The sequence below is a fragment of the Niastella yeongjuensis genome (assembly GCF_900110245.1).
Classification (GTDB): domain Bacteria; phylum Bacteroidota; class Bacteroidia; order Chitinophagales; family Chitinophagaceae; genus Niastella; species Niastella yeongjuensis.
This window is the reverse complement of the sequence record NZ_FOCZ01000012.1, coordinates 115,343-173,013: the sequence shown is the minus strand read 5'-3', so window position 1 is coordinate 173,013 and position 57,671 is coordinate 115,343. Positions and strand designations below refer to the sequence as shown.

Sequence of the window (57,671 nt, the reverse complement as noted above, 5' to 3'; positions counted from 1 at the left end):
ATGTAAGCTGCAAATACGGGATGAAGGCTGAAAGGTTAAAGCTGAAAGAAAACCGCTGCGCTGACTGTAGGCGATGCATATGTCATGAATAGATTAAGTCAAATAATTATCAGTGTGATGCAAAACTCCCCCTCCACCGGAGGGGGTGGGGGGAGGCCGAAAACTGTCAAAAATGCGGTGCCAAAAATGGGTTTTAAACATCCTTTCCGAAAATTTAAATTTCATCAATTAATGGCCCGGCGCTATAAAAGCTAAATCATCTAACAAATTGATTATCAATAGGCAACTTTAAACAAATTATAAATTCGGTCTGGCAGCCACCGGGTGTATTGCCGGTGTGTTTTTTTATGCTAATTTTGAATTGTACGCGAAACGGGACACTTTACTTACATCCCATTTATACTACATGGAACCAACTCATTAAATTCTGTAGAACGTAACGCGTATACTACCCATTTAATTCGGCTTGCAACCTGTTGATTCTTCTTTTTTGAAACATTAAAAAAGGTGGAGGATATTAGTATGTATTCTTATTCATTGTTAGAGCCCGGCTGTTTTTATCTGATACAGGAAAAAGAAGACGAACCTGTAACGCTTATTAAAATCACGGTAGAAACCGACCTGTGCCTGTATATTACTCAGTATGAGGATATGCCGGTGATGGTGTGGAAAAAGAAAAACGATCCGATCTTCGACATTCTGGAACTGTTGAGTGATGACAAAGTGAAAGAATGGGAAGCTGTTTATAATGACAGCGCGGATGCCTATTATGAGGAAGAAGATGACGAATAATGAGGCTTAAAGTATAATGTATAAGGTTTAAAGTTGTTAACTCTTTTCGCATGTTTTCTCTTTACAAAAGAGAACTGCCCAATCATGTTAGAGTTGCTACTTTAAACCTTATTTTTTTATACTTCATTAACATAAACTTACCAACTTCCGGCTATTCTTTTCTCGCAGTTTTTTATGTAAGTTTGCTTAACCAGTTACCATTTTGATTCATGATGTTACAGGGGATCAAATTCGGCGGGCTGGCGGTAAGCGCCTGGTACACTCCATGTATTGTTTTACCGGTTTATCAGGTAAAATCATTACCGGTTTAATTACAGAAAGCTTAACACTTGCCATACAAACAAAATGGTTGAACTTTCGTTTCTGTAAAGTAAGTGCGTTATGAACCAAGCCCAGGATAAATACGGCCATACCCGGAAAGTACTGCTGGTTATATTGAGTATACTGGCAGTGATCCCGTTGGCGCCACTTATTAACCGTTACATTCCACCTTTGATTCTGGGCGACTGGAACCTTGACCTCACCGTTTCCATTATTTTGGCCGGCACCTTAACATTTCTCACCCTCCGGCTGTTTCGCTTTTTATTATTACCGGCTGTTGGCCTGCTTATATTGGTGCTTATTTATAATCAACTGACCAATGGTTATGGCTTTGGCAATATGATCAGGGATTATAAGACCATGGTGCAGAACAACTGGGGTAAAAAAGAACAAAAGGAAATTGACCTGGTGTTACGGCCTACCTTTTTTGACGGCCCGTTAACTAAAACAGTAAAAGCGCTTCAGTCGAAAGTAATAGCCACCGACTCGGTGGTGCGCAATTACTCTGTAAAATACTCACTGGAATCGTTTGATGAATATTATCCCAAGTATGGTTCACAGGTACGGCTGTTGTCGCTGTTCAAGCACATCAACAGCAACTTCAAGTATGTATCTGACTCGGAAAGGGACGAATACTTTGCCACCGCCCGGGAAACCATTCAAAACGGACTGGGGGGCGATTGCGATGACCATACCATTTTAATGGTGTCGTGTATGAAGGCCATAGGCGCTCATTGCCGCATGATCCTGACAGATGGCCACTTATATCCTGAACTGTTATGTGGCGACGAAAAACAGTTCGAGATGATGCAACAGGCCGTTATTCATCTTTTTGGCAACGAAGCCATCGACAACATGTATTACCACGAACAAAACGGCCAATACTGGATCAACCTCGATTATACCGCCCGTTATCCCGGCGGACCATATGTTAGTGAAACAGCCTACGCGATTATCAATCTATAAGAGTTCTATGTTTTAAGTTATTAGGTTATTAGGCTATTGAGTACTGAGTTCGCGGTCCCGAGCGGAGTCGGTGGGCCTGGGTTTGGCTTTCCCTTATCAACCTCATCAACTTGTTACCTCATCAACTTGTTAACTTGTCAACTTGTCAACCCATTGCCCATTGCCTTTCATCAGCCACTACCTGTGGCGGTGTTTTAATGCCCTTTGTAAGGAAACCGCAGATAGCAACCGGAAGCGCTACCGTAGAAGATAAATAATACACCAGGAAATTATCGGTTGTTGTAGAAGTGCCTGGCAGGAAATAATCGAAGATATAAATAACAACAAAAGTTCCGTATTCAAAAAACAGGGCCGCATAGATCAACAGCAGGCCTTTTACAGGCCCCGTCAGTCTGATCTGCTGTAATTTTAAAATGATCTCCCAAACAATTACTCCCAGCACAATCAATAGTTCCCCACCCAGCACATATTCCAGTGAACCGGTATTGAATCCCCTGATCATGCAGTTAACAAATCCTGATGCCAGTAATGCCGGTGCTACTATTTTGATGAACTTTTTAACAACAGGTGAGGTTGTAGAGAAGTAAAATATGGTAAGTACAAAAGGAATATCCAGTAAGTTATAGATCACGGTATACAGGTCAAGCACCTGGTGCGACAAATGACAATATTCAACGAGGTTGGCCAGCGCACATATGAGCCAGTACAATGCAAACAGCCTGAATGGAACAGCCGCCCATAGCTTCTTTAACAATACAACAAGCATAGGTACGAAATACAATCCCAAGGCTAAAACAGATACGATCTGGTATATAATACTTTTCGAAATCATGCAAAGAATTACGAACTAAAATCGCTAAAATCCTGCACAATATTGCGTCGGTTGCTTTATTCAGTAATTGTACTTTTGCCCCATTCTGCATAAAATACTGTACTCAAAAACGTGTTTACACAATCGATTGCACACAGGGTATTTGGGTATTAGCGATCAGCAAAATAGTTATTCCTTTATTTTTATCGTTTTAGCTGCTAATTGCGGTTAAACAATTAGGTTATATCTGTATCAAACAACCGCTGTTTTACCTGTGAAGTGGCACATCTGTTTTTGTATTATTACACCCTTCTTTTACACCGGTGTCTCCGTTAACAGTTTTCCCCTTTTTATTCACAGCGAAACCTATGCGTAAATTTTCCGCTATTTTTGTGGTCAACCACTCCGGTAAGAAGTCCCTTATACTGCTGCCAAAACGGGCTTCCCGTTCTCCAAAATCGTAGATATACTATACCACTAACTGGGTATTCCCCGGTTCACCACTGTATTTAAACTAATCCCCACGTAATAACTGAAGGTTTTAAATTGGGCACATTTGCTCTATGAGGAAATGGGTTTAACATATATTTTTGATTCACTGATTTAGTAGTCAGTAAGTTTTTTTAAAGAGGTTTTAAAGTCCAGATATCCAAACCACCGTCCAATATCAAGTGTAAAGATCAACTGTTCCAAAAGCGATTTCACAAACAATGTAGATCGTATCCTAAGTATCCTAAAAAACCGTTCACAGTATTAAGTCCAATTTCCAGATCCAAAGAACCAGATCCAGTTAAACCCTTTGGAAAACCCAGTCGATATCCTGAAAACCCGTAGCCAATAACGTGTTTTACCTTTGAAAAAATATCCGATGCCATTGAAGACAGTTCAAATTTGGTAGGTTCGACTGAAAAAATTATATAGCCCTTCCGACTCGTCGGGAGGGCTTTTTGTTTAAATTCAGGCCAAACTTACTACACCCATGACTGCGCGCCTGTACATATTCCTGTTCCTATCAACTGTTCTGCCTTTTTTATCTTCCGCACAAACCATTGAAATGCTCACCAGCGGACAGGCCGTATCAATACGCGGATTGTGTCCCGTAAACGACAACGTTATTTGGGTAAGCGGCAGTAAGGGTACCGTTGGCCGGTCGCTGAACGGTGGTAAAACCTGGCAATGGATCACCGTAAAAGGGTTTGAGAAAACTGACTTCCGCGATATAGAAGCCTTCAATGCGAATACTGCCCTCATTATGGGTATAGCCGAACCCGCCTATATTTTAAAGACAACAGATGGCGGCACCAGCTGGAAGGTTGTTTTTACTGATTCTACCAAAGGCATGTTCCTCGATGCCATGGATTTTTATGATAGTAAACATGGCATTGTAGTGGGTGACCCCATCGATTCTAAATTTTATATCGCAAAAACCACCAATGGCGGCAATACCTGGACCAAAACGCCTTCCATTATGCAGTCGAATGCCGCCCCCGGCGAAGGATGTTTTGCCAGCAGCGGCAGTAACATCTATTATTTCCGTAATAAGGATTTTCTATTTGTAAGCGGGGGAACCATCAGCCGGGTACATGATGATGCCGGTGGCCGTTCGCTGCCTATTATACAGGGAAAAGAAAGTACGGGCGCCAATTCCATTGCGGTACGCACCGATGGTCCGCGGGTTAGCAATACTTTTATTATTGCCGGTGGCGATTTTATCAATTATAAAGATACCACGCTCAATTGTGTGCTTACACATGATGGGGGGCATACCTGGATCCACCCTGCTACCCCGCCCCACGGTTATCGCAGCAGTATTATATATATTACCGGTAAAAAACTGTTGAGTTGCGGCATCTCAGGCGTTGACCTTTCTACCGATAGTGGGCTCACCTGGCGCCTCCTGAGTGAAAACGGTTTTCACGTTTGCCGGAAAGCGAAGAAAGGAAAAGTTGTTTTTTTAGCGGGTGGTAACGGTAAAATAGCAAAACTTGTATTATAAAGGCCGTTCCAGGTTTCAAGTTCCATGTTGCAGGGAAGACCTGCTACCGTACCATGGAACCTGCTACAGCTTCTTATTTCCGTACACTTACAAATCACCAGCTATTTCTTAAACATAAAGTATACCGCCCCCAATAACAAAGCAAAGCTCACCAGGTATTTCCAGTGAAAAGGCTCGTGTAAATACACCATGGCAAACACGGTAAATACCACCAGGGTGATCACTTCCTGGGTCATCTTTAACTGAAACCCGGTAAACCCATTGCTAAATCCCCAGCGATTGGCCGGCACCATTAAACAATATTCAAAGAAAGCAATTCCCCAGCTTATCAATATAGCCTTCCAGATGGGCAGTTGATGCTGTTTTAAATGACCATACCATGCAATTGTCATAAACACATTAGAGCAGATCAACAAAAGGATTGTACGCATGATTCAAAAATAAAGATGATCGGTAAATAACTAATAAATTCAGTAAATTAGTTTAAACTAATCATTATGATCTCGAGTAAAATTGAAGCGGCTTTAAACAGGCAGATCGACCTGGAAGGATATTCTTCAATGTACTACCTGGCCATGGGCTCCTGGGCCGAGGTAAAGGGATACAACGGCGTAGCGCAGTTTTTGTACCATCATTCCGATGAAGAAAGAATGCATATGCTGAAATTATTCCATTACATAAACGACCGCGGCGGCCATGGTATTGTTCCAGCCTTTGCGGCCCCCCAGAACGAGTTTAAAAACGTGCGGGAGATCTTTGAAATTGTGCATTCACATGAAGTAAAGGTATCTAATGAGATCAATGCACTGGTTGAACTGTGCATTCAGGAAAAAGACTATACCACCCATAACTTTTTGCAATGGTATGTTACCGAACAGATCGAGGAAGAAAGCCTTGCCCGCCAGATCATCGATAAACTGAATCTGATAGGTGAAGATAAAGGCGGTATGTACCTGTTCGACCGCGATCTGGGCACTATGACAGGCCAGCAGGGCGGCAAAGGCGGCGGTCACGGCCATGGACACTAAATAAAACAAAAGCCCCGGCGATCACATCCCGGGGCTTCTTAATTTCTTTACAGTAATATGTGATTTCATGGCTATAATGGAGAGTCACTGTAAAGTGTCACAAATGTAAACATTTGTTGCTAAAACTTTTTGCGCAAGTTTATAACTGTGCACTTTTGGGCAATAACCGTGCGCTTTTGGGTAATATCCGTGCGGTTAAAGTCAGATTATTTCTGTAAAGCGGTGGCGGATACCCTAAAACAAAAAACCCCTTCCCGACGAATCGGGAAAGGGTAATATATCTAATCATTAAACCTCGTTAGTTCAGGTTCCGGAAGTCGACCGGAACGAGTTTGCTCACACCTGGCTCCTGCATGGTTACCCCATAAATCACATCCACCGCGCTCATCGTTTGTTTGTTGTGCGTTACAATGATGAACTGGCTTTCCTGGCTGAACTTGCGGATCATTTGCGTGAACTTACCCACGTTGGCATCATCGAGCGGTGCATCCACCTCATCCAGGATACAGAAAGGCGCCGGTTTGATCAGGTAGATCGCAAATAACAAGGCGGTCGACGTCAATGTTTTCTCACCACCACTCAGCTGCGTGATCGATGATGGGCGTTTTCCCTTAGGCTTGGCCACAATATCGATACTGGTCTCTGCCAGGTTCTCCGGGTTCATCAGGATCATATCAGCCGAATCGTCTTCGGTGAACAATGCCTTGAATACCTTCTGGAAGTTTTCGCGCACCCTGTTGAAAGTATCGAGGAACTGCTGGTTTGCCGTAGCCTCTACCTCCTGTATGGTTTGTAACAGGCTGTCTTTTGCCGTTACCAGGTCATTCTTCTGTTCCATAATGAACTCGTACCGCTTTTTCATCTCAGTAAAGGCTTCGATGGCGGTGGGGTTTACCTCACCCAGGTTCTCCAACCGCTTTTTCATGCGGTCGCCTTTCTCCTGCAATTCCTCTACCGGGGTTTCGCCGGTACGGGGTTGATCGAGGATATCATCCAGGTTGATCTTGAACTCCACATTCAACCGCTCTTTCATTCCCGCCAACTGGAGTTTCAGTTCATTCAATTTGTCTTTTATTTCAGCCAGCAAATGCTCGGTCTGTTCTCTTTCTTTTGATTTGTGACGCAGCTCGCTTTCTTTTTCACCCAGGGCGTTACGCATATTGTAATAAGCCTGGTCAGCTTCGTTCAGCTTTTTCTCTTCTTCTTCCTTGCGGCGCATCATGTCTACCAGTCCGTTTTCGGCAGTGGCCAGCTGGTCTGCACTTTCCGTGATGTTCTCCAGTGTTTGCTTTAACTGCGATGCATTGGATTCCACCTGTTGCTGCAACTCAATCAGCTGTTTGCTCTTGAACTGCAGCTCCTGCGTCAATGAGTTGATCTTACTGGTTTGACGTGTTAACTGCAGGTTGTATTCATTGAACACCGTTTGCGCATTGGTATACTCGCTTTCGGCTCTTTTGTATTCATTTTCTACACTGGCCAGTTGGTCGCCCAGTTCCTGCAACTGGTTCACCAGCTCCATCCATTGCTGGCGGGTGCCAGAGATAGAGGAAGTTGTTTCTTCCAGGTTCATTTGCAATTCTTCCATTCTGTTTTGAGAAGAACTTTGCAACCCGTGCAGGTTTTCCATCTTATTCTCCAGGGAGAACACCTGGTTGGTCAACGTATTGATATCCTGTTGCGCCTGTTTGATGACGGTATCTTTCAACTGTTCGTTGTAACCGATCACCTCGTTGTGCTTTTGTTGAATGCCCTCTTTCAGGCTTTGCACAACGCCTTCCAGCGCTACAATTTCTTCGTGTAACTTCTCCAGGTTCTTGGCACGACCGATCTTTTTACCTTCAAACAAACCTACGCTGCCACCGGTCAATGAGAATTTCCCTTTTACATATTTACCGGTTTTCTCCAGCACTACCGAGCCATTGCTGGTAGCCAGGGCGTCGTCGCTTTCGGCAATGAATACATTGCCCAGCAGGTATTCGGCCAGCTGACGGTATTGCGTATCCACCTCAATTACGTCCATGGCTGCAATGGTATTGGCAGGCGCATGACCGCTGTCGTTCTTATGCTCGTTTAATTTATCGAGCAGGAAGAAATTCGCTTTACCTTTCTTGTTATTATCCAGCAGGTGTATGGCCTGTAAACCTTCCTGCAGGTTGTTCACTACGTAATAGTTGAGGTAAGGTTCCAGTACGTTTTCAACGGCGGCACGAAACTCTTCTTTTACATAAATGATATCTGATAAAATAGGTGCTGTATGGTTCCAGCCCGGGTTGTTGTGCAGGAATTTTATGCTCTCGGGATAGCCTTCCATAGAGTCGATCAGGCTTTTCAGCAGATCGTGCTCGTTCTTTTTGGCATCCAGCTTTCTGCTTTCTTCGGCCAGTTGCTGACGTAATGATTCCAGTTCGCCCTGGGCCTGTAAGATCATTTCCTTGGTCCTTTCCTGGTGATCCTGTAATTGCACCAGGTCGCGTTGCCTTTTCTCCAGCTCCTGCTCCTTCACCATTTTCTCTTCTTCCAGTTGTTTTAACTGGCTGTAGCGGGCTTCGCGTTCTTCTTCAATCTGGTTGATGGCTTTCTGCACGTTCTGAATAGAGGTATCAGCTACCGCTACTTTCTTTTCTGCATCGAACTGATTGCGTTGCAGGCTGAGATTTTCAGCACGCAGGCGGTCTACATGTGTTCTTTTTTCATCGAAGATGTGGCGGGCGCTTTCTACGGCGTCTTTATGGTCTTCCACCATTTGTTCCAACCCTTCCAGTTTGCCCTTTTCTTCTTCTACTGAAGTGCGGGTAAACTCGATGCTTTCTTCCAAACCTTTCAAAGTGCCTTCGCTCTTATTTAAGAATTCCTGCAGGCTGTTTTCCCGCTCTTTCAGGAAGTTCAGGCGTTGAGAAGCCAGGTTCTTTTCATTTTCTTTGGTACGCAGGGTTTGCAACAGGTCGTTGAACTCGTGTTGCATGCTTTGCAGGGCGCGTTCTTTTTCAATGAACCCTACTTTTTCCTGCTCAATCACGGCTTCTTCGTTGGCGATCTCTGCATCCAGGCGGATCTTTTTATCGGTTTCCACCTCAGATTTCGAATTGAGATCGCGGTATGTGAGATTGAATCCTTCGAGGGCGGCTTTTGCCAGCTCGATGCTCAACTCGCGGTATTCTTTCTTTATCTCGTAGTATTTCTCAGCTTTTTTAGCCTGGTTTTCCAGTGTCTTTAACTGGTTGTTTATTTCAAACAACAAGTCTTCAATACGGGCCAGATCCTGCTCGGTAGCATCAAGCTTTTGTTTAGCTTCTTTTTTGCGGGTTTTGTAAATAGTGATCCCGGCAGCCTGTTCCAGCATGCGGCGGCGGCTGTTTTCCTTATCTTTAATGATCTCATCAACCATACCCAGCTCAATGATGGCGTAGCTGTCGGTACTTACCCCGGTATCCATGAACAGGTTCTGGATATCACGTAAGCGGCATTGTACATCGTTCAGGCGGTATTCACTTTCCCCACTTTTGTAGAATTTTCGGGTCACAGTAATGGTGCTGAATTCAGTAGGCAACAGATTCCGCGTATTTTCGAAGGTGAGGCTCACCTCGGCCAAACCACTGGCCGACCGGGTTTTTGACCCGTTAAATACCAGACTTTCAAGGTTTTCGCTACGAAGGTGACTGATCTTCTGCTCCCCGATCACCCAGCGGATGCTGTCGATAATATTACTCTTACCACAACCGTTTGGCCCAATAACACCCGTAATACCCTCATCGAAATGAAGTACGGTTTTATCGGCAAAACTCTTGAACCCTTTGATTTCTAAGCTTTTTAAGCGCACTTGATCTGTTTTTTTTAGGAAACGACAAATATAACCAATAGCGATACAAAATAGTGCCGCTTCCCCTAACAGACTTCAAAAGTTGTGCACGTTTGTGGAACAAGCCTGTGAAATGGTGTTTATAAATGTTAATATCTTGTGGGTAAACCGTTCCCTACGGTAGGTTTAACAGGAGTTTATATTTAGATGTTATTACCCGGTGACCCTGTTAAGGTCAAATAATACGACCAATAAACCGTTGTATTTTTGAAGACAATTATACGTAAAACACCATGTTGAAAAAGATCACCATCGTACCCGTTAAGCAGCTGCTCCTGCTGCTGTTGGTAACCACCGCCTGTTTGGTTGGCCGGGCCCAGCAGGTTGACAGTATTTTCTTTCACCTGTATACCGACAGTCTTAAAAAGGGGGTGCATAATTATATCAATGTCGATGGCAAGCTGTCGAATGGGCACTGGCTGCCCCTGACCAGTAAAGAGATCGATTTCACCTGCACTGCCGGGAAGTTTGTGGGTAACAGCCTGGTACTGGATTCTGCCTTCAAGGGTGAAAAAGTGACGGTAAAGGCCGTGTTGAAAAATAACAGCACTATCTGGAAGGAAATTGATATCTACTTAAAGAAAGCAGCAGACAACGAACGATTACGAACGGTTGACGAAATATTAAATACGCCCACTTCATCGGGCAGGAAAAAAAGAAATTCGAAAGGCCTTGTAACGGGAACCTGAACTATAGGCGTTCAGCCTATTGTAAAGCGAGAACCAAACAGGGATATACCCGGACCAAACAGGGATAAAATCCCTTTCAGGTCCCTGCTTGGTCCCTGCGAGGTCCCTGTTATGTCCTTGTTAAGTGCTCTTTCAACCTAAAATAAAAGCCGTCCTGACTTAAGTCAGGACGGCTTTTATTTTATAAACTCTTTATGCTTTTTAGCTTATTTAGCGCCAGCCAGTTCAGCACGCATTTTCTTTGCGTCTTCGAGGAACTTAGCCAATCCGATATCAGTTAACGGATGTTTCAACAAGCCCAGGATTGGTTCCAGTGGTGAAGTAACCACATCAGAACCTGCTTCAGCACATTTTACGATATGTAATGGGCTGCGGATAGAAGCTGCCAGGATCTCGGTTTTATATCCCTGAATTTTATAGATCTGCGCAATTTGTTTAATCAGTTCAACGCCATCCCAGTTGCTGTCGTCGATACGGCCAATGAATGGTGATACATAATTGGCGCCTGCTTTGGCAGCCAGGATTGCCTGACCTGCAGAAAACACCAGTGTGCAATTGGTTTTAATGCCGTTGTCGGAAAACCATTTCAATGCTTTCACACCATCTTTGATCATTGGTACTTTTACCACGATGCTGGGGTGAATAGCTGCCAGCTTTTTACCTTCTTCAATAATTTCATCTACATTGGTAGATAATACTTCAGCGCTTACATCGCCACCATCAACCAGTTCGCAAATGGTGAGGTAATGTTTCATTACTGCATCATCCCCTTTAATGCCTTCTTTGGCCATCAGGGAAGGATTGGTAGTAACGCCATCCAGGATACCCAGGTCGTGTGCTTCCTTAATTTGGGCAAGATTCGCTGTATCAATAAAAAACTTCATGATTATTATAGATTTTAATTGCTTATTGCAACTGCAAATTTACAACTTCCAGTTGTTATTAAATTTACTTGTAGTAATTGAGTGTGTGTGAGCTGGTATTTTCGCGGTAGTTTCTTCAATCTGCTGGTGCAGTTCCGTTGGGTAATTGACAATTACCAAAAAAAAGAAAAAAAGGCAGGCGATTTACATCGCACCGCTACAACCACCTACCCTTGCTGCCTTCCGGCCCTGGGGGGGTTCAGCGGGAGCTGGTCGTGTAAGACCTGCCGGGTGCAAATGTAGGAATCAATTGGCAATTGACAATGGACAATTAATAAATAATAAAAAAATTGTCCATTGTTTATTGCCTCTTGTTTATTGAATTCCAATTCCTTTGCGTCCGGTGAGTGAGTTAACATGGGTAATACCTACCAGTTCATCTACCCTGCCGGCCAATGCCCGGTAATACACCAGAATCATATAATCATTTTCGGTGTCCCAGTAATTTCCTTCGGTATAATCATAACTGGCCGCTCTTTTGGGATCAGTTTGATCGATGGTCACATAATTATAGTTATAGTAACCCTGTTTCAGAAAAAGTGTTTTCTCATACACGCGGGTTTCGTTATTGAAAACCATTTTAGCGCTGTCGTTGAGGTTGTAATTATTCAATGCACCGATCAAAAAGAGATCCTTGTTGGTGAGCGGAACATTTTCCGGCGGCATATAGGTAAAGTGTACGGTAGCATAATCGGTTTGCCAGTATGGATTAATGCTTTCCGTTGTTTCAATGGTATACATGCCGTTGATATCGCGATAATACACAAACTTCTGCTGACTTCTGTCTACATCAGGTTTTACAAATATCTCTGTGCTGCGGTTGGTATAATTGACTTTTGCCACCCGGTCGCTTTGAAAACGGAGGCTGCGCAGGTCGAGCCAGCGCCATTCTTTACCACCGGGCATTACGATCTGGTCTTCGGTGTTGTAATCAAGTTTTTTGCCTGAGAAAAAAGTTGGTTTTACATTGATGAGGGCATTGTCCCACCGGTTGTTCTGCAAAATCATCACTTTTACCTGCTGCAGGTGGTTCATTACCTGTAACCGGTCGCCCAGGGTAACCTGGAAGGGTATTTTTTGCCAGGTACGGAAGATCTCTGCATTGAATGGCTGTTGTATCTGGGCTGTAATGGAGGTTTGGTTGTCTACTACCAAAAAGCGTTTGGTAAACGCTACCCTTGACGTATCGCCGTTCAGGTATACTTTCAGGATATAATTGCCCGAGCGGGAAGGCGCACAGTTATTATCGGGTATTACAGCCGAGTAATGCGTGTAACGGGTAAATGCAACAGAAGAAATGCGGTAGGTATTGATCCGCTGGTTGGAGAACCCTTTTATAAAATCAAAGCTGCTCAACATCGCGGGTGTCCAGTCGGCATTGCACAACTGGTATGTATAGGAGTAACTTTTTACATTGCCATCCAGGTCATCGAAATGTAATTCCAGTTTATCGGCATTATTAAGACCCAGTACCGGGTACCCCAACTGATTGCCGGAGGGGAATAACTGAACCGTTTTGATATTAGGCTGAATGATTGCGTCTGTTAGTTGGGCATGAGCCCCCATTGCAAAGAGTACAGATACGAATAATATGAGAATATTTTTCATGTTGTGTGTTTCGTCCCTTTAAAAATAGGAAAAAACTTAAAGCAGAGGATCTCCTTCGTTAAAACTACGGCGACCAAAGGCTGAAAGTCAAAACCTTGAAACTTTGGAACCTGGTTTTAATAGTATTACTTTTGACCAACTAAAATTATGCCGGTTGAATATTGCCGCATTTATAGCACGCCGAATAGCGTTCAATCAACAGAAATCGTTTTCCCGTTTTGTAATCCGGTTGTCAATTGGCGCTACTGTTATCAGCGTTACCGTAATGATACTGACGCTTACGTTTGCCAGCGGCTTCCAAAAAACCATTAGTGAAAAGGTTTTTAGTTTCTGGGGGCATATTCGTATTCAAAGCTATTATTCAGCGCGGGTTGCCATTGCCGAAGAAACACCCATCCATCGCAGTGATTCGGTTACGGGCCTTAAAAAATCATTTCCTGCCATTAAAACCGTGCAGGCGTTTGCTACCAAGAACGCCATTCTTAAAACAGCAGAAACCATCGAGGGCGTACTGTTCAAAGGCGTAGAAAGAGATTATGATTTTACCAACCTGGAAAAATTCAGGGTAAAGGGCCGTTGGCTGAAATATACCGACAGCGGTTACAGCAACGAAATTATGCTGAGCGCCTATACAGCTAATTTGTTAAAATTAGACGTGAATGACCAGGTGCTCATTTATTTCATTCAACCAGGTGCCCCGCCCCGTACCCGCAAATTAACCGTAGCCGGCATATTTAAAACCGGCATTGAAGAATACGATAAACTGATCGCCATCGGCGATCTGAAACTGATTCAACGGTTAAACGACTGGAGCCCCGACCTCATTGGCGGATATGAGATCTTCCTGCATGATTATAATAAAATGGACCAGGTGAGTGAAGACATTGTGCCCGATATTCCATTGGGGTTACAAAGCAATACCATCAAATACATTTATCCCAGCATATTCGACTGGCTGAACCTCCAGAATAAAACCATCCTGATCGTCCTGGCCATTATGACCGGCATAGCCATCCTGAATTTAATTACCTGTTTGCTGATCCTGGTGCTGGAACGCACCCGGATGATCGGGTTATTGAAAGCGTTGGGCGCCCGTAACTATACCATACGGGGCATTTTCCTGTATCATGGTGCTATTATTACCTTCTTTGGGTTGTTGCTGGGAAATATCTGTGGATTGTTTATTGCCTGGTTGCAAAATCAAACCGGGTTTATCAAACTTCCTGAAGACGCTTACTATATTTCCCAGGCGGCCGTTGATATTGTATGGTGGCAAATAGCCGCAGTGAACATTGCCACTTTTGTTATTTGTTTTCTGGTGCTGTTAATACCCACTATCATAATCAGGCGGGTTCAGCCTATTAAAGCGATTCAATTCAGATAAAGTTTAAAGTTTTTAGTTTAAAGTTCAAAGTTGACAGATCTCAGGCTTCCCTGGCTTTCAACCTTGAGCTTTAAACTTTCAACTTATAACTAAGAAACTACTGCTTCTTCGCCGTACATCTGATCTTTAAATTTCAATGAAGGAGAAGGAATCAATTCACCCAATCCCAGTGTATTCCATTTGGCATCAACAGAAGCGATGGTTTTATCATCGGCTACAATGATGTTTGGCCAGTCGCGTTGAAAATCGTCTAATGCGGCTGTTTTTATAGTGCCGTCAAAACCCATGCAGGCCCAATTCTTACCAGGCATTTGGCGGGAAGGTTGTTGAACCAGGATGCTGTCCCTGCGGGGATCGAGGTTATTACAGAAACGCCATAAGGCTACCGGCAGGTCATTGGCATTCACGGTATGCTCTACATACAGGATCATTTTTATACCTTCAATCATACCGGTATTGCATATTTGCTGATGCAGCTCCCGGATGTGCCCTTTCCGGTTCTTTTCTACTGAAATGATCAGGCAGGGTATGTGGATCGCCGGCAATGCATCGTTGACACCGCGTATTTCCGGGAACTGCTGTTGCAGTAATTTTTTATCGAACCGGCTGCTTAAGATCGGGAACTCGAAGGAGTCGTCGGTCTCTTCATCAAACTTTTTAGTACCGTCAATACACATTTTACCGCCAAAGCCCAGCTTGCTGCAACTGTGGTCCAGTACATCCATGGGGCCGGTTGACAAATAAATATCGGTAGCCGGGTTCATATTGGCGAATACATATTCCGCCAGTTTTGCGTAGTCCTGTATTTTAACGCCCTCATCGGCCAGCACCAGTATTTTGTTAAACATCATTTGACCGGCGCCCCACATGGCATTCATTACTTTTTGTCCCTGGCCGGCGTATTCTTTTTTGATCTTTGTTATAACCAGGTTGTGAAAAACGCCTTCGACAGGCATATCCATATCTACAATTTCGGGCACCATGGTCATTTTTATAGGCGCCAGGAAAATACGTTCTGTTGCTTTACCCAGCCAGGCATCTTCCTGCGGTGGAATGCCTACAATAGTGGCGGGATATACTGCATCTTTTTTATGGGTAATAGCGGTGATATGAAAACGTGGGTACCAGTCGGGCAATGAATAATAACCCGTATGATCGCCAAACGGACCTTCCCAGATCATTTCATCGCCGGGATCTACATAACCTTCTATTACAAAATCGGCGTCGGCCGGTACTTCTATTTCCGGTTGTGTGATACATTTCACCAGCTCTACTTTTTTCTTCCGCAGAAAACCAGCGAGCATATATTCATCCACATTATCCGGTAATGGGGCGGTTGCTGAATAGGCATAAGCAGGGTCACCACCCAATGCTACTGCTACCGGCATTCGTTTGCCCAGCTTTTTATACTCATTAAAGTGACGGGCACTTACCTTATGTTTATGCCAGTGCATGCCTGTTAATGTTGGTCCAAACACCTGCATGCGATACATGCCTACATTGCGGGTATGGGTATTGGGGTCCTTGGTATGAATTACGGGCAGGGTCACAAACGGACCGCCATCTTTTGGCCAGCAGGTGATCACGGGCAATTTCGAAATATCCGGTTTGTCCATCACCACTTCCTGACAGGCGCCTCTGCCACTTTTCACCTTGGGCATCCAGGAGGCAAACTGCGATAATTTGGGTAATACCTTCAGTTTATCGATAATGCTTTCTTTTGGCGAAGCCAATAACTTGAATAAATTCTCAATTTCCCGGGCCACGTCGTCGAGGTGTTCTACACCCAGGGCCAAACACATCCGTTTTTCACTGCCGTAGGCATTCATGAGCACGGGAAAGTCGTAGCCGGTATTTTCAAACAGGAGGGCTTTTCCGCCACCCGTAGTTTTACTAATCCTATCTGTTATTTCTGCTATTTCTAACTTAGGGTCTACATAGGCTTTGATACGAACCAATTCACCTGCCTGCTCCAGTGTATCAATAAAATGTTGCTGATTACGATATGACATGGGGGCAAAGTTAGTTGATAAGTTGATAAGTTGACGAGTTAACAAGTTGACGAGTTGGCAAGTTGACGAGTTGACAGGGGTGATAAAATGAAAAATCTGGAAGAAAAGATCAAGTCGATTCTTTTCTTCCAGATAACATGTATTTAACCGGGCTCTTCCAGATTAACGCCATCAACCTGTTAACTTGTTAACTCGTCAACCTGTTAACCTGCCAACTATTTCCTACAACACTTTCGGGCATCCCAGCTGATTTCTTCCACCGCGGGTACCGCGGCTAAACGGACCACCGTTTCCATTGCCTGAGCCTATTCCAATGTACAGGGTAAAACCGGTAAAATAATACCAGTCTTTGTACCTGGAGCCGCCGCGCACCTGGCCATTATAGGGATAGGTGGGGTTGCCATTTTTCAATTCATTGCCCCGGTAGGACATTTCCACGGCTTTTGGACCGCGGGCCTGCGCCAACGCAGTCTGATCGAAATAAGTGGTGCTTACATCATCCAGGTAATCGGTAAATGTTTTACGGGCGCTTACTTCATAGGCCAGAATCGTATTTTCATTTATCCTGAACTTTACCCCAATGCCAACGGGAATGGCAAACTGGGTTAAATTATAGGGCTTGCGGTCTGGCGCCAGCCCCTCTCCTTCGGTACTCAGTGGTTTCAGGTAAATTTTACTGCCAATGGAGTCATATGCATAAGGATTGAAGTGAAAAACAGCAACGCCACTGTAAATAAAAGGAGAGATCTTGTAATCCTCCATGTTCAGCGGCGTATACTCTACCAGCAAACTGCCTTCATTGATCCTTGTAATGAAGCTCAGGTTACGGGCTTGTAAAACGGGATCTTTGCTTTTTTTATCGTCGCCTTCAATAGTACTGTGATTATACGCCAGCCGGAGTGCCAGATTGGGCGTTATGTCGTACTTAATGCCGGCGCCAAAAGCAAAATTTGATTGTTGTAAGGTAAACCGGTGATCTTGCAGATCGCCTGCATAATTTGACAATCCACCAGATAAGGTTACATGAAAGCGTTGTTGCGATAAAGCGATAACAGGGCAAAACATGCTTAATAGCAAAAGTTTTCGCATGGAATTTTTTTTAATGAATGTTTCAGAGAAGTTGTTCTCAGGGGATAACGGATTCCAGTCGAATTTTTAAGCTAAAGGGTAGATACGGGTAATTTTGACCGGGGGTTGGTAAGCAAGTTTTAAGCCAAATTAACTTTTTTGCCCATAGGACATGGGACTACCGGCGTAGCACACGCAAAAATAAGCGGCAGAAATCTGATTGTCAATACCTGTAAGAAATATTTGTGTAAAATTCACTCAAATTCGAGTGTGCCAAAAAACTGGCGTAAATGGAAGTTCGGTTGGGGCCACTGGATGTTCGACCAGGTTACAAAATGCGGTTCGGGCAATTCATCGCCGCATTTATAAAAGTTAGCCGCGCAATGCTGCCCTTTTAATGATTGAATGTGGTGGTAATAAAATGCGGTTACGGGTATCAATAAGGTCAGCTCCCACCCTATGCTCTGCTGGTTCTGGTCGTTGGTAAGTACCGATTTGTATTTTATTTGCTGACTGACATCATGTGGTAACAGGTGGCGGTTTGTTTTCTCTTCTCCATACCCTATCAAATGCGTTCCAATACAATTGAACTCAAAATTGTAATATGCCCGTTCATTATTGAATCCGATAAAAAACTCCACGCAACTGTCGTTATACACCGGCGAGTTCAGTGTATTATTAACTGCCCGGATGGTTTTTTCTTTAACAAAATATTTTATAACTACTGCGTCGCTGCTGTGTGCTATGGAAAACTGTACTTCGGGGTGATAAGGATATTCGGCCCAGGGAACATACACGAGCTGCTGCTTTGGCGCAGCATCCAGCACCAGTGAGATCTGCTGTAATGGCGTATGTTGATCGATGCCATTCAAAAAAGGTACACGCAAGAAATTCATACTTATGGCCGCGGCTATTTTATAAAAGAAGCCTGAAAATTAGTCCATAGCCATGATTTATAAAACAAATCTTGTGCAATCGTTTGACTAGGCAGGCTGGGTAAAGTTAATAGCAGATGAAGGAAAAAGAAAAAAATAAGAAGTAGGAAATACGAAGAACCCTTATTTCTTACCTCTTATTTCTAATTTCTTACTTCAGAATCTTTTACCCTCCCATCACCTATTCAACCAATAATCGACTTAGATCTTCTTAAATACCACAATCCCATTATGTCCACCGAACCCGAAAGTATTACTCATCGCCACATTCACTTCTTTCTTCAATGGTTCTTTCATTACGATCTGAATGCCTTTAGGTAATTCGGGATCGAGCTCCTCGGTATTTATGGTAGGTGCAATCAGTCCTTCATTGATACTGGCAATAGCAGCGATGGCTTCAATGGCGCCGGCAGCACCTAACAAGTGGCCGGTCATTGATTTGGTAGCATTCAGGTGCACTTTATCCAGGTTATTGCCAAACATTTTCATGATAGCATTTACTTCACTCAGGTCACCTACCGGTGTAGAGGTGGCGTGCATGTTTACGTAATCAACCTGATCTGCTGTTAACCCACCATCTTCCAATGCCAGTCGCATGCCATGGTAAGCGCCCAATCCTTCGGGATGGGTAGCGGTCATATGCCAGGCGTCGGCTGTCATAGCTGCACCGGCCACTTCTGCATAGATCCTGGCACCCCGCTTACGGGCATGTTCATACTCTTCCAATACCAAAGCGCCGGCTCCTTCGCCCATTACAAATCCGTCGCGGTTCACATCGAACGGTCTTGATCCTGTGGCGGGGTCATCATTCCGTACCGACATGGCCTTCATGGCACAAAAACCACCAATGGAGGCTTCTGTTATGGGCGCTTCCGATCCGCCGGTTATGATCACCTTGGCTTTGCCCAGCCTGATGTAATTGAGGGCATCCATGATAGCGGTATTGGAAGTGGCGCAAGCCGATACCGTAGTATAGTTAATGCCCATTAACCGGTATTTGATCGAGATCATGCCCGAAGCCATATTGGCAATCAGTTTGGGCACAAAAAACGGGTTGAACCGTGGGTTGCGGTCTCCCTCAATATATTCGGCTACCTGCTCTTCAAAGGTTTGCATGCCTCCCTGTCCTGAGCCCCAGATCACCCCGGTATCGAAGGGGTCCATGGTGCTGAAATCGAGGCCGGAATCTTTGATGGCCTCATCGGCTGCCACCAGGGCATATTGGGTAAACAGGTCTGATTTCTTTATTTCGTTTTTATCGAGCAGGGTTTTAACATCATAGTCCTTCAGCTCGCAGGCGAACTTTGTTCTAAAGCGCTCTGCATTAAAACGGGTGATGGGTGCAGCCCCGCTGGTTCCCGCCCATAAACTTTTTATATAAGCGGTTACATTGTTGCCGAGGGGCGTCAGTGCGCCCATGCCGGTAATAACAACTCTTTTCATATATTGACTTTAACCACTTGCAAAAAACAAGTGGCCGCAAAGATACGTCAAACTACTTTATATTTGCAAGTGGTTAAAAACAGCACCGACATGCGCTCTGATTGCCCACTAAATTATGGCATTGAAATTTTTGGTGATAAGTGGACGCTCCTGATTATCCGCGACCTCATTTTCTTTGGTAAACGGTATTACAATGAGTTCCTGGCTTCTGCCGAAGGCATTGCCACCAACTTATTGGCCGACAGGCTTGCTATGCTGGAAAAAGAAAAGATCATTAAAAAAGAAAAGGACAGCCTCCACAAACAGCGATCCATTTACAGCCTTACCGAAAAGGGGATTGATCTGCTGCCCATTCTCCTGAGCATTGGGTTATGGTCTGATAAACACGCTACGATCAAACTCAACCCCGAACGGGATATTATTATCGGGGGCGCAAAAAAGAAGAGTTTAGCTAAAGAAGTGGCTTATATGAAAAAGAAGTTGCTTTCCGAACATGGTAAATAGTTACAGGTTTCAAGTTCCCAATTGCAGGGAATGAAAACGCTCCCCTGAAACCTGAAACATGAAACCTGTAACCTGAAACATGCCACTTAAGTATCGAAATAATTCTGGTTAATACTTAGCAGGTTTATCACCCGGTATCGCTTTCAAAATAAAATCCCGCAAATGCTGATTTGCCGTAGCCAGGTCTTCCTTTCGTAGATACATCATATGGCCGCTGCGGTATCCTTCCCACGACAAACGTCCTTTTAATTTACCGGCGGCATCTATCTGCCACAAACTGTATTTGGCATTGAAATAGTCGCAGGCACCGTCATAATAACCACTTTGTACCAATACATGCAAAAACGGGTTCTCTGCAATGGCTTGCCGCAGGTTTTCTCCCGTCCGGTCGTTTGAGCGGTCCCAGGGATGAACCGGGCCAAACATATAATACTTCAGGTCGGTTTTATACTTCAATTCATCACGCAGGTACATATTGATGGCCGGGGTAAAAGCATGCAGCCAGGAATTCAATTCGGCATTGTAATCGGGTGTCATCCCTGCATCTTTCCGGTCAATACCCAGGTAGCGGCTGTCGAGCCGGCCAATGGTATATCCTTTGTCCCGTAATAATTCTTTCCAGAAAGCAGCCGTTGCTATTTCAAGGTTGTTCTGCACTATGAATTGTTGCGACAAACCCGAATAACGCGCCATTTTAGCGGCAATGGCTGTTCTGTCTGCTTCTGATAAGCTGCCACCTTTGGCCAGTGCGGGCAACAGTTCGTTTATAGTAAAGGTTTCTACTTCGGGCAGTACGGCGGTAAGGTCTTTGCTTTGCAGATCGGCCGGTAATTTTTTGTGATACCAGGCAGTGGCCGCATAATAAGGCAGGCTGAGCGCCACATCAACCGGTCCGTTGCGATCGATGCCGAGGTCGGTGGGCGAAACCAGGATCACGCCATTCAGGTACATCCACTGGTTGTTTTGTAATTCAAGTGCCAGTCCTGATACCCGGGTGGTACCATAGCTTTCACCAATGAGAAATTTAGGCGAAGCCCAGCGTTTGTACCGGCTTACAAAAGTACTGATCCAGCCGGCGAGGTATTTAATATCGGCATTCACCCCAAAAAAGGTTGAATTGGGTATTTCTTTATCGGCCACCCGTGAAAAACCGGTATTTACCGGGTCAACATATACGATATCGGCCACATCCAGTATGGAATGCGGGTTATCCCGCAATCCATAGGGTTGAATGGGATAGCCTTCATCATCGATCTTTAACATGCGCGGTCCCGTATAACCGATCTCCATCCATACTGAAGAAGTACCCGGGCCGCCATTGAACGAAATCACCAGCGGGCGGGCCGACAGATCTTTTACATCTGATCTTTCATAATAGGTATAAAACACCCCCGCCAGCGGCTTGCCATTTTCATCCCATACAGGAATGGTACCTGCCGTTGCCGTATAAGGTACGCGTTGCCCTTTTATGGTGATGGCATTGGAGGTGGTAACACTGCTGTCGAGCGCCAGGCGGATGGCATTGTTGTTATCGGCCGGTTTGGCCGCTTTGGGCGGAACCGGTTCTGTTTCGGGTCTTTTTTGAGCTGATGAGGATAAGGCAAAACCCATCAGGGCTGCCAGTAGTAGCATAATTTTTCTCATGGTTGATGTAGTTGTTCTGGATTTGAAGTTATCAAATTTAGCCGTTCTGCCAGTAAAATGGCGGTCAAATACACAGGTGGTTAATATGTATGAATTAGCCGGCTTATACCTTATATTTGAGGCACGTAAACCAGTATACCACATGCAAATACGAACTGTTGCTGAAATGATTGCCGCTGGCACCCCGCCGGAAATCTTATTCTGGGTTGGTTGTTCAGGAAGTTTTGATCAACGGGCGCAAAAGATCACTAAAGCTTTTGCAACCATTCTTACCAAAGTTGGGATCAATTTTGCCGTATTGGGTAAAGAAGAGTGTTGTACTGGCGACCCTGCCCGCCGGGCCGGAAATGAATTTATGTTCCAGATGATGGCCTACCAGAATATTCAAACCCTGAATAATTATGGCATCAAAAAAATAGTAACGGCATGCCCACACTGTTTTAACATCCTCAAAAATGAATATCCCGAACTGGGCGGTAATTATGAAGTAATTCACCATACTATCTTTTTACAACAGTTGCTCGACGAGGGCAAAATAACCCTGAAAGAAGGCGGTGCTTTTAAAGGAAAACGCATCACCTACCACGATAGCTGTTACCTGGGCCGCGCAAACGATATTTACGAAGCGCCGCGCAAAGTGCTGGAAGCGCTGGATGCGGAACTGGTTGAAATGAAACGTTGCCGAACCAAAGGTTTGTGCTGTGGTGCCGGTGGCGCGCAAATGTTCAAGGAAGAAGAAAAAGGCAACCTGCGCATTAACCAGGAGCGCATACAGGAAGCATTGAGCACCGAATCGGGCATAGTGGCATCGGCCTGTCCGTTTTGCAATACCATGTTGACCGATGGGGTGAAACAAAAGGAAAAAGAAGATACCGTTAAGGTATTCGATGTTGCAGAGTTGGTAGCGGCCAGTATGATGTAGCGAGAAGCCGCCCACACATTACAATAAACCGTAATTCAGTGCGTTTTGAATACGCATGCCGTATATTTGTAAAGTTTACATTGCATCGCTAGTTACCAGAAAAGGCATATTTAAGTAGGGAAATGGTTGTTTGTAAATACAGGGTATTTATGAACAGCTGATCCTGTTTGTATGATAGATCAACCATAAAACAATGTTGATCCTTTTAAAAGACCTTACGTAAAACCCTTATTATCCATGATAAAGAACTGGAAGAGCCTGTTTGTAAAAGAAACCGGATCCGAAACTGAACCTACCCAAAAAGAGACGCCCAAAAAAGATTCAACGGAATCTTTTTCGTTTCCTGTTGCCGATACACTACCGGCGCAAACCAATTTTGGTACAGCGGCCATCGATCCGGTAGTAAAGGAAGTGTTGGATGTATACGAATCAGGCCTTGATTCCATCAACATGCCCGGCTATGATTTTTATGAGTTCTACAAAGCCATCAGCAGCATCGGGCATGCTAACGAAAATACCTACCAGTTAGCTTACCAAATGGCCAAGTCGCTCGACAAAACCATCACAACACAAAAGCTGATGACCGATGCCGAGTTTTATATCAGTAAAATAAACGAGGTACACGGGCAGTACGTAGGCCAGGGCAATCAAAAGTTAAGCGCCCTTCAGGAAAAAAAGAATACCGATAAAGATAAGTTGCAAAGGGAAATAGATGCCGCGGCTGCGCGCATCACGCAGCTTCGCGCCGAATTGCAGCAACTGGAAGCAGACATTAGTCAAAAGAGAGCAGCGCTTGCTAAAACAGACGAAACTTTCACCCCACAGGAAAAAGCCATCCGCGAAAAATTAATGGCCAACGATACGGCCCGGAAAGTAAGCATCGACAAGCTCAATTCTATCAAAGAAGGGATCCTGAAATATATTAAAGCCTAACAATTTTTAAAACTATAAGAATGTCAACCGAATCCAATAAGGTGCTTGAGCTGCCTATTCTCAAGCATTTCGACCAAAACCAGATCACGTTAAACCCCAAGAACTGGCGGAAAGGAGAAAAAGGGATCGCCACCATCATAGCGCTGGTATTAATCGGCACTATTGCATGGGGGTTATATCAGTTTATTCTGCCCATCGTATTTACCTGGATCGGCCAGGTCTTAGGCGCCATTGCTGCCGGTGTACTGGTGATCGCTTTCTTCATCATGTTACCGGTGATTATTAAAGCCATGAAAAAGCTTGCCCGGGCTTTTCACAAAATGCTGATCAAATACGATCCGTTTGGCGAACTCCAGGAGCAAAAGGAAAAGATGATGCAGAACCGGGACCGGTTTAAAGAAGCCAAGGCAAAGATCAAGGCTATTAAATCGAACATGGAAAGTGAGTCGATGAAAGCTGAAAAGGAAGCAAAAGAATACCAGGATAAAGTGTTGGTATTGCAATCAAAAGCAGAAACCACCAAAACCAAAATGCAGGAAATGGATGCGCGTATGGGTGAGGCGGCGAAAGATTCTGATGAATATGTTGACCACCAAACCAATCTCATGAAAACGCTGAGCGAGGCGCAGCGTGTAAGCCATATGCTGAACCAAAGTACCGGTTTGGTACGTAAGTACGGCAGCCGGGCGCATGTGATTGGCAAGTTAGACCGTAAATTGAACATGGTTGACACCGCCATGGAAATAAAGATCGCCGATTTTGAAGTGAGCATTGATATGCTGAAAAAGGAATACGCCTTTGCCCAGGCTGCCCGTGACGCCACCGAGCAGGCCAAATCGGCCATGCTGTTCACCAAAGGATGGGAACTGGAATATGCATTGGATGTAGTTACCAATACCATCGAGTTGGATCTGGCCACTACCAAAGAAAATCTGCTCGATCTGGATACACTCACCAGCCAGTACTCCATGGACAGCGACGAGCTGTATTCCAAACTCGATAAACTGGCCGATCAGATCAAGACTGACAATTATAATGTTCCCGAATCAAAAAAATACAGCAACCCCAATTACAAATTAACCCAGGAAGATAAGATCGAAAGCAAAGGCTTCGGGGATATCTTTTAATTAATTCAACCAACATACTGAATAACACATGAAATGGTCTAACCTCACCTTTTTTTCAAAGGCCCTGATCACGGTATTAGTAGCCGGTGCTATTGGTAGTGCCGTTTATTTTTTGAGCCCAGGCTTGCGGGTGGATGAATCCAAATCGCTTGAAAAACTGGATGTTTCTGACAAAGATGTAAATAATGTAACTACTTCAGCAGAGTTGCCGCTGCCACAGGCAGAAGCTTCTTCTGAAGTAGCCAGCAAACCATTGATACGCATAGCCGGTTATGCCTGGAATGCACAATCGGGCATTATTGTGGCCAATGGCGGTTCAAAAACCACCAAAGGTTCCATGATGGAAAAGAACGGCGTAAACCTGGAATTGATCCGCCAGGACTGGTTGTCTGAATTGCGCAACCAGCAAATGAAATTTATTGATGAGTTCGACAAAGGAAATGATACTCCTAAAGAAGGGGTAGCCGCCATCATGATCATGGGAGATGGTTCTCCGTTTTATATCAGTTCGGCCCAACAGGCGATCGATGATAAATATGGCCCTGGTAAATACCAGTTACAGGTATTGGGCGCTATCGGTATCAGTTATGGTGAAGATAAAGTGATCGGACCACCAAGCTGGAAAATGAACCCGCAATCCATGAAAGGCGCCCTTATTTCAACCGTAATTGGAGATGGTGACTGGGTGGTAGCGGTGAACTATGCTTTTGCCAATGGCCTGAAAGTAAATCCTGATCCTACCACATACGATGCGGAAGCCGTGAACTTTATAGCGGCTGAAAATGACGATTATATTGAAGCGTCAAAAGCGCTCATCAAATCACAGAACTCAGGTTATACCGTTCCTTTGAAAGAAGTTAAAGGCGGAAAACTTACCGGTAAAACGATCAATAAAAAAATTGATGGTTGCGCTACCTGGACGCCTGGCGATAAAATGGCATTCGATGCCCTGAGTGGCTTTACTGATGTTGTTTCTACCAAAGAATTCAACAACCAGATGCCTACTGCAGTAATTGGACTGAAACAATGGGCAGATGCCAACCAGCAGCTGGTAGCCAGTATTTTCAAAGCCACTTACCAGGCCACCAACCAAATGAAACAATACGACAACTGGCGTAAAAAGGCAGCTGAAGCCGCCGCACAGAATTTTAAACAGGAAAATGGTGATTACTGGTACAATATGTTCAAAGGCCAACAGGGGGAGAAAAATGGCGTTTCCTATAATATGGGAGGTTCCCGTGTTTTCAATCTGGCAGATGCCAATCAGTACTTTGGTATTTCAGATGGTACCAACCGTTATAAAGCCATGTACGACCAGGTATCGCGTTACCTGAAAGAACTGAACCCGGGCGGATTTAACCAGAACGTTAAACGTATTGTGCCTTACGAAGAGGCGGTTAATACCACTTACCTGAAACTGGTTAAAGATATTGATGCCGGCACCACCTATACCACTGACTATTCTAAAAAAGCCACCAGTGTAATGGCCTCTGGCGAATGGCACATCAATTTTGAATCAGGCAGAGCCTCTATTCGTCCTGAAGCCAAAGATGTGTTGGACCAGATCTATAACCTGTTGATCCAGGCGGAAGATTCAAAACTGGAACTGGTAGGCCATACTGATAATAGCGGCACCCAGGATGGCAACTATGCCTTATCCACTGCGCGTGCCGAGGCAGTAAAGAATTTCCTGATCCAGAAAGGAATTCCAGCCACCCGTTTCCAGAAAATTGATGGCAAAGGACAGGATGAGCCTGTTGCCGACAACAGCACCCCAGCCGGTAAAGCAAAAAACCGCCGGGTTGTGGTTACGCTTCTTAAATAATCAAATTATATAGAGGGTAGGTTTCCAAAAGGACCTACCCTTTTATTTAGCCTTACGCTTATATATCTTATGAAACTTAAAAGCTGGTTCAGGCCATTTGAAACCGTCGCCCGCAACGAGCGGTATATCATTTTCGCGGTTTGGATAGCGCTGCTGATCGTTTACTGGTTTGTGTCCACCTCAGGCAGCAAACATTTATTTCCAACACCCGCACAGGTATGGGACGGTTTTCTGTCACTGTACCAGGAAGGATTGGTTGTTCACGTAGGCAGCTCTCTGGCACTTTGTCTGCAGGCCACTATTTATTCTATCCTGTTTTCTTTGATACTGGTATACATTTCTCCCCTGCCCGCTTTGCAACCGCTGGCAAACACCCTGAGTAAATTGCGCTACCTGCCATTGACGGGTATTACTTTTTACCTGGCCATGCTGGTGAGCAATGCCCGTACCATGCAGATCAGTGTATTGGTAATATTCATGAGTTTGTACTTTATCACTTCCCTGCTGGCCGTTTTAAAAGATGTGCCCGCCGATGAAATTGACCATGCCCGTTCGCTTAAATGCAGCCGATGGGAGGTGTTGTGGGAAGTGGTCATCAAAGGACGCCTGGATTATGTGATTGATGTGCTGCGTCAGAACCTGGCCATGACCTGGATGATGCTGGTAACCGTAGAATCGATCCTGGTGGCCGCCGGCGGCCTGGGTGTACTGATCAAGAACAGCGACAAATTCATGAACCACGGGCGTATTGTAGCCTTACAGCTGGTGATCTTACTGGTAGGTCTGTTGCTCGACTGGCTCCTTCGTGTAACCCGTAAATCATTATTCAAGTACTCAACCTTCTAATATGGAAACAACAGCACCCGCCGCCTACGAACAAAAAGGCGTCATCCTGCATGTAGAAAACCTGAGTGTTTCCTATGGCGACAGAGTGATCATCCGCGATATTAACCTTAGTGAAAAAGATACCGTACGGCCGAACAGGCAGCAGGGGCAGATCATTGCTTTCCTGGGTCGCTCCGGCCGGGGAAAATCAACCCTGTTCCGCGCCCTTACCGGTATGGAAAAACCTGCCACCGGCCGTGTCCTGATCCCTGATCTGTCGAAGCCCGTTACCGATGGACAACAACCTGCCAAACAGGTACAGGAAGGCGATGTTGGTTTTGTAAACCAGAAATACACCCTGTTCCGCCATAAAACCGTTTACAATACCTTGCTGTTTGCTTTGCGCAAAACCACTTTATCGAAACAGGAAAAGGATGAAAAGATCACGCAATACCTGAACGACTGGGGTTTGACCAACTGCAAAGACCAATTCCCTAACTTTTTATCGGGTGGTCAACGGCAACGTACCGCTATCCTGGAACAATTGCTTAGTTCAGGTCATTATATGGTGCTGGATGAACCATTCTCTGGTTTGGATATCGGTAATATTGAGAACGTTAAAAAAGCATTTCAACTGATCAACCAAAGCCATGAACTGAATACCATCATGTTCAGCACGCATGATATTGAACTGGCAGTAGAACTGGCCGATTCGATCTATATCGTAGGTTACAAACAGGAAGACAATGGTCAGACAGGCTCTGTTGGCACCATTGTAAAACATTTTGACCTGAAACAAATGGGGCTTGCCTGGCAGGAACGTTTTACCGGCCAGCACCTGGAGTGTGTGCAGGAGGTGAAGAATATTATGTTGAAGAGTTAAGCGACAAAAATGATTACATAGAACAAAAGTGTCATCTGTTTACAAACAGGTGGCACTTTTGTGTTACAGGCGAACAGTTTATGTATCAAAAATGAACACCCATAACTATTTACGGCATCTACCCCATTGTAAATCAACACTATTTACCTTGGCATGTTACTGGAAGGTCGATGGGAAAGCGGCACCAACATGCTCATTACCTTTTTTAAAACAGCGCTCCGTAATTTCTGGCGGAACAAGACCTATAGCTTTCTGAACATTTTCGGCCTGTCGGTAGGCATCGCCTGTGCTGCCCTTATTTTTTTATGGGTAGAAGATGAATTAAGCTGGGACCAGTTCCATGAAAAGAAAGACCGCTTGTATTTCGTTCGTGAGAATCAGAAATACGATACCTATACGGCCACCTTCTGGAGCACGCCCGGACTATTAGGCCCGGCCATGCAGGCCGAAATTCCAGGTATTGCCAATACCTGCCGTGCCTCACAGGATAATTCTTCGTATCTCCTTAGTATAGGTGACAAGTCGTTGTATTCGAATGGTGTGTTTGCAGAACAATCCTTGTTCAGCATGTTCACGCTGCCTTTCAAACAGGGTAATGCAGCAACCGCATTTAAACAGCTGCATTCCCTGGTTATTACCGAAAAGGCAGCCATAAAATGTTTTGGTACTGTTAAGCAGGTAATGGGCAGGACCATAAGAGTAAATAACAAACAGGATTATATAGTGAGTGGTGTTTTAAAAGATCTGCCTGAAAGCTCCACCCTGCAATTTGACTGGGTAGCTCCGTTTGACATCTATTTTCAACAAAACGATTTTCTGAAAAACTGGAGTAGCAATTCCATCAGCACCTATATTGAATTGAAACCCGGCAGTCAACCGGCAACAGTAAACAAACTCTTATACAATTTCATTCAAAAGAGGGTCCCCAGTTCTTTGGCCCGTCCCTTTTTATTCAGCATGACCGACTGGCGGCTGTATAATAAATTCGATAATGGTGTACAAACCGGCGGAGGCCGCATTGAATATGTTCGTTTGTTTTCTATTATTGCAACCATCATTCTGTTGATAGCCTGTATCAACTTTATGAACCTTTCAACGGCCAGAAGCGAAAAAAGAGCCAAAGAAGTTGGCATCAGAAAAGTATTGGGTTCAGGTAAGCGGGATCTTGTTTTTCAATTCCTGGGAGAAGCCCTGGTAATGGCTTTACTTGCCGGTGTAATTGCTATCCTGATCATGGCACTTACCCTGCCGGCTTTCAATATACTGGTGCAGAAAAATTTACAATTGCACATGGGTAGTCCTGTGCATATACTTGCCCTGTTAGTCATAATATTGATCTGCGGATTGCTTTCCGGCAGTTACCCTGCCTTCTACCTGTCTTATTTCAACCCCGTATTTGTTATAAAGGGAATAAAAAATAAAGCTGGAAGTGCGGAATTGATTAGAAGAGGGCTGGTTGTGCTGCAATTCTCCACTTCCATCATCCTTATTATCAGCACCATTATTATTTTTCAACAGATCCAACATGTAAAAAGCAGAAATCTTGGGTTCAATAAAAATAACCTTCTGCAAACAGATGCAGTAGGTAATATAGCGCAGCATTACACAGCTATTAAACAGGACCTTTTAAATACCGGCATGATTGATAATGTTGCCTTAAGCGACTATGTTACTATAGATGGGGGCAACAATACGAGTGGTCTTACCTGGGAGGGAAAACCTTCAACAGCCAATTTCTTAATCTCCCAACGGGGTATAAGCTCGGAATTCTTTCAAACAACAGGCATCACCCTGCAGGAAGGGCGGGACATAAAAGAAACTGACAGCATAGTAGCAAAAAAACCAATCAATATTGTCATTACCCAATCCCTTGAAAAACTGATGGGCAAGGGAAGCGCCCTGGGCAAAAGGCTCTGGTTCAAAGATGATACCAGTGCCTTGACCGCCGAGGTCGTTGGGGTTGTTAATGATTACGTATATAACGACATGTATGCCAAACCAGACCCGGTGATGTTTTACTATAACCAGCCCCAAAATACCACCCGGATGTATATCCGGTTTAAACCGCAGGCCGATATTGAAAAAGCACTGGTAAAAGTAGAAATGATCATAAAAGGTTATAACCCTATCTATCCTTTCACGTATACGTTTGTAGATGATCAGTTTAATCGCATGTTCCTGAGTGAAGAGTTAGTCAGCAAGCTATCGAGGACGTTTGCCATACTGGCCATTTTTATTTCCTGTTTAGGTTTATTCGCACTGGCTTCGTATGCTACAGAACGAAGAAGGAAAGAAATCGGGGTAAGAAAAGTACTGGGGGCTTCTATAAGCAACATCACTACCCTGTTGTCAAAGGATTTTTTGAAACTGGTTGTGGTATCCTGCCTGGTAGCATTTCCGCTGGCCTGGTGGGTAATGCATACGTGGCTGCAGGATTATGAATACCGGGTAACCATCAGCTGGTGGATCTTTCCGATAGCTGGTATTGTGGCCGTTTTAATTGCCGTACTTACCATCAGTTTTCAATCTATAAAAGCGGCTATTGCCAATCCGGTAAAAAGTTTGAGAACGGAGTAGAAGCCAAAATAGCCTTTCTTTTCACCAATAGCTTTAAAAGATAGCTTGCAATCAATTGATGCTACCCGATGATCAATTGATTGCAAGCTTGTTTCGGTTCATGCAGAAGCCCCTGGATTAGCTTTCCCTTCCATCTTACTTTTACTGCGTTCAATTAAATACCAATTACATTTCATCATTCAAATGAAAAAGACATTCTTGTTCGGCTTTTTAGCCGCTGTTTGTTTTTCGGCCTGCAAAAAAGGTCAGGACGGCATTGACAGCAATAATAGTAAAGAGGAAGGATTGGTTACCGTTGTTGGTTTGCCAGCCGGTACGCCTGTCAGTAAGTTTATAGGAAGCTCAGGCGGAAGTATCAGCAGCATTGACGGCCGGCTTACCATTGAGGTACCGGCGGGTGCATTTACTACAGACCAGCAAATAACGGTTCAGCCTATTTCCAATAACGGGCCCCATGGGGTGAACAATGCTTATCGGATCACTCCCCATAATGTACAATTTACCAAACCAGTTAAAATTACCTTTTCATACAGCGAAAACGATGTATCAAACAGCGCACCTGGGTTTCTGGGTATTTCTTACCAGGATGAACAAGGTATCTGGCAGGCTAAACGCGCCACCACCGTTGATACAACCACAAAAACCATATCGACCCTTACCAGGCATTTTAGCGACTGGAACGTGTTCAGAGGGTTGGAGATGACCCCGGAAGACACGGTTATAGAAACCGGTAAATTTGTAAAGCTTAACGTGTATGTTGCAGGTGAAGACCTGTTTGTTCCCATACCATTGGAAGGCGAAGACCTTGTTATGCCGCTTCCTGCGCCAAAAGAAATTCCCGAAAAATATGTAAAGACATGGATAAAATCAGGCGACGGCACACTCTCGCCCCATGGCAATTCTGCTATCTATTCGGCGCCCAACATGGAGCCAACCCGTAATCCGGTATCGGTATCTGCCGAGTTAAACATACCCGGCAAAGGCAAATTGTACCTGGTTTCGAATATTACCATTGTTTCAAATGAAGCAGTGATTGTAAAGGCAGCTGCCGGTCCTGGTTCCGGATCATACGTGCTTACCAAAGCGCCCCAGGCTATTTATGATGCAGCAAAAAACGTAACACATATATCGGTACATGACGCGGAAGGAGATGCGCAAAATTCCAAAAGGATAGAGCTCATTTTTAAAGGCAATGTTGCAGACACGCTGGGATGGAATTACAACAACGATGTAGAACTAACTTATACAGTTAAGGTAAACGGCGTAAATACGGTTTACAAATCAGTATGGTCTAATATAAATGGATGGCATGATAGCCCCGGCGGTGTATACTTAGCCGCTTTCGGCAACAAGGGAGAATATATTATTGGCACGTTTTCCGCCGGTAAGGCAGGATATCAAAATGGTTTGGAAACCTTCACTTCAGTGAGTGGAATGTTTAAAATCAAAAGGTTATGAGGCAATTAGAAAAATAAGAGGAGGCAGTCAATTGACTGCCTCCTCTTATTATTAGAAGCTTTATTTCTTAAAACACATTATACCCAAAGCTCACATAGTACAAACCGCCTACACTTGGGTTGCCAAAGGCAGTGGTATAGTACTTGTTCAATAAATTGGTAGCGCCGAGTTTGATCATGCTTTTGATCTTTTGCAGACGGTAGTTAACCTGGGCATCCAGTGAACCAAATGCTTTTACTTCGCCTGTTCCAAAGGTTCCCTGCCACAACATTTCATCCTGCCAGCGATACAGGATATTAAAGCCCCAGTTGGAATTATTCACCTTTTCATTGCCAAAAGTAACGTTGAATCGCACCTTGGGTGTATTGAAGAAGGTTACCAGGGTATCAGGAACATCCTGCAATTGATCGCCCGATACGTTCACCCCGAATTGATAGCCTTTTGGCAGGTTATAATTTACGCTTACTCCCCAGCCTATGGCTTTCACGATATCTTGTGAGTTTGAGATAAATGAATAGTTATCGGTACTGAACGGACTTAACAGAAATTGTTTATTCGTACTTCCGCCCACAGACCTTCCTACTGCTTTACGGCCCAAAAAGTCCTGATAACGGCTGTAATAACCATATGCATCTACCAACAGGTTTTTGGTCAAAAGACCACGATAACCAACTTCGTAGGAATTAGCAATTTCAGGTTTCAGCGTACCAAAATCTGCTACTACCAGGTCATTCTGATTTCCGGTAGTTCTGTATTTAACAATGCTTTCAGCAGTATACGCCGGACTGGCATCGAAATGATAGAAAGTATAAAAATCGGGCATACCACCAATGAGCACACTCGCAGGTGTTTTCAGATTGATCCATTGGTCTTGTGTAGAAGGGAAACGATACGCCTGTTGGTATGACAAACGGAAGCTGTTGTCTTTCGCCACTTTTATCAGGGCTGTGGCGCGTGGGGTAAATCGACCCTTAAAGTTTTCATTCTTATCGTACCGGCCCGATACTGTTAATTTCAAAAGGTCGTCAACCACCCATTTAGATACCTGCGCATAACCACCTACTTCACTAATACCAATTCTACCGGTGGTATCAGCAAAGATGGTCCCGTGGGAATTCAATGAATACAACCGGTAACTGGCGCCCACCAGTACCTCTGCAAATTTTATATGTTCCGAAAAATTATACTGGCCCTCGAAATGATACATATCTGATGCATCTTCGAATTTTGCACCTCCTTTACTGATTGATTTATTGGCAGCATCATTCAATGCATTATTGTATTCAGGTGTGCCAGGTAATAACCGGCCGGCATCGGCTACGGTTCTCGCAGTAGTAAATGCCGTTGCAGGGGGTAATGGTATACCACCAGCACCGGGTAATATGCCCAGTACAGCAGCACCATAAGTCCCGGTGTATTGTTGAAACCAGTCCTGATCAGTTTTCCAGGCCCGGTTAATAGCCACAGCTGCGGTAGTTGCGGTATAGGCATCACCCGAATTTTCCTGGATGGTATAACCACGTAAAAACCAGTTTTTACTTTTTACTTCCAGTTTATACTGACCCATTTTCAGGTTTTTGATGCTGTACCGGTCGGCCCCGGTATACACGGTAGTACCGGTTCCCCAGTTACCCATAAATATGGCTTCCGTGTTTTCTGATATTTTATAACGCAATTCACCGGATACTTTTACATTGTAAGTATTATAATCAACCAGGTCTTTTTCATTGTATCCCGTGCGGCTTACATTTTGTGTGCCATACGTGTTTGTATATTTATTATTGGGTGCGCTACTGGTAGGTATTAAGAAGGGCAGATAAGTAGCATAGGGAGCCAATGCAGGATTGGCAGCCCAGGCGGCAGCAATTTCCTGCGGAGATCTGCCACTTGCGATCTGCAAATCGAGACCAGCCAAAGCAGGGGCAGTTCCAGGAGTAGCACTCACCTGGGCCCGTACTGCCTGGGCGAATGCCTGCATACTGGCACTGGCTTCATCGCCAAATACATTCACCCCATCATAGTTAGGGTCCGATGTACGATCGCCCTGTTTCAATTCACTGAATACATTATTTCTATTCAGGTTGCGGTAATCGGTGGCCTGCCAGTCATCGGCTTTTACAAACTGGCCGGAAATTCTGAACGCAAATCTTTCACCGATCTTTTTTGCATAACGAAGCGACCAGTCGTAATACGGGGTGGCATTGTCCTGGGCAGGATCGTTAAAATGCATAAACCCTTGTTTTACCTGGAAGCTAAGCCCCTGGTATTTCCATGGACTTTTACTGTTCATCAGCAGCGTGCCATTCATGCCACCTGAACCATACAGGGCTGAAGAAGCACCTTGTAACAATTCCACATTGTCAACATCCAGTTCGGTTTGACCAATGATGTTACCTACGCTGAAATTTAAACCAGGTGCCTGGTTATCCATCCCATCCACCAACTGGTTAAACCGCAGGTTACCACTGCCGTTAAAACCACGGGTGCTGATGGTGCGGAATGTTAAACTCGATGTCGTAAGATCGACACCTTTCAGGTTAGCGACGCCATCATAGTAGTTAGGAGCAGCTGACGACCGGATGGCGCTTACATTCATGCGTTCAATTGACACGGGCGATTCCAGAATGCGTTCAGGTACGCGGCTGGCGGAAACAACGACCTCGGCACCCAGGCTGGTACCGGGTTCCAGGTCAATTTCAACGGTCCCCGCGCTGGATACCGCTACTTCTTTTGCAGAAAATCCTACAGAAGAAACAACTAAAGTAAGGGGCAATGCGTGGGGAGTGGTGAGCCTGAAGCTTCCTTTGTCATCGGTAAAGGTACCGGCACTTGAGCCTTTAATCGATACAGTGGCGAAAGGGATTATTTCTTTGTTTGTACTATTTCGTACGGTCCCGGAAATAGTGGTTTGAGCGCTGGCAGCAATCGTAATCATTAAGAGCAAGGATAAAGCTGCCAGGCAACGAGAATATTTACTCATAGCATGGAGTTTTTATTGGTTATCAGCCAAAATACGATTTGTAAGTTTCACCAGAAAATTTTATTTAATCACATCTTGTTGATTTTGTTGATATTTCGGGAATTCTTTTTTTTCATGATATTCCGCACCTCTGGTATCTTCGGCCTATGAAATCATTACAATTTCCGCAGCAGACGAAGTTTTATAAAGGCAAGGTCAGAGATGTATATACCATTGACGATCAGTGGCTCGTAATGATAGCCAGCGACCGTATCTCTGCATTCGATGTGATATTACCCCGCCCCATCCCTTATAAAGGACAAGTATTAAATCAGATTGCTGCATATATGCTGCAGGCGACCCGCGACATTTGTGCCAACTGGTTAGTATCGGTACCGGCCCCCAATGTATCGATCGGTAAAAAATGCGTGCCTTTTAAAATTGAAATGGTGGTACGTGGTAATTTAACGGGCCATGCCTGGCGTACTTATGCCAGTGGAAAACGCACATTGTGCGGAGTTCCTTTACCGGAAGGCATGAAAGAAAATGATTATTTCCCCACCCCTATTATAACACCCAGCACCAAAGCTGAAGCCGGCCATGATGAAGATATTTCAAAAGAAGAGATCATTGCCACGGGACTGGCATCGGCCGAAGACTGGGCTATACTGGAAGACTATGCGCTGAAGCTGTTTGCCCGGGGTAAAGAAATTGCTGCCAAACAAGGACTGATATTAGTAGATACAAAATATGAGTTTGGTAAGCTCGGCGACACCATTTATTTGATGGATGAGATCCATACACCAGACAGCAGCCGCTATTTTTACGCAAATGGCTTTGAAGAAAGGCAAAAAACCGGTGAACGCCAGCAACAGCTGAGTAAGGAATTTGTACGCGAATGGCTTATCGCCAACAACTTTATGGGCAAAGAAGGACAAACCGTTCCCGAAATGAGCGATGAATGGATAAACACCATTTCAAAGCGGTATATTGAACTGTATGAGAAAGTGATTGGGGAGAAATTTGTACCCCAGAACCTTTCGGATGAAGAAACGTATGACCGTGTAGTGAAGGAATTGGAAAAGTTGAAATAGGTCACCGTAATAAATATTTAAGCCCCGATGTTTAGAAAGCATCGGGGCTTTTTTTAGCTCAGAGGTGATCGTATTAAGCGCTGCCCTGGTTTGTTTAAGTATCTCACTCGGATATTACTGGTTGCGGAAATTCTTTAATTCCCTAACCTAGTGTATCTTCCCTCTATGAAACACATCTGGACCATTTTACTGTTGCTTGCCATTCCTGTTATTGTCAATTGCCAAACGAATTACTACTTAATTATAGGCACCTATACCCGCGGAAACAGTGAGGGCATATATGTTTATAAAATGAATACGGAAACCGGTGATGTGAGTTACGTAAATAAGGCCGCCGCTTCCAACCCTTCCTATCTGGATGTTTCGCCCGACGAAAAATTTGTATATGCCGTAAATGAAGATGCCAGCGATAAAGGCAGCGTATCGGTCTTTTCGTTCGATAAAACCAATGGCACTTTAAAATACATCGATAAACAAACAAGCGGTGGCGACCATCCCGCTTATGTAGCCGTAAATAAAACCGGCAAATGGGTGGCCGTAGCCAATTATACCGGCGGCAGCTTTTCTACATTGCCTATTATGGCCAATGGTACGTTGGGCGTTCCCGCCACCATTCAACATACCGGCAGCAGCGTTAATAAAGAACGGCAGGAAAAACCCCATGTGCACTCCACCGTTTTCTCGCCCGATGATAAATACATTTTTGTACCCGACCTGGGTATTGACAAAGTGATGATCTATTCATTCAACCCGGGCAGTGGTAAACCGGAACCAGCCGCAGTGCCATTTGCCGCAGCACCTCCTGGCAGCGGCCCGCGCCATTTTACGTTTCATCCCAATGGCAAGCTGGCCTACCTGGTTGAGGAAATGGGGGGCGAAGTATCAGGCTATAAGTATAACAATGGAAAGTTGTCGCTGATCCAACGCATCTCTACTTATCCAGCCGATTTTAAGTATAAAAAATGGTCGGCCGATATTCATATCTCTCCTGATGGAAAATTCCTGTACGCCTCTAACCGGGCTCCGGATTCGATTGCCATTTTTTCAATCAATAGCAAAAGCGGTAAACTTACACCAATAGCTACGGTATCTACCCTTGGAGAGATACCGCGCAACTTCACCATCGATCCTACGGGTAACTTTTTGCTGGTTGCCAACCAGGAAACCAACAATATTGTGGTGTTCAGGCGAAACAAAGAGACTGGTTTGTTAACCGATACCGGCAAACGCATAGAGGTAGGCAAACCAGTTTGTTTGAAGTGGATTAAGTTCTAAGTTGAAAGTTCAAAGTTGAAAGGCATGGCCTCGACGAATTGAGGCCCATTGCCTATTACCTATTGCCCATTGCCTTCCTTCTCCCCCAGCCTCGGTCTTAACCGGGCGCGCGATTTATTGAAGATGTTCCGGCCTTTATCGATGCCTTTGCGAAGTTCTTTACGTTCTTCTTCGGGTAAATGATTAAAGTCCTGGCATTCCTTGCTGCAGCAACCTTCATACTGCTGACGGCAATTTTCGCATTGGATAAACAACAGGTGACACCCATCATTCGCACAATTAGCATGTGTATCTGCCGGGTTACCACACTGGTGACAACGGGCAATGATATCGGGCGTAATACGCTCCCCCAGCCTGTTGTCGAACACAAAGTTCTTACCAATGAATTTGCTGTCGAGCCCGTTTTCTTTTACTTGTTTGGCGTAATTGATAATGCCGCCTTCCAGGTGAAATACATTCTGAAACCCGTGGTGTAGCATATAGGCACTGGCTTTTTCGCAACGAATGCCGCCGGTGCAATACATAATGATATTTTTATCTTTCCGGTCTTTCAGCATATCAACCGCCATGGGTAATTGCTCCCGAAAGGTATCGCTGGGTACTTCAAGCGCTTTTACAAAATGGCCCACTTCATATTCGTAGTGATTGCGCATGTCAACCACAATGGTCTCGGGATCGTTCAACATCACGTTCAACTGTTCGGCATTTACATAATTGCCTTTATTGGCCATGTTGAAAGTTTCGTCGGCAATGCCATCGGCTACGATCTTGTCACGCACTTTTATTTTCAGCACCCAAAACGATTTGCCGTCATCGTCTACAGCAACGTTCAGGCGCAAGCCGTTCAGCGGTTCAATAGAATATAAATAGGTTTTGAATGCCTCGAAATTACCGGCCGGTACGCTCACCTGTGCATTGATTCCTTCATGTGCCACATAAATGCGGCCAAATACTTTCAATACTTCTAAATGCTTGTACAGTTCGTTGCGGAATTGCTCTGGTTCGGCAATGGGGAAATACTGATAAAAGGAAATGGTAGTACGGGGTTCTGTTTCCTGGTACAAAAGCTCTTTCAGCTCCTTCTGGGAGACACGGTTGTGTAAAATTGCCATAGTTGAATTTTTGCGACTGCTTGCAGGGCAGTCAAAAATTTTTAAACGCAGCGAAGATAGTTCTTTGTTTTAAGTTTTAAGTTCAATGTTCTAAACCTTTGGGAAGCTTGAAAATATTCATGATAAAACTTAAAACTATTTTACAGTTTTCCAAACCCTCTGATACCCAACCGGATACCAAACATAGATACCTTGTCTTTATCGAATCCCCAGACCAGGTCAAGCCGGGCAATTTTCAGGATGTTTTCAAACCCGGCGAACACTTCTGCATATTCCTTGTCACTATCGGCATACAGGGCATTGGCGCCTGCTACCAGGTACCAGTTTATGGCGCGGAAAAGCGGTATTTTATTAGTGAGCAGTCCATTGAAATGATGTTCAAAATGACCTTCCGCATACAGGCGGTTCATATTGCTGTATTTGTAATAAGGTAATAATTGAAACCCATTCAGGTATTCAGCAGAAGCCAGGATCTGGTTTCCATTGAAATGGGTATAATCGATCACCTCTACCTTATCGTGCCTTAAAAAGCCTCCTAACGCCCATTTATAACGAAAATTCCCGCCCAGGTTCAGGTTCAGGCTTTGTTGTACATCAAACCGCCATTTCGCGTAATTGACATCACTGTTCAGCCAGTTGGGAATGCCCTGCCAGTATGAGAGCGTAAGCAGGGGGTATTGGGAACCAATGTCTACGATCCGGTCGGGGTACTCAATGTATTTTGTGCCGGGCAACCAGCTGATGCCTGCATGGGCAATCAATGCCTGGTGCCGTTCAAAATTCTCTGCCATGATCTCGATGGGAAAATTGGGGGTGAACTCAATCCCTTTGCGATCGCCCAACGAATGAAAAGATGTGTTTTCCAACGGTATGCGGTCTTCGTATTTCAACCCGCCAAACACCTTGATGCCGCTGCCCACATCTTTTGAAAAGTTGAACCGGGCAAACCAGGCTTCATAAAACTTGGCGTAATTACGCTCGAACAACCAGCTGCGAATGGTATTACTCAGCTGACTGATGGGATTGGCATTGTTGATCTGATACACCCATTTTCCACCGCTTAGGGAGAACGATGAAAAATACTTTTTGCCATACGTATAGGTAAACGTACCGGCGGCATTGAGGTGATGATTGCTAAGGCCATACCGTATGGCAGGCTCTACACTAAACGCATGGCGTGACCCGGGAATGGTATCGAGCAGTTTGGTATAGCTGCCGCCAAAGCTGCCCAGCCAGCCTTCCACGGTGTTGTAGGCAAAGGATTCCAGCACCGGGTTCACCCGGAAGATCTCGCGCTTTTTCTCCCGGTAAAACAATTGTCCTGTAGCTACCAATGGGAACAGGTGTGGTTTGTTTCTACGGCGATCGATTGAATCGAGGTACTCCGGATCTTTATGCGCTTTCTCCAGACTGTCTTTTTTAAAATAATCGGCTACCTCATCGGCCTGTAATGGCAATGGCCGGATTGAATCCCAGAAGGCAGCCGGTTTTTTATTGGAACCTTCATAGATCTTCAGATAGGTATTATTAAAGAACTTCCGTTCAAAGGAAGGGTCGATATTAAATTGGGAATACACGTTTACAAAACTGCCAAACGCATCAAAGCCCAACAGTTTCACGGCCGGGTACAGCACCTGCGTTTTTATAACCCACACATCCTTACTAATGGGCACATACAATTGTTCAATATTCAGCGAGTCGATCAGTTCCATTTGCGAGGCCTTGGTTAGCCGTAATTGCAAACTGTGAATGCGCCAGTCACCTTCGGTGATATTGATATATCCGCTGAACAGCGGTTCGTATCGCCGTTTGGGTGTTACTTTAATACGATTGATCTCCCGGCCATCTTCCACAAAACTGCCTTCGTAGTGATACCGGTAAAAATTCAATGCACTGCTGGCGATGGGTGAAATAAATCCGCGCGGGTTCAGGTTGCGGCCAACCTGAATGTTGTTCTCATAAAACGAAACGATCTGAGGTGCGCTTAATCCAAACTCATCGCTTCTGCCGCTTACTTTGGTTGATAGCACCTCGATCTTGCTTTTATGCGGCTTTTCTACTGAGTACCGGGCAACGGTTTCTGATAGAAAAAGCATTTTCCGTTGACTGGTATCGCCGTCTTCAAAATCAACCGGCTCGCCCAGCAATCTTTTGGGGTAGGCACGTAACTGCAGCTGTCCCTTAATATATACTTCACATTGAAAAGCGCTGAGCTGGTCTTTGTAGTAGGGGCGCTTTTTTATGGCGTTGCGAATGATATCATAGGCAGGATCTTCACCGCCGGGCCTAACCACTACTTCCTTTAAATTGAATTGTTGGATGGAAAGTTGAAAATTGAGCGGAATATCGTTTGCACCTACGGTGATCGTTTTTTCCTGACGGCTATAGCCAACATATTGCGCTATGATGGTGTAAGTACCGGGATCGAGTTGCAGAAAATAATCGCCTTCCTTATTGGCCGTTGTACCCTGCGTTGTGCCTTTTACCAGTATGGAGGCATATACCAGTACCTGTCCTTTTTCGTCAGTAACCCTGCCGCTGATGCGCGCAGCATGCACGGAGGTAAAGCCAACAATAAAGAGGGTAATAAAGGTCAATATTCTCATAGCGCGACGAACGCGAAAATAAGGCCAAATGTTGATTAGCTATTTAGTTAATAAGTTAAAACGGCTTAATAAAAAGATCAGGCTGTCATTTTCCGTCCCAGCTCGACTCAACCACTATGGTCTTTGCTACCAGGTCGCCCACGCGTTGGGCATTCTTATTGCTGTTGGCCGTAGCCAGTCCAACCAGACCGCCAACCGGAAGAAAATCGATGAAGTCGAATAAATGCCTGACGACGCTTCTTCCGAAACTTAGTTTTGACCCATCCTGTTTTATCGCCTTTATCATGAAGATGTCCTTACCCAAAGTTCGGCCCCTGTTTAAAGTTTCATAAACCGGAAGCGCCAACAGCCATGAGATAACAACGACAATAATTTTTATATTATCATTCAACAGCACGAAATACTCCTTATTAACCTTTAGTATGGGATGGTCGCCCGTATAATGCAGTATACCAGCTGCCAGTCCGGCGAAAACAAGGTAGTCAATAAAAGAAGCCAGCCAACGCTTAAATACCGACGCCGGCGGCGGCGCCTCAAAGTCATTTAGAATATCATCCATAAACACCGTTAATACCGCTCCCGGCCATCGATATACTTACGCAGAAAGCTTCCCGACAAAGCAGATAAACCGCCAATAATGGCGCCCACCACAGCGGTTATCAATATCAACAAGGCGGAGGAGCCGCCCAAAGGAAACAGGTTGGCCATGCGTGCTGATAATATACTTTCGTTTTGAGAGTCGATCAAAAAGGCAAGTAAACCCCAGCATATAAAAATGCTTACAAAACCTGTTAACCAGGCCATCCCTGGTTTTTGGTATATAAAAGCGGCCACGCAAAACGATACCAGCGCCACACTCCAGAAGGGTAAATACAACCCGGCCGCAAAACTTACAACGATTGTCAGTAATATAGAAGCTGCAAATTTCATTTGTGTATTAATTAAAGTTCATAGTGAAAAGGACCCGCTTGTTGTTGGCTTCGCCTGCATCCATTACCCATAATTTGTCGTACTTCCCTTCAGCCCATTTGTCAATAAAATTATCATAGTACTTACTACCAGGGTTGCCGCTTTGTCCGCCCGGATAAATACCCCAGGCTTCTGTTTTATCAGTCAACTCAACGATCATGCGCCAGCTGGGTCCATGAAATTGTTTGGTAGCATTGATCATATTGGCGCCGCCGCCGGTCATTAAATGAAAACGGCTCAATGGCGCCAGCCGCAGTAAATGCCTGATGCCCGCATCTTTGTATTTACCCCAGTTCAGGTTGGCTTTCTGATCGGCCATGGATACAACCGGTACCGTTTTTTTAAAGGCGGCGGTCACTTCGTCCTGTATCGTTTCTACCTGGTTGGTTTTTAAGTTGTCGGCAAATTTGAAGTTCGACATGGTAAGACAGTGCACCAGCGTTGCCTCTTCAGGTATTTTAAATGGTTTGCTGGCTACCTCCAGGTCGTCAGACCATACTTCTGCTTCCAGGTTATCGAACCACAGTTGAAAAATAGCCGGTGCTTTTTCAGCCGCGTCGGCGCGTAAATTCCAACCACGTAAAATATCGAGGTATTTTTTCTCTTCCGTACTTAAGGTACTCTCATCAACATTTGCCATCAGCATCGGCAGCGCTGTTTCTGCAAACACATTGAAATTATCGGTCTGCATTTTTTTCATATCATCGATGGTAATGCCCTCCATTTGCCGCAGGTATCGGTTTATGACAATGCCCCGGTAAATACCATATTCGCAACCCAGGTAATAAGGGTAAGCAGAATCGGCCGCCATCTGATTGGCGCTGCTTACAAAACCGCGTGCCGGGTTTTCTAAATGTGGGTTTTCCTGCTGTTCAATAGTTCCCTGCCATAGGTAAGAGGAATCAACACCGGGCATAATGAAATCGCCCTGACGCCGCCATTTGGCCGGGAATTCGCCCTGTTGCCAGATGGCGATGTCGCCACTTTTGTCGGCAAATACAAAGTTCTGACCGGGGCAATGAAAGTATTTTATGGCTTCGTGGTAATCGTCAATATTCTTCATGCGGTTAAGCAGGTAAAAAGTCTTCAGCTCATTGCTGCCATTGTGTGCTTTCCATTTTACTGCATAACTGTTATTGGGGGTGGTGCGGTTGTTTCCGGTAAATGATCTGTCGTATTGAACCGGGCCGAAAACGGTATACACAACCGTATCATAAAAAGGTGCGGCCTCTTTTATTTTAAAGGTGTCTATGTGCAGTTCGCTGTTCATCCAACTGCCATTGAACAGGTATTGTTCCCTGCTTTCGTCTTTGAATTTTATATTGTAATAGTCTTTCACATCGCGGCCGGCATTGGTTACGCCCCAGGAGCAGCTGTCATTAAAACCAATAACCACTGTTGGTGAACCGGGAAAGCTAACTCCGTATACATTGTTCTGCGGGGTATGCAATTGTATTTCGAACCAAAGGCTGGGCAGGTTCAGATCGAGGTGCGGATCGTTACATAATATGGGACGACCACTTTTTGTTTTGGCACCACTCACTGCCCAGTTGTTACTACCGTTGTCTTTATCAGGTTTGTCAACAGGGTTTATATCGATGTCGGCAAAGGTGTTCCATTTAAAGTACATGCTGTCTGAGGTAACTGGCAATTGCGGATGAATAGCCGGCGGGGCGAACGCTTCTCCTTTGGGGATAATAGGGTCCAGCGAATCCTGAAAAGCCGGGTACAGCATTTCAAAATCTTCGCGGCTCAATACATTGCGTACATTGGTTAATTCAAAATCATTTTCAGCACCGGTAAGGCTGTAACTCATGTATTTCAGGAAGAGCGCCGATTTGAAATTGTTCCAGTGTTCGGGCACATAGTTCAGCAAGCGGTATTCGAGCGGCAATTCATTGCCTGATAGATTGTCGATGTAGGCGTTCACGCCCAACGTATATGCGTCGAGCATGCTTTTGGTAGCCGCATCCGCTTCCATACTATCGAGTGAATGACGGGCGCCAAATTGCATGCCTACCCGTCGCATATTGCGGTCATAGTTCAGATAAGCATTCTTAGGGCCAGCTCCCAGCACTTCAGATAAACGGCCGGCTGCTGCATAGGTTTGAAACTCCATTTGCCACAGGCGGAATTTTGCATGTAAATATCCTTCTACGAAATACAGGTCTTCATCGTTCTGAGCAAACACATGTGGGACCATCCGGTCATCGAAATATACCTGCACCTTGTCTTTCAGCTGCGGAAAATTAAGATCGAGGTTGGGATGAACATTAACGGGTTCTGCATTCTGCCAAAATCCGGTTTGCGGGCTCAGGAAACTGCCCAGCGGCGGAATGCTGCCTATAGGCAGGCTTAAGGTTACAATCAAACCGATTGTAACAACTACGGTAATAATAAATGGGATAATGCGCATATTGCTATTTCACATCGGGGTTAATGGATTTTTTAAAAGTAGTGTATTTTTTTTAATTCCCTGTTAACACCATCATTTCTGCTACAAGCTGTTAGCACCTGCTTCCATTGACAAATCCCCTTAGAATGTGTGAAAACTACCACAAAGTTGTATTGTGAGAAACTCTTCTTATACTGACATTTGTAATGGAATTTAAAGCAGTACATGCTTTAAAAAAATCGAATGAGATGGAAGCCCTGGTATATCAACGGAAAAAAAGAGTGCTGGCTTTGTTGTTTGCCGGGCTGATCATAATAGCATTATTTGTATAGCAATTATACATACAAGTTGTTCGCAGTTCAGTAGTCATCAGCAATCGTTTAGTTCATCAACCTTAGAGGTTACAGTCCGTGGTACCGAGCCCCGCCTGGCGGGGCTCTTCTTTTTATCTACTCCGCCCCGATGGTCCCGCACCTGGGCCGTACAGCCCTTACCAATATGTAAATCCTGAAATTGTAGTAACTTACCTATCAGTTCTTTTATTTATTCGTCACCTAAAATTGTTTGCTATGAATAAGACAGCCCTTTATGCCATGGCAATGCTACTGGTTCCATGGCTGTCCTGTACCAATAATCCGGTACAGAACCTCGCAAATCCTCCAGTAGTGGGAACAGGTGAACACGCCAGAATGATACTCCCACCTGTGAAAGACACAGTGCTGGCCAGCGGCAGAAAGAACATCTACCTCGCCGGATTGCGCACCAAATCAGGATTTTTTACAGAACGTTACATCTTCCCGCCCGGTTATAAAGGCATGCCCCATGTACATAATTCCGACCTGTATATTACCATCATAAGCGGCACCGCTCATATAGTTCAGGAGAAAAAATTCGATACAACGGCACCATCCCTGGCTTATGGCCCCGGTAGCTTCTTGGTAATAAAAGCGGACCAGCCACACTTCGAATGGTTCACGCAGGAATGCACCATGCAGGTATCGGGAATTGGCCCTAATGAAACTTTTTATTTACCTGAAGACCAGGCGAAGAAATAAGTTCACCCTTTAAAGTTTTAAGCTACCCGAAAGCTCATTGAACTTTGAACTTTAAACTTTCAACTCAATAACTTAATAACCTCTTCAACCTGCGGCAACGTATTAAACGCATGTAATACAATACGCAATCGTTCTTTATTTGAAGGGACCGTAGGATACAGGATAGCCCGAACATCGAGGCTGGCATTTTGTAAGGCGCCGGCCACCTTTTTCACGGCATCATTGCCGGGAATGATCACTATTTGTATGGGTGTATGGGAAACCAGCTTTTCCCAGGGCATGTTAGCCTGCTGAAAGGCGTTAATCAATTGTTGCAGATGCGCGCGTTCAGCATTCATATACGGGAATAACTCATATGCACAACGGATAGCGGCCACACTTGCTTCGGGCAGGGCCGTGCTGTATATAAACGACCGGCAGAAATTCACCAGGTAATTGCGCAATTGTTCGCTGCCCAGCACAATAGCGCCATGGCAGCCTACTGCCTTGCCAAAGGTATGAACGCGGGCAAAACAGGCTGTTTGCAGGTTGAGCTGCTGCACCAACCCCTCGCCTTTTGCACCCACCACGCCGGTGGCATGGGCCTCATCAACGATCAGGTGTGCACCATATTGCCGGCACAAGTCACTGATGGCCGTTAAGGGTGCCATATCGCCATCCATGGAAAATACCGATTCCGTTACCACAAATCGGGTGCCGGTGGCGGCCTGTAATCTTTTCTCCAGATCGGCCAGGTCATTGTGTTTAAAAGAAAAAGACTGCGCAAAACTCAACCGGATGCCATCCCGCAGGGATGCATGGCTTAAATAATCGTAAATGATGGTATCGCCGCGCTGGGGCACACAACTCAGTAAACCCAGGTTGGCATCGTACCCTGAATTGAAGATCAGACCGGCTTCGGCATCATGAAAGTTTGCCAGCATTTTTTCAGTCTCCTCTACCAATGCATAATTGCCAGCCAGCAAACGCGAACCGGTTGAACCGTGTTTGTAAACCGGATGGTCGCTTCCGCTTAGTTGTTTTTCGATGAGCTGATTGTGTACAATGCCCAGGTAATCGTTCGAACAAAAATCTGTTTTACTGCCAGGCAATAACAGCCGGCGGAAAGCATTCTGCTCCTGCCGCTCGTTGAGCTTTTTTAGTAGGAAATTGTCGTTCATAATTTATATTCCGGTGTTACCGGTTCAAGTTTAACTCCGCCAAACGTTAGGCGGGCCAATCCCTCCTACGCCAAGGCTTCGGCGGGCGAAGCAAATATCGCACTTAGGCGTTAACTTTGGGCACTTTATGAGCACTACCAACGAAACAAAGAATATCTTAGGGCTGCACCTGCCCACCGATCCACGCTGGGTGAACCTGGCCGAATTATCACTGGAATACATCCTCACCGATCATGCCTATTGTGAGCAAAAGGCCGCTACCAGTTGCATTTCTTTGATCCAGCGGTACAGTGAACTGGAAAAACTGGTGACTGATCTCGCGCCCATTGTGACCGAAGAATGGGGCCATTTCCGGCTGGTGCTGGCCGAACTGCAGAAACGCAACCTGAAACTGGGTAAACAACGAAAAGACGAATACGTAAACCAATTACAGCTGTTTCAAAAAAAAGACGGCAGCCCGGAACAACGGCTCCTCGACAAACTGCTGATCTTCGCGCTCATTGAAGCCCGCAGTTGTGAACGTTTCAAACGCCTGAGTGAAGGGCTCGATGATGAATACCTGCGTAATTTCTACCGCCGCTTTATGGAAAGCGAAGCCGGCCACTACCATTTATTCATTGAACTGGCAGAAACCTATGTTGATAAAGCTAAAGTGCGGGTAAGATGGCAGGAATGGCTCACCTATGAAGCAGATCTCATTCAGAAGTTGGAAGTTCGGGGGGATCGAATGCATTAGTTTAAACCCTTCAACTTCTCAACATACACTTTTACAAATTCATCTAACTTCTTTCTCCGATACTGCATTACCCAACGCGGATGCGGGAGTGGAATGATCTCTTTAAAGAACTGATGCTTTGCATTTATTTTTTGAAAGATCTTATAATTGGTGCCTTCGCCTAAACAATAACATACATCCCTGGTGGTTGCAATGGTATCCAGCTGCTCGTGAATACATTTTAAGATAAACGGTTCGCTGTCTTTCAGCAATTCCTTGTCGTCGTAATAGTTCAGGTTAACACCATTCTTTGTAAAGCCCAGCGGCGACAATGCCGTTATGTAGAAATCGTAATAAAAAGCGGCTGGTCCGCCATAAGCATCGATAACCGCATAAATAAACAACGACGACAATTCCGCCTTTTTGGGCAATTCACTTTCTATACCACACACCTCTTTCAGCCGGATAGGATCCGTAAATGGAACGCCTGTAACCCCGGCGCCAAACCGACCGGGATTGATCCCAAAAATGAATTTCCGCGGATGCTGGTCATTGTAAAATTTATTGTAGAAGGTTTCCGCCAGCTGCCTGGCAAGCGCATCGGAAAAAGGGTTCATGATCTCGATGCCTGCGCCCAATTTCATCTCCGGCGACAGATTTTTTAAAAAATTCACGATGGCATACGATTGCGTAAGTTTTTGAGGGGCAGTCTTCATGTTCGCTTATTTGGTATTTTGGCAGCACCAAATTATATGTAAAAATAAGGCTATGAACCGAAGATCATTTGTCAAAAATACCGGACTGGCCGCAGCCGGTCTCGCCATTTTACCAACGGCACAATCATTTGCTGCGGCAGATCCTGTTGTTAAACTGGGGATCATTGGCGTGGGCATGCGCGGACAGGTACACCTCGGCAATGCACTTCGGCGTAAGGATGTAAACATAGTGGCTATTTGTGATATTGATGACCGCATGCTCGACAAGGCCACTGCCATCATTCAGCAATCAGGTAAACCCATGCCTAAAGTATTTAAGGGCGATGTAAATGCCTGGAAAAAGTTACTGGAGTTAAAAGAACTGGACGGCGTGATCATTGCCACCCCCTGGGAATGGCATGCGCCTATGATCATTGGCAGCCTGGAGGCCGGTATTAAATATGTTGGAACCGAAGTAATGCTGGGCATCACCCTGCAAGACCACTGGGATGTAGTGAAGGCAGCCGAACACCACAATGCCCAGGTAATGATGCTGGAAAATGTTTGCTACCGGCGCGATGTTATGGCCGTGCTGAACATGGTGCGCCAGGGCCTGTTTGGCGAATTGATACACCTGCAGGGTGGCTACCAGCACGACCTGCGCAATGTAAAATTCAATAACGGCTCACAACCCTATGGCGGCGGTGTGGAGTTTGGCGAGAAAGGCTTTTCTGAAGCCCATTGGCGAACAGAACACTCCGTTCACCGCAATGGCGATCTGTATCCCACGCATGGCATTGGTCCCGTAGCGGAGATGATCAACATTAACCGGGGCAACCGCTTTGTAGCATTGTCATCGTTTGCCACTAAAACACGCGGATTGCATGAATACATTGTGAAGAACGGCGGCCAACAACACCCCAATGCAAAGGTCCAGTTCAAACTGGGTGATATAGTTACCACAACCATTCGTTGCGCCAATGGTGAAACCATATTACTGCAACACGATACCAATCTCCCCCGCCCTTACTCGCTGGGTTTCCGCGTTCAGGGCACGCATGGCATCTGGATGGACGTGAACCATTCGCTGTACATCGAGGGCATGAGTAAAACCAATGACGCCTGGGAAGACGCCAAAAGCTGGCTCGACCAGTATGATCATCCATTATGGAAAAAATATGGCACTTCAGCAGAAGGCGCGGGTCATGGCGGAATGGATTTCTTTGTGCTGCATGCGTTTGTTGAATCCATAAAACGTAAAACCGCCACCCCATTGGATGTGTATGATGCAGCCGCCTGGAGCGCCATTACTCCCCTAAGCGAACAAAGTATCGACCTGGGCAATCAAACGGTAGAGTTCCCTGATTTTACTTCAGGACAGTGGATGTATAGACGGAACATTTTTGCACTTACCGATGAATATTAATTGGAGATAAGTGGTGCTTTCGTGGAAAGAAGCAAAAAGTTGACGCGGTTGACAAGGGAAGTATTATGAGTATTACCTTGTCAACATGTTAACTTGTTAACTATTCAACCTGTACTCAAATAACTAATTATTGTAAAAAGTATCTTATATCCTCATCCAAATTCAGGAACGGATATTTCCGTTGCAGCTCTTGCGCCTTCTCCAGGTGGGCTTTTAAAAACTTTTTATGAGCCTCGGTAGCTGGTTGAAAAGGCTTGTGTTTGCGGGCTATCACGATCTTTTTTATTTCCTCTGCCAGTTGCTGCGCTTTCTCGTCAACAAAATGCCGCATGAATTTGTCGAGCACAAATGAAGTGGCCTGGTAATTGGGATGCACCATATCGATATCGTAAAACCGGTAATCCCTTAATACATCGATCACCAGTTCATAGGCCGGGAAATAATACAGCTTATCGAATTTATTAACCAGGTGGTGTACTACTTCAATCAACCTGGCCTTGCTGCGGTTATTATCGATAACGCCATCGCGGATGTGACGTACCGGACTCACCGTAAAGACCACTTTTATATTCGGGTTGAATTGAAACAACTGGTGCAGACAGTTGTCGAGCATGGTAGTAGTTTCCTCTATCGACAGCAGGTGTTTGTTAAACCAGCCGGCTGGTGTACGATGGTTGTTGGCCACAGCTCCCCGTACGGCGCCCCGCCTGAAAGAAGCCGGTACCTGTTCGGTTAACCGGTACGAGAAAGAAGTACCCAGGGTTATAATGAGCCAGTTGGCCGTTTTCAAAAAACTATGTGCTTCCTGTTGGGAGGCATTAATACCACGCAGGCATTCCTGCAGATCGGTTTTCGAAAACCGGCTGTGGTGTTGCCAGCTTTGCCATACCTCATTATAGTAAAAAAGCTCTTCGGTTTGATATTGCTTGTTCTGTATATAAGAAACCAGGCTGCTCACTACACTGGCAGGATCGAACAAAATACCATTGGGATTTTGCAGCACGTTGAATTTAAGTTCATCGAGCTTATCGCCGATATGCTCGGTAAAACACGATCCCATTAAAAGGATGTTATCCTGGTAGTTGATGGGATTCGATAAAGTGGAGATCTGAATCGGTATCGTTAAGTCCATAATCACATTTCCCTAAAAGTGATTTTCATAAGGTAAATATATCATTAGCTAAGGTAAGACTTTTACCCAGCGCCGTTTTATTTATACCAGGCACTTTCTCATATTGTTCTAAATAAGATATAAGCCATTCTGTATCGATGTTGCCTACCAGGTCGTCATTGGCCATGGGACAGCCACCAATTCCTTTTAAAGCCCCATCGAACCGTCTGCAGCCTGCCTGCCAGGCTGCTTCTATTTTGGCCTGTCTGTTTGCTTCACTGCTGTGCAGGTGTACACCTATTTCATGATGAGGCAGTTTGTTGATCACGTAACTGGTTATATCGGTCACCTGATCGGGTGTGGCCAGTCCAACCGTATCGGCCAGTGAAATAATGTTCACGCCCAGGCCGGCTATCCGGTTCACCCAGTCAAAAACGATGGCGGCTGAATAAGGATCGCCATAGGGATTGCCAAACCCCATGGAAATGTAAATGACCAGTTGCTTGTTGGTTTGTTCACAAATACGCTGGATCTCTTTTACCCGTTCCAGCGATTGTTCAATACTGCTGTTGGTATTACGCTGTTGAAAGGTTTCGCTTACCGAGAATGGAAAACCCAGGTAGCTGATTTCGTCAAAACCAGCCGCTTCTTCAGCGCCCCGTACGTTGGCAACGATAGCTAACAGCTTAGTGGTGGTTTCAACCGGATTGCTTTTCAACCCTTTCAACACCTCGGCTGTATCTGCCAGTTGCGGTATTGCCTTAGCAGAAACAAAGCTGCCGAAATCGAGGGTAAGAAAGCCAACCTGCAGTAGTGACTGCAGGTATTCGATCTTTTTTTCCGTAGGAATAAAAGTCTTCCATCCCTGCATGGCGTCTCTCGGACACTCAACTAAGTTAATAGGTGGCTTGGTACTCACTCTAAATGATTTCGTTTTACAGGTTCAGTTTCAGGTTACCGGTTTCAGGTCCCTCTTATTAGATTTTCCCTGCAACCTGGAACGGCTTGTTTATTGACTACTGCTCATTCTCGACTTCATGGCTTCATACAACACAATTCCCGTAGCCACCGACACATTAAGCGATTCAAAATTCCCGGTCATGGGGATCTTTATCTTTTCATCGCATATTTTCATTAGGGCGGGAAAAACGCCATTTTCTTCATTCCCCATTACAATACAACAAGGCTCGGTGTAATCCAGTTCATACAGCATTTTAGTAGCCGTCATTTCAGTGGCAAACACCTTTATACCGTTCAGGTGCAGGGTATCTACCGCTTTCATCAAACTGTTTACCCGGCAAATGTTGATCTTTTCCAGGGCGCCGGCCGATGATTTCATGGCTTCTTCATTCAATGCCCCCACTCCTTTATCGGGTATAATAATGGCCTGGGCGCCACAGCATACGGCGCTGCGGGCAATAGCCCCAATGTTGCGTACATCGGTAATACCATCCAGGATCACAAACAAGGGCGTTTCCCCATTGCCCAACACATAATCTATCACCTGCTGCAAGTCCATATACTGAACCAGACCCGCAATAGCAATGGTTCCCTGGTGGTTGGCCTTGGTAAAGGATTGCAGCTTTTCGGGCGGCACCTGTTGAATAGGAATGTTTTGTTCGCGGGCCAGCTGTCTGATGATGCCTATAGCATCCCCGCTTACATTACGCTGAAATAATATTTTATCTATGGGGCGGCCCGATTGAATAGCTTCAATAATAGGCTGGCGCCCAATGATCAGTTGTGCTTTATTAATGCCCGGTCTTTTTTTATGAAATCCTTCCATCTAACAACATCATTTTTACTTTTAAAATAGCGGCTACCGACATGGAGTCGGTGATCTCACCGCGTTCAACCATTTGATAGGCTTCTTCAAATGGCAGTTTCTTTATAATCAGCTGTTCTGTTTCTTCCGGACTGGCCATATGCTGGCTTAGTTTCCGCGCCAGATATATAACCGCATACTCATCGGTAACAGAATTGCTCAGGTGCATCTCTACTATTTTTGTCCATTCGGCTGCTACCAGTCCTGTCTCTTCCAGCAATTCCCTTTGGGCCGATTCTACCGGATCCACACCAAATTTACCACCCCCTTCCGGAATTTCCCAACTGTACTGGTCAATGGTAAAGCGATACTGGCCAACCAGGTAGGTATTCAGGTCTTCATCGAGCGGCAGGGCGCCGGTGGCAATGCTCTTAAAGAACACTTTGCCATAAATGCCTTTTCCACCCGAAGGGTTGATCACATCGTATTCATTGAGTTTTATCCAGGGATTCTCATAGATCTTCTTTTCTGCTAAAACTTTCCATGGATTGTTGTATTCATTCATGGGCCGAAAATAAAACATCTGGTACAATAAAAAACCCTCCCGATGCGTCGGGAGGGCTGAATAATATATTCGTTATAATGTTATGTAAGTTTCAAAACGGCAATTGCTAAAGAAGACAAACCTACCATTAATACAATAAGCCATCTTAACTGGTCTTTGAAGCCCTGCTCCATGCGGGTTTGAAGTGCTAAAACATCTTCTTTCAAACAAAATACATCCCGCTTAGTTGCCAGCCGGTCCTTTTCATTATTGAATTTTTCATCAATAATTTCTTCAATACCTGCCACCAGCACTTTAGCATCTTCTGTGTTTTTGAAATGCCTATTAAACAACTCGTACATTTTTAATGTCTGTGACGCTGTTAACATTTCATAAGGTTTCAACAAATATAACAAACATATATCATATAACACACACGTTTCATATAATAAAAAAGCACCACTTGGACAGTGGTGCTTTTCAAATATTTATATGTACCGAATATTACCGGATACCGAAAGCCTGTTTTACTTTTCTTACATAATCCAGCTTCTCCCAGGTAAACAATTCCACTTTCTTTTTAATGGTTTTGCCATCAGGAGCAGTGAAGGTTTTTTCCACTACTTCAGGTTGACGGCCCATGTGACCATAAGCGGCTGTTTCGCTGTAAATAGGGTTACGCAGTTTCAGGCGTTGCTCAATAAAGTAAGGACGCAGGTCGAAGATCTGGGCTACGCGTTTTGCGATTTCGCCGTCGGTCAGTTCAACTTTTGCTGTGCCATAAGTATTGATGTACAAACCCATTGGCTGGGCAACACCAATAGCATAAGAAACCTGTACCAGTACTTCATCGCACAAACCGGCAGCTACCAGGTTTTTTGCAATATGACGGGTTGCATAGGCAGCAGAACGGTCAACTTTTGAAGGATCTTTTCCGCTGAATGCACCACCACCGTGAGCACCTTTACCACCATAGGTATCAACGATGATCTTACGGCCGGTTAAACCGGTATCACCGTGAGGACCACCGATCACGAATTTACCGGTTGGGTTTACGTGATATTTGATCTTGTCGTTGAACAGGTGAGCATATTTTTTATACTTGGCCTTTACGCGTGGGATCAGGATGTTGATCACATCTTCCTTGATCTTTTTTGCCATTTTGGCTTCTGTATCAAAATCATCGTGCTGTGTACTTACCACAATAGCGTCGATACGAACGGGTTTGTTGTTATCGTCGTATTCGAGGGTAACCTGGCTCTTTGCATCAGGACGCAGATAGTCGATCTTTTTTCCTTCGCGGCGGAGCGCAGCCAGCTCAATCAGTAATTTATGGGCAATGTCCAGTGCCAGTGGCATATAATCCTCGGTTTCGTTGCTTGCATAACCGAACATCATACCCTGGTCACCAGCGCCTTGGTCTTCTTTTTTGGTTCTGTCAACACCCTGGTTGATGTCAGAAGATTGTTCGTGAATAGCAGATAATACACCGCAGGAACTTGCTTCGAACATGTATTCGCTTTTGGTATAACCAATTTTGCGGATCACTTCGCGGGCAATTGTCTGTACATCGAGATATGCCTTAGATTTTACTTCACCAGCCAGTACCACCTGACCGGTTGTAACCAAAGTTTCACAGGCTACTTTTGACTGGGGGTCAAAAGCCAGGAAGTTATCAATCAGGGCATCAGAGATCTGGTCAGCTACTTTATCAGGATGACCTTCCGAAACACTCTCAGAAGTAAATAAATAAGGCATACTAATTTTTGTTTGAAGGAATTGTATAGAATATTAATGGGTAAATATATAAGTTCTCCTTTATAAGTTCTAAGCTTTATGGTGTTGTAATTGTAAACATCATGTTATTAACTTATCGCTTATAAGAATACTGCTTATTTAGTAAGATCGTTGTACAACTGCAGATAATCAGTCAGATCAGACTCGGCATTATAGGTGAGCACCTTTTTGCCTTTTACTTTTCCAAATTCATCCACCAACTTTTTATCTACTTTATCAGCGCCAAAGGTAATAGCATCGGCATATGTTGCCCCACCCCGCATCATGGCAGTGGTAGTACCTTCTTTAAAAGGTTCCAGATCTTTTTCTTTTACAACAGAACTGATAGAGGCAATTTTCAGGAAATCATCACCCAGTTTTTCCTTTGCCGTATTGTTTCCAATAGTATAAATAACCTTGCTGTGTGAGAACACAGGTTCTTTTTTATACGCTGTCTTTTGGTACAGGGGAATTAAACCGGTCATCCAGCCACTGCAATGGATAATGTCAGGAGGCCAGCCAAATTTCTTTACGGTTTCCAGGGCGCCCTTGCAAAAGAATACGGTACGCAGGTCATTGTCATCATGCCATTTTTCACTTTCATCGTGGAAGATGGTTTTACGTTTGAACAGGTCTTCATTGTCCAAAAAATAAACCTGTAAACGCGCATTGGGTAAAGAAGCTACTTTAATTTGCAGGGGATAATCATCATTACCAACCGATACATTAATGCCCGACAACCTAACCACTTCATGAAGGCGATGACGTCTTTCGTTGATGACCCCAAACCTGGGCATAATACAACGTACTTCAAAGCCATTTTCATTCGCCTTTATTGCCAACCGGTTTACCGTTTCGGAGAATTCCGTTAATTCCAGATAGGGGGACATTTCGTTAGCAATAAATAAAATTCTTTTCTTTGTCAGCATTATAGATAATAGTTAATGAGCTAACTTTTAAAAATCAGGGTGCAAAGTTAAGGTTTTTTTATTAGTTCTAATTCGTATGTTCGGGAACCCGACCTTTGCGCCCTTAAACTGAATGAATGGCGAACCCGTTCTCATAGAAACAGGGAAAGGGATCCGGTAAAACTTAAAATTTCGTTAAATGATCATATTTAAATATGCCGAACAGCTTGCCAGGTATATTCAACAGCAAAAAACCGCCGGAAAACAAATTGGATTTGTCCCTACCATGGGCGCCCTGCACAACGGCCATCTGGCCCTCATCAACCAGTCGAAACAGGCCACCGCAGTAACGGTTTGCAGCATATTTGTAAACCCTACCCAGTTTAATAACCCCAGTGATTATCAGTTATATCCTAAAACCATTGAACAGGATATTGCCAAACTGGAAGCCGCCGGCTGCGACGCCCTTTTTCTGCCCGCCATAGCAGAAATGTATCCCCGGGGCACTGCAGGGCTGGAGCATTATGACCTCGGTTACCTGGAAACCCTGCTGGAAGGAGCGTTCCGTCCCGGCCATTTTCAGGGCGTTTGCCAGGTAATGTTCCGGTTACTCACCATGGTACAGCCGCACCAATTATTCATGGGCCAGAAAGATTACCAGCAATGTATGGTGGTTAGCAGGCTTTTAACGCTGATGCAGTCCCCCATTCAACTGGTTACCTGTCCCACCCTGCGCGAACCCGACGGACTGGCCATGAGCAGCCGCAACATGCGCCTGTCTGCTGAGGACAGGCAACAAGCTACCGCTATTTATCAATGCCTTACACATATAAAGGAGCAGCTCAACCAGGGTGTGTCCTGGGGTGTTATTAAAGAGCAGGCCGAAAAAATGCTTACTAATGCCGGTTTCAGGATAGATTACGTGGAACTGGCCAACGCCAATACCCTGGAACCCGCTTCCGACGCCCAGGCCGCGGCTTCCCGGATGCCCCGGGTAGCATTGATCGCCGCCTTCCTGCATGAGGTGCGGCTAATTGATAATATGTTGGTGTGATTGTTATATTAAATTTACTAGCTTGCGCCCGTTTTTAAACTGAATTACAAGAACTACAGTATGCAAATTGAAATATTAAAATCGAAAGTACACCGCGCGGTAATCACCGAAGCCAACCTGAACTATGTAGGCAGCTTAACGCTCGACGAGGACCTGATGGATGCGGCGAATATGATTGAAAATGAGAAAGTGCAAATTGTAAACGTCAATAACGGTACCCGTATTGAAACCTACCTGATAAAAGGCAAGCGCGGCTCAGGCGTATGCTGTTTAAACGGTCCGGCTGCCCGCCAGGGCGCTGTAGGTGATATCGTAATTGTTATTTCCTACGCCATCATGGATTTTGAAGAAGCCAAAAAACACAAACCGTTTATCGTATTTCCCAAAGAAGGAAATAAGCTTTGATACATGATCATTTGAGTTAATATCCGCCTGTTATCAATTAAGTTACTGTTACAAGTTTCAGGTTACAGGTTAAACGGGATCTGAACCTGTATCTTGCCACCTGAAACCTGTAAC

48 protein-coding genes and 1 other RNA gene are annotated in these 57,671 nt (G+C 44.9%); 23 read left to right on the top strand and 26 right to left on the bottom strand.

Features of this window, described 5'->3' with window-relative positions; translation table 11 throughout:
* The first annotated feature begins 507 nt into the window (after window positions 1-507).
* Together BMX95_RS26635 and BMX95_RS26625 are read left to right on the top strand one after the other, a co-directional pair.
* On the top strand, window positions 508-792 hold the full coding sequence (locus tag BMX95_RS26635; protein ID WP_165758829.1) for a hypothetical protein: 285 nt from the start codon (window positions 508-510) through the stop codon (window positions 790-792).
* Between the two features lie 381 nt (window positions 793-1,173).
* Complete coding sequence (locus BMX95_RS26625) at window positions 1,174-2,079, top strand: transglutaminase domain-containing protein (protein ID WP_081198022.1); 906 nt, start codon at window positions 1,174-1,176, stop codon at window positions 2,077-2,079.
* A 145-nt stretch (window positions 2,080-2,224) separates the two neighbouring features.
* On the opposite strand, the gene BMX95_RS26620 is transcribed toward BMX95_RS26625, so the two are convergent.
* Window positions 2,225-2,911: a hypothetical protein gene (locus tag BMX95_RS26620; protein WP_090519625.1), complete on the bottom strand. Its 687-nt coding sequence runs from the start codon at window positions 2,909-2,911 to the stop codon at window positions 2,225-2,227.
* A gap of 958 nt (window positions 2,912-3,869) precedes the next feature.
* Here BMX95_RS26620 and BMX95_RS26615 point away from each other — a divergent pair.
* Entirely contained in the window at window positions 3,870-4,886 is a 1,017-nt protein-coding gene (locus BMX95_RS26615; RefSeq protein WP_081198024.1) for a WD40/YVTN/BNR-like repeat-containing protein, read from the top strand.
* A gap of 101 nt (window positions 4,887-4,987) precedes the next feature.
* On the opposite strand, the gene BMX95_RS26610 is transcribed toward BMX95_RS26615, so the two are convergent.
* Window positions 4,988-5,317 carry a DMT family protein gene (locus BMX95_RS26610; protein WP_081198025.1) on the bottom strand — a complete coding sequence of 110 codons (330 nt, stop codon included), beginning with the start codon at window positions 5,315-5,317 and terminating at the stop codon, window positions 4,988-4,990.
* 66 nt (window positions 5,318-5,383) lie between these two features.
* On the opposite strand from BMX95_RS26610, the gene BMX95_RS26605 reads away from it, so the two are divergent.
* Window positions 5,384-5,914, top strand: coding sequence for a ferritin (locus BMX95_RS26605; RefSeq protein ID WP_081198026.1), 531 nt, complete (start codon window positions 5,384-5,386; stop codon window positions 5,912-5,914).
* A gap of 298 nt (window positions 5,915-6,212) precedes the next feature.
* Here BMX95_RS26605 and smc read toward each other — a convergent pair whose 3' ends face one another.
* Window positions 6,213-9,734, bottom strand: coding sequence for a chromosome segregation protein SMC (smc, locus tag BMX95_RS26600; protein WP_081198027.1), 3,522 nt, complete (start codon window positions 9,732-9,734; stop codon window positions 6,213-6,215).
* A 272-nt stretch (window positions 9,735-10,006) separates the two neighbouring features.
* Between smc and BMX95_RS26595 the strand changes: the two genes are divergently transcribed.
* Window positions 10,007-10,462, top strand: a complete 456-nt coding sequence (locus tag BMX95_RS26595; protein WP_081198028.1) for a hypothetical protein — start codon at window positions 10,007-10,009, stop codon at window positions 10,460-10,462.
* Between the two features lie 206 nt (window positions 10,463-10,668).
* Here the strand turns inward: BMX95_RS26595 and fsa are convergent, their stop codons facing one another.
* From fsa to BMX95_RS26580, 3 genes are all read right to left on the bottom strand, one after another.
* Entirely contained in the window at window positions 10,669-11,346 is a 678-nt protein-coding gene (gene fsa / locus BMX95_RS26590) for a fructose-6-phosphate aldolase (protein WP_081198029.1), read from the bottom strand.
* 169 nt (window positions 11,347-11,515) lie between these two features.
* Window positions 11,516-11,615: signal recognition particle sRNA small type (gene ffs, locus BMX95_RS26585), an RNA gene on the bottom strand.
* 85 nt (window positions 11,616-11,700) lie between these two features.
* Window positions 11,701-12,993 (bottom strand): type IX secretion system plug protein, encoded by a 1,293-nt coding sequence (locus BMX95_RS26580; RefSeq protein ID WP_081198030.1) that lies wholly within the window; start codon window positions 12,991-12,993, stop codon window positions 11,701-11,703.
* Between the two features lie 103 nt (window positions 12,994-13,096).
* On the opposite strand from BMX95_RS26580, the gene BMX95_RS26575 reads away from it, so the two are divergent.
* Entirely contained in the window at window positions 13,097-14,377 is a 1,281-nt protein-coding gene (locus BMX95_RS26575; RefSeq protein WP_242673007.1) for an ABC transporter permease, read from the top strand.
* Window positions 14,378-14,466: 89 nt separating this feature from the next.
* Here the strand turns inward: BMX95_RS26575 and BMX95_RS26570 are convergent, their stop codons facing one another.
* The 4 genes from BMX95_RS26570 to fabF form a co-directional block, all read right to left on the bottom strand.
* Entirely contained in the window at window positions 14,467-16,389 is a 1,923-nt protein-coding gene (locus tag BMX95_RS26570; protein WP_081198031.1) for a menaquinone biosynthesis decarboxylase, read from the bottom strand.
* Window positions 16,390-16,611: 222 nt separating this feature from the next.
* Window positions 16,612-17,478, bottom strand: coding sequence for a DUF6089 family protein (locus tag BMX95_RS26565; protein WP_081198032.1), 867 nt, complete (start codon window positions 17,476-17,478; stop codon window positions 16,612-16,614).
* Window positions 17,479-17,711: 233 nt separating this feature from the next.
* Complete coding sequence (locus BMX95_RS26560; protein WP_081198033.1) at window positions 17,712-18,353, bottom strand: carbohydrate-binding family 9-like protein; 642 nt, start codon at window positions 18,351-18,353, stop codon at window positions 17,712-17,714.
* Window positions 18,354-18,593: 240 nt separating this feature from the next.
* On the bottom strand, window positions 18,594-19,835 hold the full coding sequence (gene fabF / locus BMX95_RS26555) for a beta-ketoacyl-ACP synthase II (RefSeq protein WP_081198034.1): 1,242 nt from the start codon (window positions 19,833-19,835) through the stop codon (window positions 18,594-18,596).
* 90 nt (window positions 19,836-19,925) lie between these two features.
* On the opposite strand from fabF, the gene BMX95_RS26550 reads away from it, so the two are divergent.
* Window positions 19,926-20,339, top strand: coding sequence for a winged helix-turn-helix transcriptional regulator (locus BMX95_RS26550; RefSeq protein WP_081198140.1), 414 nt, complete (start codon window positions 19,926-19,928; stop codon window positions 20,337-20,339).
* A gap of 108 nt (window positions 20,340-20,447) precedes the next feature.
* On the opposite strand, the gene BMX95_RS26545 is transcribed toward BMX95_RS26550, so the two are convergent.
* Entirely contained in the window at window positions 20,448-21,983 is a 1,536-nt protein-coding gene (locus BMX95_RS26545; protein ID WP_081198035.1) for a S10 family peptidase, read from the bottom strand.
* 142 nt (window positions 21,984-22,125) lie between these two features.
* On the opposite strand from BMX95_RS26545, the gene BMX95_RS26540 reads away from it, so the two are divergent.
* From BMX95_RS26540 to BMX95_RS26505, 8 genes are all read left to right on the top strand, one after another.
* Complete coding sequence (locus tag BMX95_RS26540) at window positions 22,126-22,905, top strand: (Fe-S)-binding protein (RefSeq protein WP_081198141.1); 780 nt, start codon at window positions 22,126-22,128, stop codon at window positions 22,903-22,905.
* 237 nt (window positions 22,906-23,142) lie between these two features.
* Window positions 23,143-23,838 (top strand): hypothetical protein, encoded by a 696-nt coding sequence (locus BMX95_RS26535; RefSeq protein ID WP_081198036.1) that lies wholly within the window; start codon window positions 23,143-23,145, stop codon window positions 23,836-23,838.
* A 20-nt stretch (window positions 23,839-23,858) separates the two neighbouring features.
* Window positions 23,859-24,965 carry a hypothetical protein gene (locus BMX95_RS26530; RefSeq protein WP_081198037.1) on the top strand — a complete coding sequence of 369 codons (1,107 nt, stop codon included), beginning with the start codon at window positions 23,859-23,861 and terminating at the stop codon, window positions 24,963-24,965.
* Between the two features lie 28 nt (window positions 24,966-24,993).
* On the top strand, window positions 24,994-26,790 hold the full coding sequence (locus BMX95_RS26525; protein WP_081198038.1) for an OmpA family protein: 1,797 nt from the start codon (window positions 24,994-24,996) through the stop codon (window positions 26,788-26,790).
* Between the two features lie 69 nt (window positions 26,791-26,859).
* On the top strand, window positions 26,860-27,636 hold the full coding sequence (locus BMX95_RS26520) for an ABC transporter permease (protein ID WP_081198039.1): 777 nt from the start codon (window positions 26,860-26,862) through the stop codon (window positions 27,634-27,636).
* Between the two features lies 1 nt (window position 27,637).
* The gene (locus BMX95_RS26515; RefSeq protein WP_081198040.1) at window positions 27,638-28,498 is read left to right on the top strand and encodes an ATP-binding cassette domain-containing protein; all 861 of its coding nucleotides are present in this window, start codon (window positions 27,638-27,640) and stop codon (window positions 28,496-28,498) included.
* 153 nt (window positions 28,499-28,651) lie between these two features.
* Window positions 28,652-31,075 carry an ABC transporter permease gene (locus BMX95_RS26510; protein ID WP_242673009.1) on the top strand — a complete coding sequence of 808 codons (2,424 nt, stop codon included), beginning with the start codon at window positions 28,652-28,654 and terminating at the stop codon, window positions 31,073-31,075.
* Window positions 31,076-31,258: 183 nt separating this feature from the next.
* The gene (locus tag BMX95_RS26505) at window positions 31,259-32,533 is read left to right on the top strand and encodes a hypothetical protein (RefSeq protein ID WP_081198041.1); all 1,275 of its coding nucleotides are present in this window, start codon (window positions 31,259-31,261) and stop codon (window positions 32,531-32,533) included.
* Window positions 32,534-32,600: 67 nt separating this feature from the next.
* Here the strand turns inward: BMX95_RS26505 and BMX95_RS26500 are convergent, their stop codons facing one another.
* Complete coding sequence (locus BMX95_RS26500; RefSeq protein WP_081198042.1) at window positions 32,601-35,513, bottom strand: TonB-dependent receptor; 2,913 nt, start codon at window positions 35,511-35,513, stop codon at window positions 32,601-32,603.
* Window positions 35,514-35,659: 146 nt separating this feature from the next.
* Here BMX95_RS26500 and BMX95_RS26495 point away from each other — a divergent pair, with 146 nt between their 5' ends.
* Together BMX95_RS26495 and BMX95_RS26490 are read left to right on the top strand one after the other, a co-directional pair.
* A complete protein-coding gene (locus BMX95_RS26495; protein WP_081198043.1) occupies window positions 35,660-36,586 on the top strand; it encodes a phosphoribosylaminoimidazolesuccinocarboxamide synthase in 927 nt (308 codons plus the stop codon).
* A 165-nt stretch (window positions 36,587-36,751) separates the two neighbouring features.
* On the top strand, window positions 36,752-37,861 hold the full coding sequence (locus tag BMX95_RS26490; protein WP_081198044.1) for a lactonase family protein: 1,110 nt from the start codon (window positions 36,752-36,754) through the stop codon (window positions 37,859-37,861).
* Window positions 37,862-37,920: 59 nt separating this feature from the next.
* Here BMX95_RS26490 and trhO read toward each other — a convergent pair whose 3' ends face one another.
* From trhO to BMX95_RS26465, 5 genes are all read right to left on the bottom strand, one after another.
* Window positions 37,921-38,973 (bottom strand): oxygen-dependent tRNA uridine(34) hydroxylase TrhO, encoded by a 1,053-nt coding sequence (trhO, locus tag BMX95_RS26485; protein ID WP_081198045.1) that lies wholly within the window; start codon window positions 38,971-38,973, stop codon window positions 37,921-37,923.
* A 140-nt stretch (window positions 38,974-39,113) separates the two neighbouring features.
* Window positions 39,114-41,579, bottom strand: a complete 2,466-nt coding sequence (locus BMX95_RS26480; protein ID WP_081198046.1) for a DUF5686 and carboxypeptidase regulatory-like domain-containing protein — start codon at window positions 41,577-41,579, stop codon at window positions 39,114-39,116.
* Window positions 41,580-41,664: 85 nt separating this feature from the next.
* Window positions 41,665-42,138, bottom strand: a complete 474-nt coding sequence (locus tag BMX95_RS26475) for an RDD family protein (protein ID WP_081198047.1) — start codon at window positions 42,136-42,138, stop codon at window positions 41,665-41,667.
* Between the two features lie 8 nt (window positions 42,139-42,146).
* Window positions 42,147-42,509 (bottom strand): hypothetical protein, encoded by a 363-nt coding sequence (locus BMX95_RS26470; RefSeq protein ID WP_081198048.1) that lies wholly within the window; start codon window positions 42,507-42,509, stop codon window positions 42,147-42,149.
* 7 nt (window positions 42,510-42,516) lie between these two features.
* Window positions 42,517-44,964, bottom strand: a complete 2,448-nt coding sequence (locus BMX95_RS26465; protein WP_081198049.1) for a penicillin acylase family protein — start codon at window positions 44,962-44,964, stop codon at window positions 42,517-42,519.
* Window positions 44,965-45,149: 185 nt separating this feature from the next.
* Here BMX95_RS26465 and BMX95_RS35715 point away from each other — a divergent pair, with 185 nt between their 5' ends.
* Together BMX95_RS35715 and BMX95_RS26460 are read left to right on the top strand one after the other, a co-directional pair.
* Window positions 45,150-45,275 (top strand): hypothetical protein, encoded by a 126-nt coding sequence (locus BMX95_RS35715; protein ID WP_262493547.1) that lies wholly within the window; start codon window positions 45,150-45,152, stop codon window positions 45,273-45,275.
* Between the two features lie 237 nt (window positions 45,276-45,512).
* Entirely contained in the window at window positions 45,513-45,998 is a 486-nt protein-coding gene (locus tag BMX95_RS26460) for a cupin domain-containing protein (RefSeq protein ID WP_081198050.1), read from the top strand.
* Window positions 45,999-46,057: 59 nt separating this feature from the next.
* On the opposite strand, the gene BMX95_RS26455 is transcribed toward BMX95_RS26460, so the two are convergent.
* Window positions 46,058-47,158 (bottom strand): aminotransferase class I/II-fold pyridoxal phosphate-dependent enzyme, encoded by a 1,101-nt coding sequence (locus BMX95_RS26455; protein WP_081198051.1) that lies wholly within the window; start codon window positions 47,156-47,158, stop codon window positions 46,058-46,060.
* 127 nt (window positions 47,159-47,285) lie between these two features.
* Here BMX95_RS26455 and BMX95_RS26450 point away from each other — a divergent pair, with 127 nt between their 5' ends.
* Window positions 47,286-47,894 carry a MiaE family protein gene (locus tag BMX95_RS26450; protein ID WP_081198052.1) on the top strand — a complete coding sequence of 203 codons (609 nt, stop codon included), beginning with the start codon at window positions 47,286-47,288 and terminating at the stop codon, window positions 47,892-47,894.
* On the opposite strand, the gene BMX95_RS26445 is transcribed toward BMX95_RS26450, so the two are convergent.
* On the bottom strand, window positions 47,891-48,589 hold the full coding sequence (locus BMX95_RS26445; RefSeq protein ID WP_081198053.1) for a uracil-DNA glycosylase family protein: 699 nt from the start codon (window positions 48,587-48,589) through the stop codon (window positions 47,891-47,893). The two genes, BMX95_RS26450 and BMX95_RS26445, sit on opposite strands and share 4 nt — an antisense overlap.
* A gap of 52 nt (window positions 48,590-48,641) precedes the next feature.
* Here BMX95_RS26445 and BMX95_RS26440 point away from each other — a divergent pair, with 52 nt between their 5' ends.
* Window positions 48,642-49,994 carry a Gfo/Idh/MocA family protein gene (locus tag BMX95_RS26440; RefSeq protein WP_081198054.1) on the top strand — a complete coding sequence of 451 codons (1,353 nt, stop codon included), beginning with the start codon at window positions 48,642-48,644 and terminating at the stop codon, window positions 49,992-49,994.
* Between the two features lie 127 nt (window positions 49,995-50,121).
* On the opposite strand, the gene BMX95_RS26435 is transcribed toward BMX95_RS26440, so the two are convergent.
* The 7 genes from BMX95_RS26435 to BMX95_RS26405 form a co-directional block, all read right to left on the bottom strand.
* Window positions 50,122-51,126, bottom strand: coding sequence for a GSCFA domain-containing protein (locus BMX95_RS26435; RefSeq protein WP_081198055.1), 1,005 nt, complete (start codon window positions 51,124-51,126; stop codon window positions 50,122-50,124).
* A 25-nt stretch (window positions 51,127-51,151) separates the two neighbouring features.
* Window positions 51,152-52,024 carry a hydroxymethylglutaryl-CoA lyase gene (locus BMX95_RS26430; protein WP_242673010.1) on the bottom strand — a complete coding sequence of 291 codons (873 nt, stop codon included), beginning with the start codon at window positions 52,022-52,024 and terminating at the stop codon, window positions 51,152-51,154.
* A 90-nt stretch (window positions 52,025-52,114) separates the two neighbouring features.
* Entirely contained in the window at window positions 52,115-52,891 is a 777-nt protein-coding gene (rlmB, locus tag BMX95_RS26425; protein ID WP_081198057.1) for a 23S rRNA (guanosine(2251)-2'-O)-methyltransferase RlmB, read from the bottom strand.
* Window positions 52,875-53,435, bottom strand: a complete 561-nt coding sequence (locus tag BMX95_RS26420) for an NUDIX domain-containing protein (RefSeq protein ID WP_081198143.1) — start codon at window positions 53,433-53,435, stop codon at window positions 52,875-52,877. The genes rlmB and BMX95_RS26420 overlap by 17 nt, the downstream gene beginning before the upstream one ends.
* Window positions 53,436-53,515: 80 nt before the next feature.
* A complete protein-coding gene (locus BMX95_RS26415; protein ID WP_177193724.1) occupies window positions 53,516-53,821 on the bottom strand; it encodes a hypothetical protein in 306 nt (101 codons plus the stop codon).
* Between the two features lie 97 nt (window positions 53,822-53,918).
* Window positions 53,919-55,172 (bottom strand): methionine adenosyltransferase, encoded by a 1,254-nt coding sequence (gene metK, locus BMX95_RS26410; protein ID WP_081198059.1) that lies wholly within the window; start codon window positions 55,170-55,172, stop codon window positions 53,919-53,921.
* Window positions 55,173-55,306: 134 nt separating this feature from the next.
* A complete protein-coding gene (locus BMX95_RS26405; RefSeq protein ID WP_081198060.1) occupies window positions 55,307-56,119 on the bottom strand; it encodes a glycogen/starch synthase in 813 nt (270 codons plus the stop codon).
* Between the two features lie 178 nt (window positions 56,120-56,297).
* Here BMX95_RS26405 and panC point away from each other — a divergent pair, with 178 nt between their 5' ends.
* Window positions 56,298-57,152 (top strand): pantoate--beta-alanine ligase, encoded by an 855-nt coding sequence (gene panC, locus BMX95_RS26400; RefSeq protein ID WP_081198061.1) that lies wholly within the window; start codon window positions 56,298-56,300, stop codon window positions 57,150-57,152.
* A gap of 60 nt (window positions 57,153-57,212) precedes the next feature.
* Window positions 57,213-57,557 (top strand): aspartate 1-decarboxylase, encoded by a 345-nt coding sequence (panD, locus tag BMX95_RS26395; RefSeq protein ID WP_014217808.1) that lies wholly within the window; start codon window positions 57,213-57,215, stop codon window positions 57,555-57,557.
* Window positions 57,558-57,671 lie beyond the last annotated feature (114 nt).

Coding starts and splice junctions, on each gene's coding strand:
- BMX95_RS26625 (WP_081198022.1), top strand. CDS start 1,174: ATGAACCAAGCCCAGGATAAATACGGCCATACCCGGAAAGTACTGCTG.
- BMX95_RS26620 (WP_090519625.1), bottom strand. CDS start 2,911: ATGATTTCGAAAAGTATTATATACCAGATCGTATCTGTTTTAGCCTTG.
- BMX95_RS26615 (WP_081198024.1), top strand. CDS start 3,870: ATGACTGCGCGCCTGTACATATTCCTGTTCCTATCAACTGTTCTGCCT.
- BMX95_RS26610 (WP_081198025.1), bottom strand. CDS start 5,317: ATGCGTACAATCCTTTTGTTGATCTGCTCTAATGTGTTTATGACAATT.
- BMX95_RS26605 (WP_081198026.1), top strand. CDS start 5,384: ATGATCTCGAGTAAAATTGAAGCGGCTTTAAACAGGCAGATCGACCTG.
- BMX95_RS26595 (WP_081198028.1), top strand. CDS start 10,007: ATGTTGAAAAAGATCACCATCGTACCCGTTAAGCAGCTGCTCCTGCTG.
- fsa (WP_081198029.1), bottom strand. CDS start 11,346: ATGAAGTTTTTTATTGATACAGCGAATCTTGCCCAAATTAAGGAAGCA.
- BMX95_RS26580 (WP_081198030.1), bottom strand. CDS start 12,993: ATGAAAAATATTCTCATATTATTCGTATCTGTACTCTTTGCAATGGGG.
- BMX95_RS26570 (WP_081198031.1), bottom strand. CDS start 16,389: ATGTCATATCGTAATCAGCAACATTTTATTGATACACTGGAGCAGGCA.
- BMX95_RS26565 (WP_081198032.1), bottom strand. CDS start 17,478: ATGCGAAAACTTTTGCTATTAAGCATGTTTTGCCCTGTTATCGCTTTA.
- BMX95_RS26560 (WP_081198033.1), bottom strand. CDS start 18,353: ATGAATTTCTTGCGTGTACCTTTTTTGAATGGCATCGATCAACATACG.
- fabF (WP_081198034.1), bottom strand. CDS start 19,835: ATGAAAAGAGTTGTTATTACCGGCATGGGCGCACTGACGCCCCTCGGC.
- BMX95_RS26550 (WP_081198140.1), top strand. CDS start 19,926: ATGCGCTCTGATTGCCCACTAAATTATGGCATTGAAATTTTTGGTGAT.
- BMX95_RS26545 (WP_081198035.1), bottom strand. CDS start 21,983: ATGAGAAAAATTATGCTACTACTGGCAGCCCTGATGGGTTTTGCCTTA.
- BMX95_RS26540 (WP_081198141.1), top strand. CDS start 22,126: ATGCAAATACGAACTGTTGCTGAAATGATTGCCGCTGGCACCCCGCCG.
- BMX95_RS26535 (WP_081198036.1), top strand. CDS start 23,143: ATGATAAAGAACTGGAAGAGCCTGTTTGTAAAAGAAACCGGATCCGAA.
- BMX95_RS26530 (WP_081198037.1), top strand. CDS start 23,859: ATGTCAACCGAATCCAATAAGGTGCTTGAGCTGCCTATTCTCAAGCAT.
- BMX95_RS26525 (WP_081198038.1), top strand. CDS start 24,994: ATGAAATGGTCTAACCTCACCTTTTTTTCAAAGGCCCTGATCACGGTA.
- BMX95_RS26520 (WP_081198039.1), top strand. CDS start 26,860: ATGAAACTTAAAAGCTGGTTCAGGCCATTTGAAACCGTCGCCCGCAAC.
- BMX95_RS26515 (WP_081198040.1), top strand. CDS start 27,638: ATGGAAACAACAGCACCCGCCGCCTACGAACAAAAAGGCGTCATCCTG.
- BMX95_RS26510 (WP_242673009.1), top strand. CDS start 28,652: ATGTTACTGGAAGGTCGATGGGAAAGCGGCACCAACATGCTCATTACC.
- BMX95_RS26505 (WP_081198041.1), top strand. CDS start 31,259: ATGAAAAAGACATTCTTGTTCGGCTTTTTAGCCGCTGTTTGTTTTTCG.
- BMX95_RS26500 (WP_081198042.1), bottom strand. CDS start 35,513: ATGAGTAAATATTCTCGTTGCCTGGCAGCTTTATCCTTGCTCTTAATG.
- BMX95_RS26495 (WP_081198043.1), top strand. CDS start 35,660: ATGAAATCATTACAATTTCCGCAGCAGACGAAGTTTTATAAAGGCAAG.
- BMX95_RS26490 (WP_081198044.1), top strand. CDS start 36,752: ATGAAACACATCTGGACCATTTTACTGTTGCTTGCCATTCCTGTTATT.
- trhO (WP_081198045.1), bottom strand. CDS start 38,973: ATGGCAATTTTACACAACCGTGTCTCCCAGAAGGAGCTGAAAGAGCTT.
- BMX95_RS26480 (WP_081198046.1), bottom strand. CDS start 41,579: ATGAGAATATTGACCTTTATTACCCTCTTTATTGTTGGCTTTACCTCC.
- BMX95_RS26475 (WP_081198047.1), bottom strand. CDS start 42,138: ATGGATGATATTCTAAATGACTTTGAGGCGCCGCCGCCGGCGTCGGTA.
- BMX95_RS26470 (WP_081198048.1), bottom strand. CDS start 42,509: ATGAAATTTGCAGCTTCTATATTACTGACAATCGTTGTAAGTTTTGCG.
- BMX95_RS26465 (WP_081198049.1), bottom strand. CDS start 44,964: ATGCGCATTATCCCATTTATTATTACCGTAGTTGTTACAATCGGTTTG.
- BMX95_RS35715 (WP_262493547.1), top strand. CDS start 45,150: ATGGAATTTAAAGCAGTACATGCTTTAAAAAAATCGAATGAGATGGAA.
- BMX95_RS26460 (WP_081198050.1), top strand. CDS start 45,513: ATGAATAAGACAGCCCTTTATGCCATGGCAATGCTACTGGTTCCATGG.
- BMX95_RS26455 (WP_081198051.1), bottom strand. CDS start 47,158: ATGAACGACAATTTCCTACTAAAAAAGCTCAACGAGCGGCAGGAGCAG.
- BMX95_RS26450 (WP_081198052.1), top strand. CDS start 47,286: ATGAGCACTACCAACGAAACAAAGAATATCTTAGGGCTGCACCTGCCC.
- BMX95_RS26445 (WP_081198053.1), bottom strand. CDS start 48,589: ATGAAGACTGCCCCTCAAAAACTTACGCAATCGTATGCCATCGTGAAT.
- BMX95_RS26440 (WP_081198054.1), top strand. CDS start 48,642: ATGAACCGAAGATCATTTGTCAAAAATACCGGACTGGCCGCAGCCGGT.
- BMX95_RS26435 (WP_081198055.1), bottom strand. CDS start 51,126: ATGGACTTAACGATACCGATTCAGATCTCCACTTTATCGAATCCCATC.
- rlmB (WP_081198057.1), bottom strand. CDS start 52,891: ATGGAAGGATTTCATAAAAAAAGACCGGGCATTAATAAAGCACAACTG.
- BMX95_RS26420 (WP_081198143.1), bottom strand. CDS start 53,435: ATGAATGAATACAACAATCCATGGAAAGTTTTAGCAGAAAAGAAGATC.
- metK (WP_081198059.1), bottom strand. CDS start 55,172: ATGCCTTATTTATTTACTTCTGAGAGTGTTTCGGAAGGTCATCCTGAT.
- BMX95_RS26405 (WP_081198060.1), bottom strand. CDS start 56,119: ATGCTGACAAAGAAAAGAATTTTATTTATTGCTAACGAAATGTCCCCC.
- panC (WP_081198061.1), top strand. CDS start 56,298: ATGATCATATTTAAATATGCCGAACAGCTTGCCAGGTATATTCAACAG.
- panD (WP_014217808.1), top strand. CDS start 57,213: ATGCAAATTGAAATATTAAAATCGAAAGTACACCGCGCGGTAATCACC.